Genomic DNA, 57,301 nt, shown 5'->3' on the forward strand with positions numbered 1-57,301 from the left:
GCAACTGCTCGATACCGCCATGGAGCCGGTTATGCACCAGCGGATCGAGCAGGCCGGCGCTTTGCGCCAGCATCGACTGGGTGATCACCAGCTCGCCCACCAGATTGAGCAGCAGATCGACCTTGTTGACATCGACCCGTATCGTGCCGCTCTCGGCCCGGCTGCGCGGTGCCGGTTCGGGACCGCTTGGCTCGGTGCCGTCGGCCACTTGATCGATGGCCGGAGCCGGTGGGGGTGACGGCGGGGCTGGCGCGTGTTGGGCCAGCGGTTCGAAAAAGCCGTAAGTGCTGCCTTCGCTCTCGGCTGGCGCGGGCGCTGCGGGGTGAAGGTGATCGAACAGGCCCCACTGCGGGGTTTCCTGATAGACCGGGGCAGAGGCGGGCAGCCGGTACAGATGGGTCCGCGAAGGCGGCAGCAGAAAAGCTAGTGCTTCGGTCAGCGGACGCAGGTTGTCCGGACCGAGCAGTTCAGTGCGCAGATGCCGTTCGCCGTGTGGATTGCCATCTTGATGGCAGCCTATCAACTGGCCATGCTGGTTGAGCAGATCGAGCAAGGGGCCGACTTCATCCTGGGGACGCAGATCGAAGCGGATTTCCCAGCGCACCTGGGCCTCATGCGGCTTGGCCGGGGTGTCGTGTTCCTGCTGGAGCCGCAATAGCGCCGTGAGGACCTCGGACAGCGCCAGTGGATCGGCGATCGCGCCGTCGCGGTGCTGCGCCACCATGGCCCCGAGCACATCGCGGGCGCGCAGAAACAGGTCGACCATCCCGGTGTTGAGCGTCAGGGTGTGCTTGCGTACCCGGTCGAGCAGGCTTTCCAGGATATGGGTCAGTTCGCTGATATCGAGAAAACCGAAGATGCCGGCAGCGCCCTTGATCGAGTGGGCGGCGCGGAAGATGGCGTTGAGCGACTCGGTATCGGGGTGGGCCAGGTCGAGTCCGATCAACAGCGCTTCGAGATTGGCCAAATGCTCTTCGGCCTCGTCAAAGAACAAGGGGTGGAACTGCGACAGGTCCTTTTCCATGGCCGGTCAGCCGAGCAGGCGGCGAGCAACATCGATCAGGGTCTGGGGCTGGAAGGGCTTGACGATCCAGCCTGTGGCGCCGGCGGCCCGGCCGAGTGACTTCATATTGTCGCTCGACTCGGTGGTCAGCATCAGGATGGGCTTGCTGCGGTACTCAGGCAGGGCACGCAGGGTCTTGATCAGGGTCAGGCCGTCCATGCCCGGCATATTCTGGTCAGTCAGGATCAGATCGCACGGCTTGGCCTTGGCCTGGGCCAGTCCGGCATCACCGTCGGCAGCTTCGAGCACCTCATAACCGACGCTTTTCAGGGTAAAGCTCACCATTTGACGGATCGATGCGGAGTCATCGACGGTGAGAATGGTTTTTTTCATTGCGGACTTGCCTCCTTGGTACGGACACGGCGGGCGAGAGGCCACCGATGCCGATCAAAACAATTCAAGCTCCCCATGCTGGACCGTGCGTTGGACGACCGGGTTATGCCGCACCTTGGCCGGCGCGGCATGCAAGGCAGCCTGTAGATCGGCCAGGGCCTCGGCGTCGGGCTGGGGCTGGGCCAATACCGGCCGGGCCGATTGCGACAGGATGCTCAACTGCTCCAACCGCTGCTGGGCGTGGCCGAGCAATTGGTTGAGCAGGTCCTGGAACTGCAAGGCCATGGTGGCATCAGCGATCCCCTCCTCGGTCTGGCGGGCCATTTCGCCAAGTACGTGCAGGGCATCCAGTTTGTCGCTGTGGACACGGCGCAGCTCTTCGGTGGTCTTGCTCATCTGCTGGCGGGCGTCGTCGGCCATATTGGCGTCGTGTTGCGACAGCCGGGCCACCACGCGACGCATGCTGTCGATGGCCATATGGACGGCTTCCATCCGCTGGCGGATCTGTTCGCTGAAGGCGCGGGTGTAGTCGGCGAGCTTGAGCACTTCTTCCGCCACCACCACAAACCCCCGACCCGCCTCGCCGGCGCGGGCGGCTTCGATATTGGCGTTGAGCGACAGGAAGTGGGTTTTCTGGGCGATGGTATTGAGCCCGGTCAGAATCTGGTCCATGCCGCCGACCTGCTGGGCGATCTCTCCCATGCTCTGGTCGATGCGCTGGGCCGCCTCGCTGGCGTTGTCGATCTGGCGGTCGAACAGGGCGACGGTGCGACTGATGTCTTCGAGCAGCGCATCGAGCTGGGATGGTCCTTCGCGCGAGCCACCCAGCGTGTCGAGCGCCACGGCGCGCTGTTGCCGGGCGCTGTTGGCCATCTGGGTAAAGCTGCTGGTGAGCCGATGGATCGCGTCTTCGAGTAATTCACGCGCCCGGGCCAGTTCTTCCTGACCGGTGATGGATTCCTCGGCCACCAGGCTTGCATAGCTGACCACCGCCTCCTGACTCGGTGGTGTGCTCTGGATGACGGGGTCGGGTGGCGCTAACGGTGCGGGGCGGCTCCAGAAGGGAAGCGCCAAGGCAAGCCAGGCGGGCAGTGCCACCCACCAGGCGTCCAATCCTGCCACGGCCAGGCCGATTCCGAGCAGGACAGCCGGCAAGGCGATGCTTGCCCATCCTCCTGCGGTGCTCAGGTAGTGCTTGATGCCCATATGCCCACCTTGCTGTGTTTTTGCGAGCGTTGCCAGACGGCGTGCTGAAAACTGTTGGCTTGAATATAGGAAACGTCGCTCGGGAGTTTCTAGCCGAGCAAAAAAATAATTGTTCCGGCACAGGCAGTGAAGGGCATTTACCGCAATAGCTGAGTGTCCGGTTTTGTTAAAAAATCAGGAAAAATGCCTGCAAGATATGGGGCTTTGATCATAAAAAAATAAAATATATTTTTATCGGCGCTTACTGGCTCGACTGGTATTTCGAGCCGGCAGATTTGACGGGAAAGCCACAATGTCCCGGCCAGCATCGCTGTCATGCCCGCTGATACCGCAGTCTGGAAGCGACCTATCTATACTCGCGATCCATGACTGGTCGATTGCTAAGGTGGGCCAATGAATGCCGTTGAGGTGGATTTCTCCCTATTACCCGACGTCGTCACCGAGGTGCAGGAACATTTGCCACAGCTCGAACGCGATCTGCACCAATTGGTGCATACCCCCGATTCGGCCGAGCTGCTGGGCAGTGCGTTCCGGCATATGCACACCATCAAGGGAGACTTCGGCTATTGCGGCGCCACGCCTTTGCTCGAATTCGTCCATCGGCTCGAGAGCGTGCTCCAGGCAATGCGCGATGGCCGCTTTCTCTGTTCGGCACTGGTGGCTGAAGCACTGTTGCAAAGCATGGACCTGGTTCAGTCGATCATGCTGAATCTGGCGCAGGACGAGACCTTCAGCGAAGTCCCGAGCGAGCCGCTACAGGGCCTGATCGACCGGCTGGCGAGTGCGAGGTCGCAGCAGGCGGCCGATCAGGTGGCGCGGCTGGTGTTGTTGGGTCTGCATGGCACCTGGCTGGAAGAGGAGAACGGCCAGCCGCCACCTCCGCCGCCTTCACCAGAAAACCTGGCGCGGGCCTGGGCCTTGGGTCAGCAACTGGAGCTGGCGCTGCTGGCCCGCCGGCCGGACTGGCGGGGCCGTGCCGCGACACAGCAGGCGCTGGTGCTGGCGCTGAACCGTTGCTATCCGAATCCGGTTGACGAGGAGACGCTGAAGCTGGCGGTGTGCTGGCACGAGGTGGGTCTGCTGGCCTTGCCCGATTCACTGCTTTACCAAGCCCCGCAGCCTTCTCCCAGGGCACCCGAGTGGGCGGCCTATGCAGCCTATCCGGGACGCAGCGCCGCCTGGTTGCTCGCTGTTGCCGCCGATTGCCTCGAAGCCGCCCAGATCGTGCGCCAGCACCGCACCTGGGCCAATGGCAAAGGCATCCCCGACCCCGAACACAGCGGCGCCCCTCATCGTGGCGCCTTGATGCTGGCCTGCGCCGACCTGTTTCATGATCGCGTTGCCGGTCTGCAAGGCGAGGAATACCGGCGTGGCGTCCTGCGCACCCTGTTCGATGTCAACGCGGGCCTCGATACCCGTTTCGATGCCTTGCTGGTCAATGCCTTTGCCGCCGTGGCGAAGGATTTTCTGGTGCCGCAGGGAGAATAGCGCCGAGGGATCTTGGCTGAGCATTCCTGCGTGCGGCTGATCACCCCGTCAATCAATTGCCCAAAGTGGCTTAGCAGGCTTGCGCGACCAGCCGGGGTTACTGGGCTGGTTCGCGCACGGTATTGGGGATCTGGCTTACAGCCCTGCCTTTTCGAGCATTTTCGCCAACGTACCGTCTTTTTCCATCAGGGCCATTCCTTGATTAAAGGCGGCGAGTTTTTTCTCATAATCAGGCGCTTTCTTGGAAAGTGCGATAGTCAGGTATTTCTTCTCTATGGGCGGATCGATCCAGCTGACTTTACTGGCTGTTTCCGGAGCCTTGGTCGAAATGAGATATCGGGCCACCCCTTTATCGATCAGTGCCAGATCGATACGGCCGGAAGCGAGTTTGCGCAGATTGGTCACATCGTCACCCACTACATCCACCTTCAACTTCGCCTCATCGAAAGCCTTGGGGTTGGCATAGTCTCTTACCGTCCCGACGGTATAAGGCTTAAGGTCGCTCAGCGATTTGTAGCTGATGGGTTTGTCGTTGCGCATATAAAGCCCGACCTGGGTCTGGGCAACGCGATTGGAAAAGACGAACCACTGTTCCCGCTCGGTGCTGGGCCATAGTCCGGCCACCCCATCGACCCGGCCTGCCTTGGATTCGTGCATCAACCGCGCCCAGGGAAAGAAGCTGATCTTGGTGCTGTAGCCCACCCGTTTGAATGCTTCGTGGGCAATGGCGACCACGATGCCCTGGTCGGGCATGGTGGCGCTCATATAGGGAGGGAATTCTGAGGTGGCGAGATGGACGCTTTCGGCGGCAAGCGCCGAGGAAATCATCGAGATGCCTGATAAAACCACGGTGCCGGTGAGCAGTAGACGACGAAAGCCTGTAGTGACCATCTTGCATACCCCTTATAAGTCAGAAATGGCAGAAAGCCGGGCAATCTCCTTGGCCCGGTTTATCCAGTCTTGATGATGGCCCGGCAAAATACCATCGCATTCGATGAGCCGACGACTGGCGGCCGTGCTGGCTCCCCGCTCTGAGGGTGATCTGCTTTAAAATTTTTATAAAGTTAAATATTTTGCTATTTAAGTGGGACTTGTTTGACGCTGATTTTTATTTTTCTGAGTGGCGCTTGAGTGGTCCGACGATGGCTCAGAAAGACAGCTCGTCAATTCCATACTTGCCCAGAATGGCCTTGAGCTGCCCCGATTTACGGATCGTTTCCAACCCTTGTTCGTAGGCCGCCAGATAAGTCTTGGTGTTTTTGCCGACTGGCGAAAAGCCGAGCCATAGGGCACTGGCTTTAAGGCAACCGGCCTGTCTGGGTTTCGCAAGGCGTTTTTCGTTGAGGAAATGGTTGACGACGGTGGCATCGTCGAGCACGACATCGACGCGCTTGGCTTCGAGTTTGCGGAAATGCTGGGTCAGATAATCCTCATCATGCAGAAAATCGACCTTGCCTGAGCGTTTGCCTTCGCCGTTGATGTATTCATCCACTTCCTTGGAAAAGGTGGTGTCTTTCAAAACGCTCAACCGGATGTTCTTGAGCGAAGGGATACCTTCGTATTGCCAGGTCGAATTGGCCAGTGTGTAGAAACAAGGCTGATAGCGTCCGGTCGAGCGGGCCGGGAAAACCAGATCGGGCACATCGGCCTTGCCGACCCCGCTCATGGCATCCACTTCTCCCTTGCGCACCATGGCGATCTGGCGGGTCCAGGGCACGTCGATATAGCGGACCTGCAGGCCTTTGGTGGCGAAAGCGGCGGTGATCGTCTCTATCAGTGCCCCGGGCTTGACCGGGTCGGTGCAGATATAGGGGCACCAGGGGCTGAGCGAGACTTTGACCACTTCAGCCGCCTGAACCGCCACGGTGGTTCCATAGATCAGACCGGCTGCTAACACACTCATGCGGAGCGGGGACATGGCCTTGTTCCTTCTGTTTGGGGAGGTCTATGGGGTTATAGAAGGTTTTGCTAGCGGGAAAGAAATCGTGACATTGCGCAGCCGGGCTGCTGCGACAGGCCGATTCTCCCGTCCTGTCGCGGCGTCAATGGCAAGGTCGAGGTGTCAGCGCATTTCCGTCTAAATCGACGTCACCAGCAATGCTGGCTGATCGGCCTGGACCTGATGCGCTGTGTACGGACCTTCCGTCTTGCTTTCTGCCAGCCTCGGTCTCCTCGGGAGGCCACCGACGCCAAGCTCGGCGATGTCGAGGACCGGGGTGGCGGAGCCTGGATGCCAGCCAAAGCGATCGCAACCGCCATAGCTGGCCGGGACGACCACGGTATCGCCAGCGAGCAGACGGGTGGTCGAGAGAGGAAGCACCTTATCGACGCCGCGCCAGATCATCGCTTCACGCAGCGTGCCTGGCGCCGGGCAGGGCAGGCTCTGTTCGCGCCGATGCAGTGTCAGATCGCTCAACGGACCGCCTGCCTGCTGCGCCAGCCAGTCGAGCACGGTCCGACACGGCAATGGAAGGGCTTCAGCGGCAGAAGGCGGCTGTTGTTGCAGCAGTGCCGGCCAGTCTTCCACCTCGACCTCGTCGAAGTCCCTCCGCCACAGCAGATTGACCTCGTCGCTCCGGTAGCTGATGCCATGCAGATAAGGGTCGATCGCCGACAGCGGCGTATCCGGCCCGGTCCGCTGCAATAGCTGAAGATGGGTAGGCGTCAGCAAGGGCGCGGGTTCGGCCGGCTCGTCCGGTGGCGGTTGCCGGGCCATCAGTGCCTCAAGCGCTTCGACACCGAAATCCACCTGCTGGTCGATCTGCACACGCGCTAGCCATGCCCAGCATTCGTGCAGGCTTGCTCCGTAGATCGGGTCGGGGCTGGAAGCATTGCGGTGGACGATCACGGCTTGGGCGTCCTCGAAATCGCCGCAGCGGTCGAGCTGGCCCAAGCGCTGCCGCAGCGCCGACAGCCGGGCCGACTCGCTGACCAGGGCATCGAAGTCGAGGTCGGCGCCGACTTCGATGGCCTGGGTGGTGACGACGTAGAGGCGCGGGCCGTCCTGGGTGCGGTTCCGGTTGGCCTGAAGGCGGGGGAGGTATTCCTCCAGCAGGGCGTCGCGCTCGAATGGCCGGCTGCGGCCCAGCAGGAGAATGGCTTCGTCGGCCTGGCCACGCTTTGCCAACTCGGCGCACAGCTGATCGAAGACCGCCCGGGCCGTTGCTACCTGGTTGAGGACGATGCCAACTGCCTTGCAGTGGCGTGGAAACCGGAGGGCTTGGTCGCAGACGGTCTGGTCGAAGTCGGCCTCCCGGCCTTCCTGCTCAGCGTGAACCGCCTCGCTGGGGGAGACGACCAGCCTGACGGGTTTACCGATGGCCAGTCTTTTGCCCAGAACCGGATGCGCATGATCGGCGGCGGTGAGTCCGAGTGGATGCCGACCTGACCGTGCCGGCCTTGTGCCGAGGAGGATAGGCTGAATCTCGGCGCCGTAGCGGCGCAGTCGGCAAAGGGTTTCGAGCAGAGGCTGGACCAGATGGGCTTCATCGATGAGCAGCCGCAGATCGTTGCCTGGGAAGTCTGCTGGCCGGCACAGCAGGCGCGAGCCGAGCTGGTCGATGGTGGCAAGCAGGACGGTCAATTGTCCGGGATGGAACGCTTCATCGTCGTTGTCCAGCATGCCATGGCAGCACCGGACCACCTTGAGCGGCGTCGCATGGCCATCGTGCCCGCGCAGCAAAGGGTGTTCGCCGAGTTGCTGCCTGATCCGCAGGGCACGCTCGAATAGCTGATCGAGCACCAGGCGCCGATCCACCACCACCGCAATCTGCCGTCGTCTGCCTTGCAGGGCCTGGAAGACGGCCGCATCGAGCAGGGCGCTTCTGCCGGTGCCGGGGGGTACCGTGACGCAATCGATCTCATCGAGCCGCTCCGCGGCCTCCACTTGCCAGGGAAAAGGCGGGTAGCCATGCACTGCGCTGAAGAATTCACTGAAATCCATGCTGCCTCTCCTTCTCCAGAGGTCGCAACAGGCCAATACTGAAATATCGCCAACGTCCAGCAATCCCCACGCCCGCCGCTCTCGGCAGACGGACCGGCACCGGCTCGGCCACACGGGAAAACTGGGCTGGACGTCACAGAAGGTGCGGCAGCGGCTTGAGCCACTGTCCCGCGACCCGCTGCCTCACCCCTTATGCATCCTCCGCCACCCGCAAGGCTCGCCTGCCGCTGAGCATCGAGGGCAGACGCTCGTCAGCATAGGTATGCAGCACCTCAGGCCGCCAACCAAGACCCGATTCGCGCGCCGCCTCGAGGCTGTCGCGCAGCAGCGCCAGCGTGGCCTCGCGCTCAAGCGGCAAGGTGGTCCGTGCTTCCGGGGTGGAGCCGACGATGTCGAGTCGAGGGACTTCCTGCGCAATCAGTTCGTAGCCCGAGGGCAGGTGGCAGCCCATATCGAGCATCACTACCAGGCTATAGAGCCCCAGCGCCGCGATCACCAGCTGCCCGGCCTGATCGCGTGCTTGCTGGTAGCGGCCCTCGGCATCTTCAAAGCGCAGCCGGCGCAAGGCGGTCAGCGACAAGACGCTGGTCAGCCGGGCTTCGCGGATCACCGCATCATCTGGCCTGGACGCCGGCAGGATAGGCTCAGGCCCCGGAACGGGAGCCGGCCGTTTGCTTCGTTCCTGGCGGCAAAGGTGGCTATCCCTCTGCTTGTCGTCTCCAGTCGGACACTCCGCCAGTCGACTGTCGAGACCGACGATTTCACTGCGGATCAGCCCTGGCAGCCGACGGTCGCCAAGCAATAAGGTCAGCGGTGCGTGTTCGAACAGCGCCGTAGCGCGTTCAGGGCAGGCCGCAGCGAGGGCACGGCCGATGGCCGTGTGGAGAAACGGCGTGCCGTCAAGCAGTGAGCCTTGCAGCGTCGTGTCATGCAGACGCTGCGGCAGATCGAGTACCGAATAGTGTTCCAGGCCATGAGCCGTTTCGAGATGGAGCACGATATCGGGGTAGTGGATTTCGCCGCGCTGCGCCGCTTCCCAGATCGCGATTTCCAGCCGTCTGGCCTGACGCTGTACCGGATCGAGCACCACTGTCCGGCAGGAGGCAGCCAAGTTGGGGTGATCGGTCGAGACTGGATGCGGTGGTGGGAAAGGCGCTGTGCTGTCTGGGGAAGCGGTCGGTCGAGGGACCCTGAGCATGGCCGGTTCGAGACGCAGCGTGATCCGTAACAGGCTGGCCTGATGCACGGCTGCGGTGATAAGCGCGCGTAGCGGGTCCGGCATGAGGCTTCTCCTCCTGGGAATAATGTTTATGGCCTAGCTAGAGTCATAAACATGCGCCGGTGACTTCTCAAGCAAAGCGCTGCTTTTCGTTTCTTTTTCTCATTTTCTGTGGGTATTCCAGTTTTTCCCCGGGCTTTCACGGTACGGTTGTCGTAGTTCGCTGCACAGGAAATCGGGTCGTGCGATGGTGCAGGCAAATCGACTTGACACGGCCGCCTTTCCACCTAGGACGATACCCAGGTCGAAAAATACCGACCCGCGTCCAGACTGGCGTTGCGGGGAGCGGCTGTGGATCTCGCTGGAAAACCCCCTGTAAAAACAAGCAAATAGCCTTACTATTGGCTCCTGCTATCGAACATCTGGTGAGAACGCGCCATGAAGTGGACGGGTACAGTCCGGCGGCAATACAACCGTTTTGCCCTTTATCTTTCCAAGCGGACCGGCATTGCCGAAGACCGTGCCCATCAACTGCTGCGCTTATTGCTGGCTACCCTGTTCGTGGTGGCGTTGGCCGCGGCCTCGCATGCATTGTTGAGCACCAAGGTTGCCAGTCCCGAAGTGGGCAAGGTAGGGGTGGACCGGCTGGTCAATCAGCTCGCTGCCATCGACCGTATCGACGTCTATGGCGTCAATGGCAATGCCGAGCAGGTCGAGCTGTATACCCGCTGGCGCGATGGCCGGACCACCGTTTCCAGCGTACCGCGCACAACCTACGCCAATCTGGAAAGCTCGGTGCTGGTGCCCAAAGGGGTGCCGGTGGCCTTCAAGGAAGATACCGAGCGTCCCGGCGCCTACCCGGCACTCGAGCGGGCGCGCTGGGTGATGTTGCAGATGGCACGCGATGGCAGTCTGCTGATTTCCCTGCTGCTGCTGGTGATGATCCTGCGCACCATGGGCTTTGCCGGCGGCTCGCGCTTCACGGTCATCATGCCCAAGACCATCGAGGGCAATGTGGACGATCTGGTCGGTATGGAAGACATCAAAGCCGAAGTGCTGATGCTGGCCGACCTGTACAACAAGCGCGACGTGTTTCGCTCACATGGCATCCAGCGGGCCTGGAACGTCCTGTTCTCGGGGCCTGCCGGGGTCGGCAAGACCAAGTTTGCTTCCTATCTCGCCAAATCGCTCGATGTGCCGATGCTGTTCATCGATGGCTCGCGGCTGGAGGACGGCTTTGTCGGCGGCGGTTCGCGCACCCTGCATAAGCTGCATAAGAAAGCCTCTTCCTACGGTCGCTGCATCGTATTCATCGATGAGGGCCAGTCGCTGCTGATGCGGCGCGGCACCGATAAGCGGGCCCGCTGGGAAGACGATACCCCCAATACCCTGCTGTCGCTGCTCGACGGTGTGCGTACCAGCGCCGATGCCGAAGTGATCTGGATCATTGCCAGCAACTTCGACCAGCACACTTCGGCGATGGATGAGGCGGTACTGCGCCGCTTCCAGCTCAAGGTGAATTTCCGTCTGCCCAATCTGGCCGAGCGCACGGCGATGCTGGAGCGCTTCATGACCCGCCGCCATAGCAGCGTACGCGTCGAAGACCTCGATTTCGGCATGATCGCCGAGGCGACCGCTGGCCTGTCGCCGGCCCATCTGGAGATCGTGGTTGACCAGGCCTCGCTGATCGCGATCCGCGAAGGCCGGCCCGTCGATGGCGAGTTGCTGATGCGCGCCCTGGAGCGCACGGTGCTGGGCCTGACCGACCGTGCCCAGACCCATCAGCGCGAAAAGGAACGCGAAGTGGTGGCTACCCACGAAACCGGCCACTTCCTCGCCGCCGTGCTGCGCTATGCCGACCAGGGGCTGACGCTCGAAGAGGCCAAGCTGCGCAGCGACATCATCAAGATTTCGACCGAATCGCTGTCGAGCCTCGGTGCGCTGGGCTTTGCGATGAATTCGCAGTCCGAAGTGAAGCTGTTCAGCGAAGACGATCTCGAATGGAAGCTGCGCGGCCTCTACGGTGGCCGGGCGGCCGAGGAAGTGGTGTACGGCAAGCGCCAGATCACCACCGGCGCCAAGAACGATATCGAGCGTGCTTCCGAGATGCTGGTGACGATGGTTAGCGAATGCGGCTTCCATCAGGCAAGCCCGGTCAATCTGACCCGCTATCGCGGCGGCGACGGCCAGCCGGTGATCAGCGCCCAGGAAGAAGCCGTGGTGCTGGATGTGTCGGCCCGGCTCTACCGCGATACCTGCGAGCGTCTACAGGCCAGCCTGCCTGCGCTGCTGCGCATTCGCGACCAATTGCTCGAACGCTATACGCTGGACCGGAACGAGCTGTTCGAACTGCTGGCCGAAGATTGGCCCGGCGGCCGCTCCGGTGTGACGGTGGAGCCGGCCAACGCCGAGTCGGCCTGGACCGCTGTCGATAAGGAATTGTCTGAAGCCGTCGCCAGGGCGGCCTAGCGAAGGAGTATGAGTGGGAGTGCAAGTTGTCCGGGGAGTTTGGGTCTCTCCGGACATTTTTTTGCTCGCATGCCGCCCTGCCGCACGGCGGCTTTTGCCCATATTACTGAGCCAAATCGCTGTGCCGGGACGTTAATTGCGATTACGGCGTCACCGACTGGGTCGGACAGTTGGCCCTTTCACCCGACAAATAAAGCATGCCGGGAATTTCCTGCGGATTGGGGCCGATGCCGTTCAGTGTCCCCTTATATTTATTGTGCAAAATGATAATGTGCGAGCCGCATTCATTGCGCAGTACCCGATTCATATTAAAAGGCACGGTAATGCTCTCTGTCACGGCCTCCGGCGTGCCCTCGGTCGTGGTGGTGGCCCAGGAAACAATCTGACCCCCCTGACAGCGCAGCAGCGCGGATTCGTAATAGTAACTGCCATCAGGCATCCGCTCGGATGTGGCGGCGATTTCGAAACCGATTTCGCTGGTGCCCTGGCGCGGATCGCAAGTTCCGGCCTGGGCCAGACCAAACAGCGCAACAGCCAGCAGCGATTGAATAAAGGCATGACGCCGGCCAAGTTTTTTCATAAATTTTCCTCCTGAAGAACAGCATGAATGCCTGCGTGCAGTTTAAGCACTGCATGGGCAGATTCATATTAGGCTGATTGCAGGTGGGTTTGGGAATAAGGGAAGGCCATGGTGTGAAAGATTCTCCCGCTTCGTCAAGGAAAGAGATTTTAAATATTGCTGGTTTTTAATTTTGTGAAATGATTTTGGATGGGCTTGTATTGAAGATAAAGTAACGATGTGTTTTGATCGATTGCCTCCTGCTTCGTCCCCGCAACGGTATGGCGCATAAGCATATAAATGCTGCTGGAGACAGCGTGGTCTGGATAGCTGAGTTGAGGTGTTTTGGAAAATATTTGGACAAGTGAATGCAAGATATATGGCCTTTTCTTGTAAAAAGTAAAAATATGTCATTCATTGGTTCGGCCTCTACCAATCCCTCCCACCCTCCGATTCCTCCCGCGACCACCATCCGACGGAAGTTGCCGGTGAAGCGCCTGATCCCTGCTATAGAACTAAGGTCGAGCTGGAACGATGCTTTCCGCCGGAAAGCGGTCCGGCTCGCTTTTTCGCCAGGAGCCGTCAATGAAAAAAATGCTGATCGCTTTGCTGGGAGTGACTGCCTGCCTGTCCGCTTCTTCCGTTCTGGCTGCCCAGACGGCCGACGATAAGAAATGGATCGCCCAGTGCATCAAAGACAATAAGGATGAAGGCGCCAAAGCCGAAGTCGTGCAGAAGTATTGCGAATGCATGAACGACAAAATGGACGACAACGAAACCCGCTCCATCAGCCAATGGGAAAAAGCCAACCCCGCCGCCATGAAGGAATGTGAGCAGAAATCCGGCTGGAAGTGAGCCGGCGGCTGGCCCCACCAATCCCCGTGCCGACTGGCCGGGGATTGTTTTTCTGGTGGAGATGGGTGGGGGAGGGAAGCGCGGAGGACAGGGGGAGAGGCTGGGCGTGCGTCAGACCTGGAGCCGGGCTGCAAGGAATTCGATCAGCAGCCGGGTCTTGGCCGGCAACACGCGCGAGGCGACCACGGCGTAGACCGGGATGCGCGGCAGATGCCAATCGGGCAAGACGCGCTGCAACAGACCCTGTTCCAGCGCCGGACGGGCCAGCGCCAGCGCGAGTGCGGCGATGCCATGGCCGTTTTGCGCCAGCGAACCCATCATGGTCACGTTATTGGTGGTGAAACGGCCCTTGACCCGCACCTCGACGACTTCGCTGCCGCTCTCAAGTCGCCAGGTCGCGCCCATCATTTCCGACGGCAGGCGGATGCAATCGTGTTCGGGCAACTGTTCCGGCCGCTCCGGCTCGCCATGGCGTGCCAGATAGAGCGGTGAAGCGAACAGCAGCCTTTCCATATCGCCCAGTTTGCGTGCCACCAGTTGCGGGTCGTTGACCGGCCCCAGCCGCAGCGCCAGATCGATATGTTCGCGGTCGAGTTCGACATGGCGCGGCGACAGATCGAGCACAAAGCTGATGGCCGGATAGCGGCGGGCGAACTCGTCGATCAAAGGCAGCATGTAGTTGAGGCCGAACTCGACCGGCATCGACAGCCTTAGCTGGCCGCTTGGCTGTTCGGCCATTTCGCTGAGCCCGGCATGGGCCATGTCGAGATCGCTCAGGATCGCGCGGCAGCGCTCGAAGTAGCGCTGCCCGGCCTCGGTCAGGCGGATTTCGCGCGTGGTCCGGCTCAGTAATCGCACCCCAAGATGTCTTTCCAGCGCCGTCATCCGGCGCGACAGGGTGCTGTTGGGGATGCCCAGCGTCTCGCCCGCCCGGGTAAAGCTGCGTTGCCGGGCGACTTCGACGAACAGGGCAATGTCGTCCAATCTGGCTTTCTGCATCATTGTTCCATTGTTGCAGAGCTGTTCTGTATTCAGGACGATTTATCGCCATTGATGCAGCAATTACAGTACATCCCTCCCATTCCCCTGCTGGAACCGACCGATGGACCCGCTGTTTACCCCGCTTGAACTGAGCCTGTTCACCCTGAAAAACCGTCTGGTGATGGCACCGATGACCCGTTCGCGCGCCGATGAAGACGGTGTGCCGACCGAATGGGTGGCGCCCTATTACACCCAGCGCGCCGGCGCCGGCCTGATCATCACGGAAGGCGTCTATCCGGCCCGGATCGGCAAAGGCTATGTGCGTACCCCCGGTATCGATAGCCCGGCGCAGCGCGAGGCGTGGCGCACTGTCAGCGATTCGGTGCATCAGGCGGGCGGGCTGGTGTTCATGCAGTTGATGCATTGCGGCCGGCTGGCCCACCCGGCGCTCAATGGCGGTGAGACACCGGTTGCGCCGTCGCCAATTGCTGCTCAGGCAACGGTCTGGACCGATCAGGGCCCCGTGCCCGCTGTCGTGCCGCGTGCGCTTGACCGGGCCGGTATCGCCGAAGTGATCGGGCAATATGCCGACGCTACCGCAGCGGCCCTGGCGGCCGGTTTCGACGGGGTCGAACTCCATGCGGCCTCGGGTTATCTGCCCGAACAGTTTCTGTCGTCGAATGCCAATCAGCGTGACGACGAATATGGCGGCAGCGCCAGCAACCGGGTCCGCTTCGTCCTGGCGCTGCTCGACGCCATGATCGCCGTGGCCGGCCCCGGCCGGGTCGGCATCAAGATCGCACCCGAGATGGGCTTTAACGATATGGTCGATCGCGATCCAACCGAGACTTACGGCCGACTGATAGATGGTCTCAATGAACGGCCGCTGGCCTATCTGCATGTGATGAATTCCCCCAACGCCAGCGCCGACTATCACGCGCTGCTGCGGCCGGTCTACCAGGGGGTCTATCTGGCAGGCGGCGGTCTGGGGCGGGAGACGGCCGCTGCGCTGCTTGCCCGCCATGGCGCCGATGCCGTGGTGTTCGGTTCGCTCTTCCTTGCCAACCCCGACCTGCCGCAACGCTTTGCCCGTGGCGCAACGCTCAATGTGCCTCGGCGCGAGAGCTTCTATTCGCCGGGGCCGGTTGGGTATCTCGACTATCCGGTGCTGGCCGGTTAGGCGAGCGGCAGGCGGTGGCTCGCTGGCGCATGTCTCTCTGGGTCGGAGCCACTGGCAACGCGGCTTGGCTGGCCTGAGCGTGATGCGCTGTATTCGGTTTCTCCGACGCCGAGTTTTGCAGGAGTGCCTTGATAAATAATTTCTGCCAAATATGTGCCAGATACAGGGGTTCTAAGAGCGAAAAATGAGATTTCAGTGCTGTCTGGCCGAGCGTCGTCGGAAGGGATGCAGTGCAGGGGAGACAAAGTGTCGGCTGTTGCCGCTGCTGGGGAAGACGATCTAGAGCACCAGAGGTGGGCGTTCGAGCGGGGTGACGTCGGGGCTGGACAGATTGTCGGCAATCTGGCCGTTGCTCTGGCAGTCGGGGCTGCTCAGGAACAGATCGAACAGCGAATGGATGCCCGGTTTGCTGCAAGCACAGCTCGATGCGCAGTCGGTCTTGCAGCAGTCGGTGGTGGATTTGTTAGCCGATTTGGCTGGAGGAGGGGTTTTGGCCGGGGCGGGTTTGACTGCCGGTTTCTTCTCGGCGGCCTGGCCGTAACCTGCCTGATCGGCCCGCGATTGCGGGGCCACCGGTGCGGCCAGGGCTGTCAGCGACAGGCCCAGCGCAAGCCAAGGCGCCAGCAAAACAGAAAGGGAACGGGCGGGAGCGATCATAACAATAAGTGTAACTGAGGACGTGAATATCGGACAGTCCGCCTATCAGCTCCCGCCATCTGGACGGCACCGCCTGGGGCGGTGCCGGACCCAGATCAGCCGCGATCGCAGCCGCGCGGCACGGACCAGCTGGTGTGCGGCTTGACGTGCTTGAGGCGGTAATCGATATCGATCTGGTCGCCGATCAATTCCTCGATCTCCGCCACGCTCATGATGTAGCTGTCGAGCGGGTTGAGGCGTTCCTTGTTGGGGATGAACCAGCCGATGACCTGTAGTTCGTCGGCGTCGTCACGGGTCACCAGCACCTTCCAGAAATATTCGGGCGTGGGAACACCGTGGCTGTGGCGGAAGAAATCGTTGCGCTCGTCGCCATAGACCAGGCCGCCATAGACCCGCACCGGGTTGAGATCACGATAGCACTCGGTGATTTCTTCGGTTTTCTCCCAGATGCCGCGATTGAACGAGGCCACCTGCGGCACGATATTGGTCATGTAGTTGGCGCGCTTGCCCAGCAGATTGCTGTGGTCCATATGGTTGGCAGGCACCAGATGGCCACGATCGTAGCCCGAATGGACGCTGGCATAGCTGGCGGTCGACCACTGCTGCTGGCAGCCGGCCGGCAGTTGCGGGTCGAGCGTGAACTTGCTCGGGCGGGGCAGATAACCGACGTCGAAGTCGGCCAGATACTCGAAACGCACGGCGGTGCGGTTTTCGCAGTCGAAAGTCAGGCTGAAGCCGTCGTAGTCGAGCGTAACCAGATGATCCGAGTTCTGGGCGCTGGCGGCGAAGGAGGCCAGGCTCAGGGCAAGACCGAGCAGTAGTCGGCGCATGGATTTCCCCTTGTTGGTATGTAAAGAAAGCGGCCCATGATGGAGCCGCTTTTTTGCAGGCGCATTGCACACCCCCTAGATGTGCTGCGCCCGTTCGACGGTCCGGCGTCGAACGGGCGCGTATGGTCGTCAGCTTCGTCTTTTAATACAAGCGCTTGCTATGTAGTTGAGATGGCAGTGTAGTTTTTCGACCAATGAAAACGCTGTGTTGGAACGTATGTCAGACCATGGGCATGCTAATTGCTACTACATTGGTATTGTACTGGTGTTTGCAGTACCGTCATGATGTGGGCATAATGCGTCTGGCATTTTTATGCCGAATCAATGCCCGCGCCGACCCCCCGGCGCTTCCAGCCATCAGGGAAACATCCATGACGTCCGGTATCTCCGCACTGCGCCCCCTTCGCACCGCTTTGTTTATCGCAGCCGCCCTGACCGCCTCCGCCGTTCTGCCGGCCCAGGCCGCGTCGGTCCAGCCGGCTGGTGGTTGCGGTACAGCCACCCTTCCCTGTAGCACCACCTATCGTTTCGAAGGTGCCGCCTTACTGGCCGGTCGGATCGGCCCGCTGCCCGAGCTGGAAATCAGCGAATCCGCCCCTGGCGCCTTCGATCTGACGGGCAACCGTACCCTGGCCATCCTGCCCTTGGCCCCGCTGACCCTCGACAAGACTTCGCCGCTTCAAGTGCAAGTGCGCAATGCGCGCGGGGAAGTGGTCAACGGCGCCGTCCGCGCCCAATTCCTGACCAGCAGCCTCGATAGCCGGGGCGAGCTGCGCCTCTATCTCGACGCTGGTTGGAACAGCCCGGGCGATGGTCCGTACCGGATCACCCTGAGCGGCTTGCGCGCTACCGTGGTCGACAGCAGCTATGAAGGCGAACTGGCGCTGCGCATCGGCGGCGCCCGCCGCAGCGACAGCCTGCCGCTCGAAGACGGCGAGATCGGTTCCGATTTCGGTGCCAAGGCCACGCTGGCCTGGCTGCCGGTCACGGTCAGCGCCACCCAGGGCACCGGCCTGCCCGCGCCGGTGCAGATCGCCGACCCGACCCAGGCCGTGATCGCCGGGCTCGAAGTCAAGGTCGGCCGCTACGAAGGCAAGCCGGTCGCCGTCTATGTGGCGGCCATGTTGGGCGGCCAAATTCTGCTGCTGACCGATGGAGGCTGGATGCCGTTCTCGATGCTGAGCGCTGCCGCTGCGGCCGGTGAGCGTCCGCGCCTGGCCTACAAATCCTTCCCGGCCACGCCGCGTCTGATCGATATCGATATCCTGAGCCAGCCCACCGACATCAGCGGTCTGCAAGGTCTGTCGCTGCTGATCGGCTACGGCCTGGGCGCTGACCCCGACAGCTTCTCGGGCAGCGAATCGGCCTTCGCCGAGATGTTGAATAGTCAGCGCTTCACCCAAATCTATAGTCGCTGAACGTCTGGCTGAACGCGCGGTCCATCCCACCGCCCGTCTTCGCGAGAAGACGGGCGGTGGTATTTTTTGGTGCCTTAAATATCCTCTGATTCCTTTGCAGGTTACTTTTAGGACTCCTTATCAAGGAGACCTCTGCAATGCGCCATCTGCTTTAAATTTCCTGGCCAAACCTTATCTCTCCCTTAGCCATCCAATAAATCATCCTTCGATTCAGCAGCAGGATATTTATCAGGAAATACAAAAGCTGGTTTCCACGGGAGCGCGCAATGAACCCACGCAAACAATGTTTTCCGCCGGTGGTCGATGCCCAGACGCGACTGCTGGTGCTGGGCAGCCTGCCCGGCGAGGTGTCGCTCGCCAAGTCCGAGTATTACGCCCATCGGCAGAATCAGTTCTGGCGCTTGATCGGCGAGGTGATCGGGGTGGCGGGGCTGCGCGATCTCGACTATCCGAGCCGGCTCGACACCTTGCGCCGCCACGGCGTGGGGCTGTGGGACGTGATCGCCGAGGCCGAGCGCGAGGGCAGTCTGGATGGCAATATCCGCAACGATGTGCATAACGATCTGGCCGAGCTGGTCGCCTCGCTGCCGGCCTTGCAGGCGGTGGCATTCAACGGCGGCACTTCGGCCCGGATCGGCCGGCGCAAGCTCGCCGGTCTGGCGCCGCCGCTGCGGCTGATCGATCTGCCGTCGTCGAGTCCGGCCTATACGCTGCCGTTTGCCGACAAACTGGCGGTCTGGATGGGATTAAGGGAATTCGTCTCGGGCGCTGCGGGAAACCGCCCCGTTTGATCTGGATCAATCAGCCGCAGGCGTTCGCTTGATCGCGGTCAACGTCAGCGGCGGCCTGATGGCGTGAAATGACGGCAATCCATCGCCAGATCCGACCACCGGAGAGCCATCATGAACGTCGCCCTGCAAGACCTGTTTACCACTGACATTGGCATTCTCAGTCTTGCCACCATCGGTTTTATTGTGGGGATGGCCGGCTACCTGGGCTGGTTCGTTCATCAGAAGGTGCGCGAGGCCGAGCAGGCGGAAAAGTCGCAGCCACGCCAGGAGTAGAGTGAAGCGGTGCAGGACGCGATGAGCCGGTTTGGACGTCGCGTCCTTTTTTATGGCTGACTGGACGGTCAGCCGAACTTCTCAGCCAGGAAGCGATGGATCTCGCTGCTGATCTTGGGCTTCAGGGCCGACAGCAGGAAACCCAGCTTTACCACCACCATCACCTCGGCCGGTGCCACCTTCAACTGGCCCGATACGCCTGAACGCTGGAATTCCAGCACATCCCCCTGCCAATGGTAATCGAGGCCGAACTCGGCCTTGAGCTTGGCCGCCACCTGCTCGGCCAGAGAGCGCGCCTCGTCGTGCGGCTTGTTATGAGGATGGTGGATGACGATGTCCGACATGGAAGATCCTTGCTGATTGAAATAGAGCGGCACGTCTGGCGCGCCGGCACGGTTCCGCCGCCATCTCACGATGGCGGCTGGGCGCCGTTACAGATGGATGCCCTTCATGATCTGCATAAAGGCGATCTGATCGGCAGTAAGCGGCTGCGGTTCCTTCTTCTCGCCCTTGTTCGAGGCCGCCTGGGAATCGGGGAACATCCGATAGGCGGTATTCATGATGATCTGGGCCACCCGTGGTGCCACCGCATGGACGATCTGACCAAAGATGCCCAGCCCCGACGCCACCCGGACCGGCTTGTAGATCACCGCCTGGGCCACCAGATCGGCGGCTTCGTCGGGGTTGATGATCATCGGCATGCTCTTGTAGATCTCGGTCGGTGCGATCATCGGCGTGCGCACCAGCGGCATATTGATGGTGGTGAAGTAGACGCCACGATCGGCAAATTCGCTGGCTGCACAACGGGTGAAGGCATCGAGCGCCGCCTTCGAGGCCACATAGGCCGAGAAGCGCGGCGAGTTGGTCAGCACCCCGATCGACGAGATATTGATCACATGCCCCGATTTGCGCGCGCTCATGCTGGGCAGCAGCGCCAGCGTAAGGCGCAGGCTGCCGAAGTAGTTGAGCTGCATGGTGCGCTCGAAATCATGGAAGCGGTCATAGCTGTTTTCAACGGCCCGGCGGATCGAGCGGCCGGCGTTATTGATCAGCACATCGACATGGCTATGCTCGGCCAGGATCTGCTGGGCCAGTCCATCGATGGCGTCGAGATCGGACAGATCGCATGAATAGATGGTGCAGCGGCCGCCGCTGGCTTCGATGTCCTTGCGGGTCGCTTCGAGCTTTTCCACATCGCGCGCCACGATGATCACATGGGCGCCGGCCGCCGCGAGCTTGATCGCGCTGGCCTGGCCGATGCCGCTTGAGCCGCCCGTGATCACGATATGCTTGCCCTTGGCCACCCCGCTGAGCGAACGGTCGATAAACAGATCGGGGTCGAGATGGCGCTCCCAGTAGTCCCACAGCCGCCAGGCATAGCTCTCCAGCGACGGCACGGCGATATCGGTGCCTTGCAGCAGCTTCTGGGTCTGGCGGCAATCGAAACGGGTCGGATAGGCCACGAACTGCATCACATCGGGCGGCAGTCCCAGATCTTTCAATACCGCATCGCGGATGCGCCGGATCGGCGTCAGACTCGCCAGCGCCTCGCGCACCATCGACGGAATAAAACCGAACATGGCCGGGTTGATCCGCACCGTCATCTTGGGCGCGTGGGCGGCCTCGGCAAAGATCGCCAGCACTTCGCCGACGCGGCGGGCATTGGGGTCGGTCAGATGGAAGCACTTGCCGTTCTGGCCGCTCAGATGGGCCAGATGGTCCATCGCCTCGACCACGAAATCGACCGGCACCAGATTGATCCGGCCGCCATCGAGGCCGATGGCCGGCATCCAGGGCGGCAGCAGCCGGCGCATTTTCTGGATCAGTTTGAAGAAGTAGTAGGGGCCGTCGATCTTGTCGATCTCGCCGGTCTTGCTGTGGCCGACCACGATGCCGGGCCGATAGACCCGCCAGGGCCGCTTGCATTCGCGCCGCACCAGCCCTTCGGAGTCGTGCTTGGTCTTGAAGTAGGGGTGGGACAGCTTGCCCGCTTCTTCGAACATGTCCTCGGAGAACACACCGTCGTAGAGGCCGGCCGCGGCAATCGAGCTGGTGTGGTGGAAGATGCCGGCGTCGATGGCCTCGGCCAGTTGCAGGGCGTGGCGGGTGCCGTCGATATTGGCGCTTTGTTGTTGTTCGGCGCTGGCCTTGAGGTCGTAGACCGCAGCCAGATGGAAGAAGTGTTTGATCTTGCCCTTGAGGTCGGCGAGGTCGTCATCGCTGACGCCCAGTCGGGGTTGAGTCAGGTCGCCCACTACCGCGACCACCCGGTCGGCATCGCGACCCCAGCGCGCTTTATGCTCAGCCAGCTTGTCGAGCGATCCTTCGCGGACCAGCACATAAATCCGTCCTTTGCGTCGCTGTAGCAGGGTGTTGACCAGATGATGACCGATAAACCCGGTTGCGCCGGTGACGAAATAGCTCATTCTGCGTACTCCTTCTGATTCCCCGTTGCGGTACTTGTGTTGGCCGGCAGCGCCGCGCCTGTTTTTGTTGCCATATGCTCGAAAGCCGCGCCGTTGCTTGGACGGCGGCGGCCCCCCGTGTTCTATAATCGGCGGGTCGCGGCGTCAAGCGGGGCCGGACGGCTCCTGCGCGATCCATACAACAGAACGCAAAAATAGGGGAGAAGCATGTTGTTGAATTTATTCGGCTCAGACCGCGAGGCCATGTCAGGTGTGGACACCGCCTGGCTGCGAATGGATCGCCCAACCAATCTGATGGTGATCAACGGCATCATGTTTTTCGACGGCCCGGTCGATTTCGAGCGGCTGAGCGCCGTGATCGACAGCCGTCTGCTGCGCCATCGCCGTTTCAAGCAGAAGGTGGTGCGCAGCGGCGCCAACGCCGCCTGGGAGGACGACCCGGACTTCGACCTCGCCAACCATCTGCATCTGGTCGCGTTGCCAGGCCAGGCCGGCAAAGCCGAACTGGAGCGGATGGTCAACGACCTGATCAGCACGCCGCTCGATTTTGCCAAGCCGCTATGGCAGTTCTATGTGGTCGAGAACTACCAGGGCGGCAGCGCGCTGATTGCCCGTATCCACCATTGCATCGGCGATGGTATCGCCCTGATCCAGGTGTTGCTGTCGATGACCGACAAGGAGGCCGATGCCGCCGTTGCCACCCGGCCGCGCAAGCCGCGCTTCCATGCCGGCGGTGACGATGACGATCTGTTCATGCGGCTGTATCGCCCGGTCGCCAAGATGTACACCGGGATGCTCAAGTCCTATTTCAAGCTGATCGGCACCGGTTACGGCCTGATGATGAATCCGTCCAAGCTGGCCGGTTATACCCAGACCGGCCTGGGGCTGGCGGAAGGTCTGGCCCGCCTGACCACCTTGCCGGCCGACCCGCGCACCCGCTTCAAGGGGCCGCTCTCTACCGTCAAGCGCATTGCCTGGTCCGAATCGCTGCCGCTTGCTGAAGTCAAGCATGTGGGGCGGGCGCTGGGCTGCTCCATCAACGACGTATTGTTATCGTGCGTGGCCGGCGCCCTGCGTGCCTATCTGATCGATGCGGGCGAAGAGGACATCGACGGTCTCGATATCCGTGCCTCGGTGCCGGTCAATCTGCGGCCCGAGAGCAAGCTCGACCAGCTCGGCAATTATTTCGGCCTGGTGTTCCTGTCGCTGCCGATTGGCGTGGCCAACCCGATCGAGCGGGTCTATGAAGTCCGGCGGCGGATGGAAGAGATCAAGGGCTCCTATGATGCCGTGATCGCGCTGGGTCTGCTGTCGCTGCTCGGTATGTTGCCCGACGCGGTCGAGCAGCCGGCCATCGAATATTTCAGTACCAAGTCCACCGCCGTGATGACCAATGTGCCCGGCCCGCGCGAGCAGATCTATATGGCGGGCAGTCCGGTGCGCGACCTCAATTTCTGGGTGCCGCAGTCGGGCGAAATCGGCATTGGGGTATCGATCCTGTCCTACAACGAGCATGTGAATTTCGGCGTGATGACCGACAAGAAGCTGGTGGCTGAGCCGGCCCGCATCGTCGAGCGCTTCGGGGCCGAATTCGAGAAGCTCGTGCTGGTGACCCTGATGCAGCACTGGGACCAGCCGCCCGACCCGGGTCTGGCCGAGATCAATCTGGCGCTGTGGAGTCTGATGCACGACGTCGAGGCCGAATCGTGAGCCGCGCGTGTTATCGTTCGCCGGGGCGGCGATACGGTTGTCCCGGTTTCGTTCCGCGCTGTCCCTGTTCGCCGTGGAACGGCTCGGGCAGCGTAGCGCGGTCTTTTGGCCGAGCTTATCTGGAGTTGTGAATTTATGTTTTCCGAACGTATTTCCCGTCTACAGGGATCGTTGGTGCGCGAGATTCTGGCGATCGCCCAGCAACCCGAGATGATTTCTTTCGCAGGCGGCCTGCCGGCCCCCGAAGCGATGCCCAAGGTCGATTTCACCGGCATGCCTGACAGCCTGTCGCAATATGGCCCGAGCGAAGGCGAAGCCTGGCTGCGGGAGGCGATTGCCGCCGAGATGTCGCGGATCGGCGTTCCGGCCAAACCCGACAATGTGCTGGTGCTGACCGGCTCGCAGCAGGGTCTGGACCTTGCGGCCAAGTTGTTTGTCGATCAGGGCACGCCGGTGATGGTGGAGGCCCCGACCTTTCTGGCGGCGGTGCAGTGTTTCAGCCTATTCGGTGCCAAATTCGTCGAAGTCGGTCTGACCCCCAACGGTCCGGACCTGGTGCAGATGGAACAACTGCTCGAACGTGAGCGGCCGCGTTTTGCCTATCTGATCCCAACCTTCCAGAACCCGGCCGGCTTCTGCTACGACGCCGCCACCCGTACCCGGATCGCCGAGCTGTTCGACCGCTACGATGTGGTGCTGCTCGAAGACGAACCCTACCGCGAACTGGCCTACGACGAGTGCGACCGCCAGCCGATCTGTAGCCAGCTCAAGTCGGCGCCATGGATCCACTTCGGCACCTTCTCCAAGACCGCCGTGCCGGGCATGCGGGTGGCCTATCTGGTGGCCGACCAGCGTCTGATGCCCTATCTGTACAAGCTCAAGCAGGCCGCCGACCTGCATACCAGCCGGCAGGGCCAGTGGGCCATGCACAAGCTGCTGACTTCGCCTGACTATCCGGCCCATCTGGAGCGGCTGCGTGGCTTCTACAAGGTCAAGCGCGATGCGATGGCCGAGTCGCTCGACCGGCATTTCCATGATCTGGCCGACTGGGTGGTGCCGCCGGGCGGCCTGTTCTTCTGGCTCAAGCTCAAGCGTGAAGCCGATACCTATGCCATGCTGCCCAAGGCGCTCGAGCGCAAGGTGGCCTTTATGCCGGGCCAGCCGTTCTACGCTACGCCGCGTATCTCCAACGAGCTGCGGCTCAACTTCAGCAACGCCAGCCTTGAGCGGATCGAGGAAGGGGTGAGGATTCTGGCGGAGGTGATCCGTAAGGAACTGGGCTAGCGCCTGGCCAGACCATTCGGCGTCAGCGTGTCCCAGCCGCGTAGCACTCAGCGAGGCTTGGCGGCGGCTCCGCTGCCGAGGCAAGTGCTCTGCGGAGTGTCCCTTACCAGCGGAGCCGACTGATAGGTAAGTCGGACGCCGGTTTAAACGGCAACACCCATCAGGCCACAAGAAATCCCGCACCTATTTGAAAGGTGCGGGATTTTTTATTTTTTGGGTTTTTCTGAGACTACGTCTTGCAGATATTTTGCTGATTATTTTAATTATTGCCCTGTCCAGTCCTTGCGTACCGTCAAGCTCAATCCTCCAGTTCCGACTTGGCAAATTCGATATCGAGGGTTTCCATGGCGTCGAGCGGCTGGCTGGCGGCGGCTTGTTGATATTGCTCGGTGGCTTCCTTGATCTTCTTGTTGCCGAACAGCATCAGCAGGCCGTTGGCGTATTCGATCCGGGCAATGGCCGAGTCGGGCAGCAGTTCGAGGGCGCGGCGGTAGTGTTCGAGCGCCTTGTCCTTCGACACCCCGTACGTGAGCGAGCCGACCATGCCGCCGATCTTGTCGATGATCTCGGCGTGGTAGGCGCCCATGGCGATATGGGCTTCGGCGTGGTTGGGGGCGAGTTCGAGGGTTTTTTCCAGGCTGTGTTTGACTTTGCCGGCCACGCCCTGGGCCAGCGCCTTGGCAATCGAGATTGCCTGGCTGTAGCGGCCAAGCGCGTAAGCGTGCTGGTAGTGGGCGTTGATATTGTCGGGATTGGCAGCGATCAGCGCTTCGGCCCGTTCGGCGACTTCTTCAAACAGGGGGACTTTGGCTTCGTCCTCGTCGACCAGATAGGTGGCATAGATCGACTGCGCCTTGTTGGCGGCATTGGCGCCCGAGGCGTTGCCGGCGCGCAGGCCCAGTTCGACGGCCTGGGCGAATTCGCCGGTGTGGTAGGCACGCCAGGCATCCTGGGCGGTGGGGTCGGTCGGCCAGGGTTCCTGGTCGCCGGCGTGGAGCCGACTCCACGCCGCTTGCAGCTTGTCACCGCTGTAGTCGTAGGTGTCGTGCGGGAAAGGGGTCCAATTGTGCATCTTCGCCTCTTTGTCGGGGGGTATCGGCTGGGATTATAGACAGACCGCCTCCACCGCCTTCGCCCCCCGATCGCATCCGTACCCGGGATGCCACACCGCTGTCGTGTCGGTGACTAGAGCAGGTGTTCCAACAGATCGGGACCGAACACTTCACGCTGGATCTGGTTCGGCTGCACACCAAGCTGGAGCAGTTGCTGCCGCTGTGCCTCCATAAAGCCACGCGGCCCGCATAGCAGGAATTCGCCCGACAGCAGATCGGGCGTGATGACCTGTTCCAGCGCCATCCGCCCGGCGCGGGCCTGGGCTGGCAGGTCGCCGGTTTCATACCAGAAGGCGGTACCCATCTGCGGCAGGCTGGCGCGGGCGGCGACCAGATCGGCACGCAGCACCTGCGCGCTGGCCGCACTGGCGGCATGGGCAAACAGCAGGGGGCGGCTGCTTTCCTCGAAGGCCAGGGTATTGAGGATCGATACCATCGGCGTGATGCCGACACCGGCCGAGATCAGCACCAGCGGCCGCTCGCCGCCCAGTTCGGGAGCGAAGTCGCCAAAGGCCGGGCTGACGGCGATGGGGCTGCCGATGCGGAGCGTCTGGCGCAGATGGTTCGAGACCATGCCGGCCGGGTCGCCGGTTTCGGCCTTGATGGTGATCCGCCACCACGGCTGCTGCGGCGCGTCGGACAGGCTGTACTGGCGCAACTGGCGCAGACCATTGTCGAGCTGGACGGCAACGCTGACATACTGGCCCGGGCGGAACCGACCGGGTGAGCGACCCTGGGCATCCTGTAGATAGTAGGAAGTCACCAGATCGGTTTCGCGGCGCCGTTCGATCACCCGCAGATCGAGCAATTCCCCGGCAGCATGGCCGCTTTGCCGGTAGAGCCGGGCTTCGGCGGCGATCAGTTGCCCGGCCAGCAGGCCATAGGCTTCTTCCCAGGCCGTCAGCAGTTCGGGCGTGGCGGCGTCGCCCAGTACAGCGGCGATGGCGCCCAGCAGATGGTGGCCGACGATGGGGTAGTGCTGCGGCCCGACCCCGAGCGAGGCGTGCTTGTGCACGATGCGCTCGATCACCGGTGCCAGGGCAGCGGCATCGTCGATATGGGCGGCATAGGCAAACACGGCATTGGCCAGCGATTGCTGCTGCACGCCAATCGCCTGATTGCCCTGATTGAACAGGTTCTTCAGCGCCGGATGGGCTGCGAACATCTCGCGGTAGAAATGCTGGGTGATGGCAAGACCGTGTTGTCGCAGTACCGGCACACTGGCGGCGATCAAGGGACGGGCAGTGGAGGACAGCATGGGGAGGCTCCTTGTGGGATTTAATTGGTATTTAAAATGCAACTTTTAGTCCGAGCCGATGGGCAGAAGGTCATCGTTCAGGACGGCAACAGACGCACTAAATACTGCTGCTGCAATTCGCCAAGTGCACTGGCGGTGGAGCCGGTGGTCACGTCGGCCAGGGTGTAGTCGTCGAGACTGGCGTAGAAGGCATCGAGCGCGCGGTCAAGGATGCCTTTGAGTCCGCAGCGGCCTTGCAGGAGACAGGGCGGCTGCGCACAGTCGATCAGGGGGGCGTCGGTTTCCAGTGCCCGCAAGGTGCTGCCCAGGCGAATCATCGTGGCCTCGCGGCCTAGCCGCAGACCACCGTTACGGCCCCGGGTGGCGATCACCAGACCCAGTTTGGCCAACCGGTTGACCACCTTGACCAGATGGTTGTGCGGAATGCCGAACTGGGTAGCAATCTCGGCGCTCGTGACAGGCGGCACCCGAGCTTCCTGCTGTCGGCTCAGATACATCAACACGCGTAGGCCTAAGTCGGCAAAACGAGTCAGTTGCATGGAAAACGACGTACACGGGAAGAACGCGGAGGATGGTAATTAACTTGCATTTGCAATGCAAGTTAATGGCGACATGAGCGCCACCCGTCACGGATGGCCAGATGGCGCAGAGAGGTCGTCGGACAGGGCGGTGCGAGGCTGATACTATAAAGATAAAAAATTAGCCCACCCTGATGTAAATCAGCGGCGGGCTATCGGCAGTTCATTTCAAATCCGGCCAAACAACCCTTCTGTAGGCTGCACTAGCCGCCATGCGGCATAGTGCATCCTTGGGTCGGACACGCTGTGTCCATGAATCAATCCATCAGGACGGTTCCGCAATCGACTGGCGCGGTTCGATGCGCTCGCCCGTTTGCAGGCGCCATAGCGCGGCATAACCGCCGTCAAGCGCCAGCAGTTGCTCATGGGTGCCCGCTTCGGCGATGCGGCCGTCTTCCATCAGATAGATGCGATCGGCATGGCGGATGGTGGAGAGCCGGTGCGCGATCACCACCGTGGTACGGCCACGGCTGACCACATCGAGCGAGCGCTGGATGGCGGCTTCGGTTTCGTTGTCCACGGCCGAGGTCGCCTCATCGAGAATCAGCACAGGCGGGTTTTTCAGGATCGCCCGCGCCAGTGCCAGCCGCTGCCGCTGTCCGCCCGACAGTTTCTGGCCGCGTTCGCCGATCCGGGTGGCAAAGCCCAGCGGCAGTTTCTCGATAAACTCGGTGGCCTCGGCGGCGCGGGCCGCTGCGGCGATCTCGGCGTCGCTCGCGCCGCTGACGCCATAGGCGATATTGTCAGCGACCGTGCCGTCGGTCAGAAAGGTGTCCTGGGCCACATAGCCGATACAACGGCGCAGGTCCTGCAAATTGAGTTCATCGACGGGCTGGCCGTCGAGCCGCACCCGGCCCGACTGCGGCTGGTAAAAGCGCAGCAGCAGCTTGATCAGCGTGCTTTTCCCCGAACCGGTGGCGCCGACAAAGGCCACGGTATGGCCGGCCGGGATGGTCAGATCGACTCCATGGAGCACCGGCCGCTCGCCATAGGCGAAATTGACCTGCTCGAAGCGGATATCGCCGCGCACCGAATCGGCCGGGAAATGCCGGCCTTCATAGCTGATCTGGATAGGCGTGCCGAGCAGACCCATGGCACGGTCGATGGCGGCCATCGAGCGCTGGTACATATCGGCGACCTCGGCGAGCGAGGTCATCGGCCACAACAGACGCTGGGTCAGAAACACCAGCACCGAATAGGCCCCGACCGCCAGTTGGCCATGCAGGGTGAGCCAGCCGCCATAGACCAGGGTGGTGGTAAAGCCGGCCAGGATGGCCATCCGGATCACTGGAGTAATCGCCGAACTGACCAGGATCGCCCGGGCATTGGCCTGGCGGTAGGTATCGCTGGCTTCGCGGATATGCTCGGCCTCGAACTGCTCGGTCGCAAACGCCTTGATGGTGGCCAGACCCAGCAGATTGTTGTTGAGCCGTGCCGACACGTCACCGGCCGCTTCGCGGACTTCCAGATAGCGCGGTGCCAGCCGTTTCTGGAACCAGAAGGCGCCGATCAGGATCAAGGGCACCGGCAGCAGCGCCACCAGGGCAATCGACGGCTGGAGTGCGAAGAACACCGCGCTCACCATGATGGACGAGCAGACCACCTGGATAATCTGGTTGGCCCCCCCATTGAGAAAGCGCTCCATCTGGTTGATATCCTCGTTGAGGATGGACAACAGATTGCCGGTCCGCTGATTCTCGAAATAGGCCATATCGAGCTTCTGCACATGCCGGTAGGCGTCGAGCCGCAGGTCGTGTTGCAGGTTCTGCGCCAGATTGCGCCATTTGAGCGAGTAGAGATATTCGAACAGCGACTCGCCGCCCCAGATCAGGGCATTGAGCAGACCCAGCAACAGCAGCTGGTGCCAGGTGTCGGTGATGCCGAAGCCGCCCAGCACCTGCTTGGCGAGAAACGACTTTTCACCGTTGACCACGATGTCCACCGCCACCCCGATCAATACCTCGGGCAGCACATCGAAGAATTTATTGAGAACCGAATACAGACTCGCCAGATAGATATCGCGGCGATAAGGGCCGGCATAGCCGAACAGTTTTTTTAACGGGTGCATGAGGTCATTCCGTCGGAAAGGTAAAGAGCGTGGCGGGACAGGGGGCCTGGACAGAGTGTCCCGGATGGGGTGTCCCTGACCGGGCGTCCCTAACCGGGCGTCCCTAACCGGGCGTCCCTAACCGGGCGTTCTGAGTCTCGGTACGGGAGGCCCCGGCCTTGCCTGGGAGCATGGGGCAGGCGTACTGCACATTACAATAATTTTTTGTTTTTGAGTTTTATATATCTTGCAATGTTTTTGCAGAAAACTTTCCAGAAGCCAATACCTGGCCTTTGGGCGGCAAATTGGTGCCGACCCAAACGACAACAGCCGCCCGGGGGCGGCTGTGTCATCTTGCGGGGCTTAGCGCAGCTCGGTGAGCAACGCGTCGAGCATGGTATTGCTGCTCGACTCGGCCAGGGCGCTGCCATCCTTGGCGGCGAACCGGACCGTGGTCTCGTTGCCTTTGCCCGAGACCACCACCAGGTATTCCGGCGCGCTGTTGCTGGCATCGGACTTGGTATCTTCCTTCTTCCAGAACGCCAGCTTGGACAGGAAGCCCGAGTCGTCCTTCTTGGCCTGCACCACGCCCGGACGGATGTAGTAGAGGCCGAGCGAGCGGTCGCGGTCGTAGACGTTGTAGCCGTTGCGCTCAAGCGCCAGGCCCACCCGGCGCCAGGCGCGGTCGAAGCCTTCGCTCAGTTGCAGCACGCTGCGGCCTTCCTGATTGCTCAGACGGGCGCGCTCGCTGCCCGGTGCCGTCGGCGCCAGGGCGGCGGCCGGATGCTGCGGCTTGGCTTCGGCCACTGCCTGGGCGGCGGCGTCGGCCGTGACGCCGAGCTTGACCAGCAGCTTTTTCAGCATCTCGGCTTCACGCTCGGGCTCGGGCTTGCGGACGGTCCAGCGCGTGTCGCTCTTGTCCTTCTCGGTAAACACCTCTTCCATGCCGCGGTGGCTGATATAGATCTCGGTGCTGCCGTCGGCGTTGCGTTCGAGTCGCATCCGGTACTGGTCGATCAGACCGGTGGAATAGAGTGTGCCGAGCGCGCGCGAAATGGCCGAGCGCAGCGTGCCGTTGGGCACATCGGGGCGCTGTTCGAGCCAATCGGTTTCAAGCAGGCCGGCGGCCGGGCTGTCGGTGGTGAGCTTGAAACCCTGATCGAGCCAGAAGTCACGGGCCTGCGGCCAGACCTTTTCGGCCGGGGCATTGACCACCAGCCAGCGTTGACCGCCGGCGCTTTCGAGCCGGACCTTGTCAAAGCGCGGCAGCACGGCGCCGCTTTCGAGTGCCTTGCGGCCTTCGGGGCTCAGGGTGGCTTTGTTGAGACCCGGAATATCGTAGGCAGCGCTGCTTTCCGGCGCGGTCAGATCGGGCGGGACTTCGAGCGAGCGCTGGCTGATGGCGCCACGCGAACGCTTGTATTCCGGACTGTCCTGCTTCTCTTCGAGAAACGGGACGCGCAGATTGCTGCAACCACTGACGGCAAGCGCCACGGCCAGCACCGCCAGCGGGCGGCTATGGGAAAGAATGGACTTCATGCGCGGATATCAGACTCGGTTCAGGCCTCGATACCGGCTTCACGCATTGCAGTGCGGACCGGATCGACACAGGAGGGCGACAGGGGAACGAGCGGCAGACGGATGCCATTGTGCAGCAGACCCATCTGATGCAGTGCCCACTTGGCCGGAATGGGGTTGGCTTCGATAAACAACTGCTTGTGCAGACCTTGCAGCTTGTCGTTGGCAGCGCGGGCTGCCTTGAGTTCGCCGCGCAGCGCAGCGCCGATCATCTGGGCCATCAGTTTGGGGGCGACGTTGGCCGTGACCGAGATCACGCCATGGCCGCCCAGCAAGGTGAAGGCCAGCGCGGTCGCATCATCGCCCGAATAGAGGATGAAGTCGGCCGGGGCGCGCTTGATCAGGTCGGCGGCGCGGGCGATGTCGCCGGTGGCGTCCTTGATGCCGACGATATTGGGAATCTGGGCCAGGCGCAGCACGGTGTCGTTGTGCATGTCGGCGCTGGTGCGGCCCGGCACGTTATACAGCAGCATCGGCAGATCGACTGCTTCGGCAACCGCCTTGAAGTGGCGGTACATGCCTTCCTGGGTGGGCTTGTTGTAGTAGGGAACCACCGACAGCGTCATCGTGGCGCCGACTTCCTTGGCCTGCTGGCTCAGCGTGATCGCTTCGCGGGTGGAGTTGCCACCGGCGCCCGCGATCACCGGGATGCGCCCGGCTGCGTACTCGACCGTGGCACGCACCACATCGATATGTTCCTGCATATCGACCGTGGCCGACTCGCCAGTGGTGCCGACCGAGACAATGGCGGTCGTGCCGGCCTCGATATGGAAGTCTACGAGTTTCTTGAGGCTGGCGAAGTCGAGGCTGCCGTCCTCGAACATCGGCGTGACCAGAGCGACCAGACTGCCTTGCAACATGGTGGATTTCCTAGTGCCCCGAGAGGGCGCGGGTTGTCAGGGAGAGCGGCATTCTAACCCGAATGCGCGCGGACAGCGTAACGACTGCCGCACCGCGCGTCGGTTCCCTCCCGCAGGGGTTTTTCAGGCTTCGTGGCTGCCCAGACCGACATATTCGGGGTAGTCGGTGATCAGCGTATGCAGGCCGTATTCGCGCATCAGGCCGTGCTCGAAAGCGGTCCGTGCGCCGTAGACTGCGTTGCGGAAACCCAGGGCGTTGGCCTGGTCCATCAGCTCGGGATCGACGATCTCGTAGTCCCACACCAGTGTGCGCAGCCGCGAGAAGTTGAGCGCGGCATGGAGGAGGGAATTGAGCGCCGCCGGTCGGTGGGCATTGAGTAGACCGCAATCGACCCGCAGCTGCTCGGCCGCTGCCAGCACCACATCATGGCGGAACGAGGTCACCAGCAGGCGATGGCTGCTTTCGAACTGTTGCAGGATGGGCAGCGCCACGCTGGCCGCGGCCGGGGTCTTGATTTCGATATTCCAGTAGGTGGCGGGAAAAGCGTGCAGCGCCTCGGACAGGGTCGGAATGGCATGGCCGCACAATTCGCCCAGCTCGCGCCGGGTCAGGGCGGCGACCGGGGTGCCGTTGGGGGCGACCCGGTCGTGGTAGAGGATGGCTTCCTGATCGGCCGAGACGCGTACATCGGTCTCGATACCGTCAAAGCCCAGTTGCAGGGCGGCGGCAAAGGCATCCAGGGTGTTTTCGGCAGTATGGCGGTGGTAGCCGCGATGGGCGAGCAGTTGCATGAGGTCCTCCGCAAGTTGGCTGGCGAGCGGCCGCGCTGGCATCGTCGCCGAGTCCGGCGGCACGTCAATCCGCTATCCGGCTGCTGGCCGTCGGCGCTTCGTTTGAGCTAACGGCACCCATCGGGCCTGGCCGGATCGGGCTTGGACAGCTTGCAACAGCCCGATGTTCGGCTTGTCCACTTGAGTGCGCGCCATGACTTCGTTCGGGCAGCTTAGCAAATATCGGGGCGCTAGAGCTTGAACTGTGCCACCTGTTCGCGCAGCTCGGCGGCCTGCCGGCGCAGCCGTTCGGCCGCCTGGAGCGCGCTTTTGACCGCGCCGTCGTTTTCCTGCGCCATATTGCTGATCGCCTCGACATTGCGGGCAATGTCGTGGCTGCTGCTCGATTGTTCCCGGGTGGCGGCGTCGATCTCGTTGATCCGGGCCGACAGGCTGCGGGTATGGTCGAGAATCCGCCGCAGCGCCTCGGCCGCCCGGCTCGACTGTTCCACCCCGGCAGCGATCTGGTTGCTGGCGGCCTCGACCTGCCGCACCGTGGCGCTGCTTTCCTGCTGGATGCCCTGGATCATCCGCGCAATCTCGACGGTCGCCTGTCCGGTGCGCTCGGCCAGTTGCCGCACCTCGTCCGCCACCACGGCAAAGCCGCGTCCCTGCTCGCCAGCCCGCGCCGCTTCGATGGCGGCGTTGAGCGCCAGCAGATTGGTCTGATCGGCCACGCCCTTGATCACCGTCGCAATCGCATCGATCTCGCGCGCCCGGCTGTCGAGCCGCTGCACCATCTGTTTGACGCTGCTCATGGTCTGGTCGACCGTCCCGATATCCCCGGCCGTCGCTTCGACCCGCTCGACCGCCTCATGGCTCAGTGCGGTGCTCTGCTGCGCCGCTTCGCTCGCTTCATGGGTGCTGTCGGCCACATGGTTGATGCTGACTGCCATTTCCTCGACCACCGCAGCGGTCGAGCCGGAGAAATCGCTCTGCCGGCTTGAGCGGCCGGCGACCGAGCGGGCCAGTTCGTCGAGTGCCTGGCTGTCGCGTTCGATATGGTCGCTCTGGCGATGGATTTCGCTGACCAGGCCACGCAGCCGCTCCAGCATCGCATTGACCGCCATGGCGATCCGGCCGATTTCATCGTGGCGCCCGACGACGACCCGGGCCGTGAGGTCGAGCCGGCCGCTGCTGAGTCGGTCGATCTGCTCGCTCAGGGCCAGCAGCGGCCGGGTGCTGCGGCCGATCAGCCAGGTCAGCAGCAGCGCCATCGCCAGCAGGCTGGCCAGCCCAGTGCCGGCCGACACCCACAGTACCGCATTGGCAGGCGCCAGCGCGGCTTCGAGCGGGAAGTCGATCCGCACCGCCCAAGGGGTATCGACGCCCTCGAGCCGGATCGGTTCAAGCTGCGAGCCGGTATCGCCCTGTTCGTAGTAGTACGGCTTGCCCGCCTTGAGTGCGGCCCGTGCCGCCTCCGGCAGATCGGCCGCCGGCTTGCCCAGCTGGGTGTTGTCGGGGTGGGCGGCGTAGGCGCCGCCATGCGAGATCAGCATGGCGCGGCCCGTGTCATACGGTTTGATGCTGGCCAGCATCTCTTGCAGGCGCGACAGCAGCAGATCGGCCCCGACGATGCCGACAAAGCTGCCTTTGACCTTGATCGGACTGACCAGCGAAGTGATCAGATGGTCGGTGCCCTGGATCTTGTACAGATAAGGCTCGATCAGCGCATCGCGGCCGTTTTGCTTGGGGAGCTGGTAGTAATCGCCCGGCCCTGGCTTGTCGTAGTCGAGCAGCGGCTCGACGGCAATCTGACCGCTGCCCCGGTTCCAGTAGGGCACGTAACGGCCGCTGGCGTCGTGGCCCGGCTTGCCGCTGTAGTCGGCATCGCGCTGATCGAGCGCATTGGGTTCCCAGCCCATATAGAGGCCGACCAGGGTCGGCATATTGCTCAGCATCCCCTGCTGCATCAGGTCGAACTGCTCGCGGCTCGGTGCCTGCCCGGCGCCATGGCTGGCGGCGACGGCGTAACTGAGGCTGCGCACCGCGGCCATCACCTTGTCGAACTCGATCTGGAGCACCGTCGCTTCGCGCTGGGCCAGCAGGGTCATACGGTCGAGCGCCGCCGTCTTGGCACTGGCGCGAGCTTGCAGGCCGACCAGACCGGTACAGACGCTCATCCCCAGCAGCGTCAGCCACAACACCCCGACGATCAGACGGGTGCGAAACGACAGGTTCTTCATATGACTCTCCCGGCAACGACCTTGTCGTTCTAGCTCAGCCTCAGCCGCGGCGCCAGAGCCGGTGCTGGCTGGTGGAGGTGAAGGTTTGTCGGTCATGAAAAATGTAAAATATATTCATTTTTCTTTAATATCGGCAATCTGTCTTGCGGTGGATTTTCCTAAAAATTTAATTAAAGCGAAAATGCTGAATGGTGAGTAAAAGAACGGCTGGCGGTTTTATTCAGGGCCAGGCAGGAGGGCCGAGCCGGTTGTGCTGAAATGAAATTGCAATTTTTCGTCGCAATAAGGTCGTTTTTTTCCTAGCTAACAATATTGATTGGCAGACTGTGCTGTAAATGGGGGTTTAATTGGTGCGAAAGTCCGAGAAAATCCCGAATACCGAATTGTGGCCGTTCTGGGCAGCAGCTATATCGTGCCGGTGCGCGGGATAACATCAATTCATGCCGCTGCTTAGCTGTCATCCATAACAGTTGTGTCGCCGGTTTTCGCTGGGGCAGTATGCCGAGACGCCTTGCTAACAAAGCCTGGCGTAATAAGACGCCCGAGGGGGATGCCTATTTTAATGGCATTGATCGGTATTTAAATTGATCGGGCGTCCATTCTAATTAGACAGATATACAAAGCAGTAGAGAGGAGATTGACCCATGATGTTGTCCCGTCCTGTCGCGCTGACCGCCCTGATCGCCGCCGCCTTTGCTGCGCCGGCCATGGCGGGCGGCACCGAGGCTGCCACCCAGCCCAAACCGGGTCTGACCAGCCAACTGATCGTCAAGTACAAGGAGGGTATGCAGCGCGGCGCCAGCGCCACGCGTCCGCATGCCGCCAATTCGCTGCGCGCCATGGGCTTCTCGGCCCAGAACGTGCGCGTCACCAACGACGGCGCCCAGATCGTCCAGCTTGACCAGGCCGTGTCGGCCGAGGAAGCCGCCCGTCTGGCCCAGGCCCTCGAAGCCAGCGATGCCTCGATCGAATACGCCGAGCCCGATCTGGTGATGAAGCCGATGTTCTGGCCCAACGACAAGTTCTTCAATCAGCAATGGCATTACTTTGAAGAAGTCGCCGGCATGAACCTCAACGAAGCCTGGGACAAGTCGACCGGCTCGGGCGTCACCGTGGCCGTGCTCGACACCGGCTACCGTCCGCACGCCGACCTGGCTGCCAATATCGTGGGCGGCTACGACTTCGTCAGCGACAAATTCATGGGCAACGACGGCGACGGCCGCGATGCCGACGCCAAGGACCCCGGTGACGGCGCCAAGGCTGGCGAGTGCAGCTTCTTCCAGTTCGAGGACGAGCCCAGCAGCTGGCACGGCACCCACGTAGCCGGCACGATCGCCGCCGTGGCCAACAACAAGATCGGTGTCGCGGGTGTGGCCTTCAACGCCAAGATCCTGCCGGTGCGCGTGCTCGGTAAGTGCGGTGGCATGACCTCCGATATCGCCGACGCCATCGTCTGGGCCGCTGGCGGCACGGTGGCCAATGTGCCGAAGAACCCCAATCCAGCCAAGGTGATCAACCTGTCGCTGGGTAGCGGTCTGCCGAGCGCTTGCGGCCGTACCACCCAGGACGCCATCAACAAGGCCTACGCACTGGGCGCCGTGGTGGTGGTCGCAGCCGGCAACAGCCGTGCCCTGGCCGATCGCTACAGCCTCGCCAACTGCCAGAACGTGGTGGTGGTCGGTGCCGTCGATCGCACCGGTAGCCGTTCCTTCTACTCCAACTACGGTACCGTGGTGGACGTGTCGGCCCCTGGCGGCGATATGCGCAGCAACAGCAGCAACGGCGTGCTGAGCACCCTGAACAACGGGATGTTCGATCCCGACCAGGACAGCTACGACTACTACCAGGGCACCTCGATGGCCGCCCCGCATGTAGCCGGCGTGGTCGCGCTGATCCGTTCCAAGTTCCCCAACCTCAACCCCGAACAGGTCGAAGACCGTCTGAAGGCGACCACCCGGCCGTTCCCGCTGCCGTGTGACGGCTGCGGCACCGGTCTGGTCGATGCGGCCCGCGCCGTGTCGTCCAACATCTTCGTCTGGCCGGGTACGCCCGAAGTCGAGCCGAACAACGATATTGCCTCGGCCCAGAACATCGTGCAGCGCAAGACCAAGGTCAGCGCCACGCTGCTGAGCGATACCGATGTGGACTTCTACCAGATCAAGCTGCCCGGTCTGGCCACGCTGTCGGCCAAGCTGACCCCGAACGACCGTTCGGACTACGATCTGGTGCTGTTCGACGCCGCGGGCAAGCGCATCGGCGAGAGCAATATCGGCGCCGATGGCAAGAACGAGCTGGTGCAGGTGCGTAACAGCAGCACGGTGACCACCAACTACTATGTCCAGGTCGTCTATCGCAGCGGTGGCACCGGTATCAACGGTGGCCGCTACCAGATGGACTTCGCCTGGTAAGAAGTGGCTCGTACCGGCCGTTCGCGACACGGCGGCCGGTAGGAACCCAAGGTCCGGCGCGATCCGCGCTGAATCGGCCGGACCACCCCCCCTGTATCGAACGCAAGCAGTGCCAACCGCCCGGATCGGCCACGCCATGATGCCGACCTGGGCGGCGACGGGAGTAGTGCCATGCGGATCGCCTGTGCGGTCCGCTTTTTTTTGGTCTGACCATCAGGGATGGCCCTTGTGGTCAGTCGGCGGGACCGTGCTATAGTGCCCGCCCTTCTCCATCTGGACGGGCGCAACATGGCCGCACAGCCTTTTGCCATCCTTCTGGTTTGTCTGGGTAATATCTGCCGCTCGCCGACCGCCGAGGGGGTGCTGCGCACCCTGGCCGAGCGGCGTGGCATCACGCTGACCATCGATTCCTGTGGCACCGATGGCTACCACACGGGCGAGCCGCCCGACCGGCGTTCACAACGGCATGCGCTGCGGCGCGGTTACGATCTGGCAGCGCTGCGGGCGCGTCAGGTCACGCCGGCCGACTTCTCCCGCTTCGATCTGCTGCTGGCGATGGACCGCAGCAACTTGGCCCGGCTCCACTCGTGCTGCCCGGCCGCCGAGCGGCATAAACTCAAGCTGTTTCTCGACTATTCTCGTATCGTTCCGGGCGGCGACGTACCCGACCCGTACTATGGCGGCGACGACGGTTTTGAGCGTGTGCTCGACCTGATCGAGGATGCCGCCGCCCATCTGCTCGACACGCTGCGGCAGTCCGATTCCCAACGCCTCGTCCCGATACCATGCTCGAACGATTCTTCCAGCTCCGCGCCCACGGCACCGATGTCAGAACGGAAGTCCTGGCCGGTCTGACCACTTTCCTGACGATGGCCTACATCGTCTTCGTCAACCCGGACATCCTGTCCCTGACCGGCATGGACCGTAACGCGGTCTTCGTCGCGACCTGTCTTGCTGCCGCCCTCGGCTCGGCCATCATGGGCCTGGTGGCCAACTACCCGATTGCCCTGGCACCCGGCATGGGGCTCAACGCCTATTTCACCTTTACGGTGGTCAAGGGAATGGGGGTGCCGTGGGAAACGGCACTGGGCGCCGTGTTCCTGTCCGGGGTGGTGTTTATCGCCGTCAGCCTGTTCAAGGTACGCGAGCTGATCGTCAATGCCATTCCCCATGGTCTCAAGCTGGCGATTTCAGCCGGGGTCGGGATGTTTCTGGCCATCATCGCCCTGAAGAACGCCGGGGTGGTGGTCGCCCATCCGGCCACCTATGTGACGCTGGGCAATGTGCACGATCCGCGGGTGCTGCTGGCCATGCTGGGTTTTGTGATGATCCTGGCGCTTGAATACCGCCGGGTGACCGGCGGGGTGATCATCGGCATCCTGACCGTCACCGCGCTGGCGATCGCCATGGGTCTGCAACAGTGGAACGGCCTGGTGGCACCGCCGCCTTCGCTCGAACCGACCTGGATGAAGATGGACGTGGCCGGTGCCCTGAACGCCGGTCTGCTGGCGGTGGTCTTCGTATTCTTCTTCGTCGATCTGTTCGACACCTCGGGCACCCTGGTCGGGGTGTCGCACCGCGCCGGCCTGCTCGATCAGCAAGGCCGTCTGCCCCGACTGAAGAAGGCCCTGCTGGCCGACTCCACCGCCATCGTCGCCGGCGCAGCCTTCGGGACCTCCTCCACGACCGCTTATATCGAGTCGGCCGCCGGCACTGCCGTGGGGGGCCGCACCGGTCTCACCGCCGTGGTGGTGGCAGTGCTGTTCCTGGCCGCGTTGTGGTTGAGCCCGCTGGCCGGCAGCGTCCCGGCCTATGCCACGGCACCGGCGCTGATGTATGTGGCGGTGCTGATGGCGCGCGGTCTGGCCGAGATCCAGTGGGACGACCTGACCGAGGCCGCCCCGGCCGTGATGACGGCGTTTGCAATGCCGTTCACCTTTTCCATTGCCGACGGCATTGCCTTCGGTTTTATCACTTACGCCGCCCTGAAGCTCTTGGCCGGCCGTTTCCGCGATCTGAGCTGGCCCGTGCTGGTGATTGCCGCGCTATGGCTGCTCAAGTTTGCCATCGGGTAAGGATACGTCCATGAGCAGTCTGATCGATCCCCGTTATATCCGTGACCGTATCCGCACCGTGCCCGACTGGCCGCAGTCTGGCGTGCAGTTCCGTGACATTACCCCGTTGCTGCAAGACCCCAAGACCTTCCGCGTGCTGGTGGACTGCTTTGTCCATCGCTATATGGACCACGATATCGACGTGGTGGCCGGGGTCGATGCGCGCGGTTTCATCCTGGGCGCGGTGATCGCCTATGAGCTCAACCGGGGCTTTGTGCCGGTACGCAAGAAGGGCAAGCTGCCGTTCGATACGGTGGCCGAGGAGTACGAGCTGGAATACGGCTCGGCCACGGTGGAACTCCATGCCGATGCGGTGAAGCCGGGCGACCGGGTGCTGCTGATCGACGATCTGGTCGCCACCGGCGGCACGATGATCGCCGCCGCCCGCCTGATCCAGCGCCTGGGTGCCGTGGTGTCCGAAGCCGCCGCCATCGTCGATCTGCCTGAACTGGGCGGCTCGACTTTGGTGCGTGAGCAGGGGATTCCGCTGTTCACCCTGTGCCATTTTGCCGGGCATTAAAGCCTGTCTGGCTTAATGGAAAATAATCTGCAAAAAGTCTGATAGACTCATTCCGGCGTATATATAGATCTTCTTGAAAAAGGACTGATGGGCAGATGATCTGCCCATCACGCTCCCACTGTCCTGTCCTTGGCAGCCGTCAGATCGGCCGGAAAGTCGGCCGGCAGTTGCGCCGTGACGGTCTCGATGACCTGATTGGTCGCCATCAGCAGGTCCCTGATCTAATTTCCTGCTCTTCGCTGGTGTGACGTCCTTGCGGATCGTTGAGCCAGTCTTCGTCGTAGACGAACTGTTCACTGCCTTTGCTTTTGGACCAGTGGCTGACCTGAATGCCATTCATCGAGATATTCAAACCTTGCCGGGAAGAGTGACCAGGCATGGTTACCGATCCCCTCGTCTTCTTGTCACCTCACAAGCCGGTGCTGCCGAGTCGGCTACGCTGCTGGTGTCAGGGAGCTGTGTACTGCCCGTTACGGCATTTTCCGGCTCCGGTGAGGAGGTGGTAAGTATCAGCTCGACATTGAGTAGCCGCAGCACCTTATAGAGCCGCTCGAAGCTGGCGGCTTCGGGTCTGGCTTCCAGCTCGGCATAGCTTTGTTGGGTAATACCCAGTTGCTGGGCCAGTCCAGCCTGGGTCAGGCCGGCTTGCTTGCGGAAGCCTCGCAGGATCGGGCGCAACTGACTGGGGATGCGGATGGGGTAATCCATGGGACCCTCGCTGTGGATGGTGGAATGGGTTGATTTTACAGGTTATAACTTGTTAAAAGATAATACAGGATATAGCCTGTTTTTCGACATGAGGGGAGAATAAACAGCATATAAGCTGTATTTTCTGATTACAAGCTATAACCTGTCTTGGGTTGTCAGAGCATGGCAATTCAAAGCGGAGCTGCCATCAATGCTGGGGAGTCGGCCTGAACCGGACGCTTGGTAGTTTCGATGATCTGAGCCGAGTTTTCGGAAAGATGCGAGCTCCCCCTCAAGCAAAAAGCCAAGCAGGGGATCCCGCTTGGCTTTTCTCGTTTCTGCCGCTGGAAATCGGCCTGAAGGCAACCCTTAAGGCTTCTTGACCTTGATCACCATATTCTTCCACCAGACGATGCGATCAGCCTCTTCCACCGTGCCCAGTGTGCTGGTGCGTTTCGGGGTGCTGCCGGGGTTGTAGAGGCCGAAGCTCACCCAATGTTTGCCGGCGATATCGGGCAGCATGGTCGGGCCGCGGAAGTCTTCCACCAGCGTGGTCCACTGATCGCCGTCGCCTTCGTACTGCATCCGCACATCGAGACAGCCTTCGCCCTTGGGGTTGTCGTCGGCAAACAGATTGATCCGCACCCGGATCGGTACGCCCGCCTTCAGTCCCACTCGCTTGACCGGCATCGAGGTGTCCATGGCGCCTGCCTTGGACGGGTCCCAGCAGATCATGTCCTTGCTCACATCCTTGTCCCCCACATTGGGGTATTTGCGCTGCACGATCACACTGCGTATCGCCTGCTGACCCTGCGTATTCTTTTCGTACTCATCCATGATCAGCGCCAACACCGGATTGCCGCCCTGTAGACACAGCGAGCCATCGGGCAGTACCCGTTTTGCGGTCTGTGGGTCTTTGGGGTTGGTGTGGGTCTTGGCGATCAATTGCCAGAACAGGGGAGCGCCGCTGCGTGGGAGCAGCGGCAGCTCCCAGGCGTGGCCTGGGCCGTTGTCCAGCATGAACTCCAGCTCCATCAGATAGTGCAGTCCCTTATCGACGGGGAAGGTGTTGAGCTGGGTGCGAAAACCCTTTTCATAGCCAAGCCCGTAGCTGTTGGCCTTCAGATTGACCTTGATCCACGGCTTCTGGGTATTGCCCGGATAGGCAAAGGGCGGCACCTCCCTGGAGACATAGGGTGGATAGCCTTCAGGCCGGATCAGTTCGGAGAAGACCGGCTTGGAGTTCGACAGCCCGTTGGTGTGGCCGTCTTCGGGCCGATGGAACTGGAAGCTGGCGTAGTTGCTCTCGCCCAAGGGGCTGACGAAAGACGGCGCGTCGGCGCTGAATTGGTAAGCCCGCGTGATGGTCTTGCCCGAGCTGTAGTTCTTCATCGGCTGTTGCAGCACCTGCCACTGGGTGGCTTGGTAGGGCATGGCCGTGGCGCAGCGGGAAGGCGCGGCGTGGGCGCCGGTCTGGATCAGGCCGCCCAGCAGCAGCGCCAGAACGGCCGGGTGGAGTCCGGGTGTGAATCGCATATCGAACCTGTTGGGAGTGTTGTGGGATCACGAGCATTGTTGATCTGGATAAACCTGCCTCCTGCTGGCCCGCTCAGCGATCGGGAGAGTAGGGGATTGTCGGACAATTACCAAGCCTAATTATTTCGATGGCATTAGTGCTGGAGGCCGTCCGGAGAGCCTCATGTTCTGCCGAGGTTGGGTTGATTAAAAAATCAGGAAAAAGACTTGCAAGACCTGTTGAATATTTTATTTAAAATATAAATTTTTCCGATAAGGATACTTTCAAAGATGATTCGCCTTCGATCAACAAGTCTCCAGAAAATAAACCCATCCCGCCTGCCAAAAAAATCACCCGGTATGGGGTGGATACCGGGTGGTGGAAATAGAAGGGGGCGATGGAATAGTGAACGTTAATGCCGGAATATCGTCAGCCTTTATCCGGCAATCGCCCGCATGCGGCATGACCGGAGATCAGGTTACTTTGCAGATTTCGCTGGAAATGATGAAGCGGCCCCGGCTGATAACGGCGTGGACTTCCCAGTCGCCTGAGCCATCGACACCGGAAGTGGCCGTTTGAATGGTATAGGGCGGGGTCATATCGCTCACCGCTTCAACCAGCCGGCCCTTGTGGTACAGGCCCACCCACAGGTTCAGGCCCGGGTCTCGCAGGGACGAGCTGCCGCCCCACTGGAGCGTGTTGCTCATCCAGGGACGGAAGCAATGCACCCGTACGGAGGCGGCACGCAGGGCGGTTGCTTCGGAGGGGTTCAAGGTGTCGATGGCTGCAGAAAGATTTTCTTCGATCGCTTCGGCCTGAGCGAACGGCGACAGCGCTAGCGTCAGTGAGGCGACAATGCCGCATAGTTTGGCTGGGGATAACATCATTTCTCCTTATGTAGAAACTTTATCGATAAGCGGCCTTTATAGCGGGCCGCATCCAGGCGGCAGTTCCGCCTGGGAATCCGGCTCAAGGCGAGCCGTGCCGCCGCATTGGTGCTGGCGGATGCTTGGCATGGAGTTGACTTGGCGGACGATAAGTCACCCCTGGCGCGCCCGGACGGACACGGCCAATGATTTACCCGGATGGGGGGCGGGAATTAAATCACTTGGAGGAAGAAAGCCGCCCAGAGAAAGGCGGAAAGACAAAGCGGGAGAATAAAGGGACGAAATAGCAAAATCATTCTCCTCTATATAAATCGAATGAATCTCCGCCTTGTCCGGCGGCTGGTCTTCTGGCATGGGTGGATAATAGGTTTTCTATTTCACGGCTCGCAAGATGCCTTTGCGGTATTGATTTTCCCCCGGAAATGTTGTTGGCGTGAAATGATCGATTTGAACATCGGCTGGATAAAAAGCCGCAATGAAAACTTTCCCCAATCGATTTATCCCATCCACCCGGGTTTCCACTGAAGGCCATGAAAAAGCGCATGGTGCGCCTCCTCCGGTCAGGAAGTGCAGCCATGCGCCGGGACAGCCCATGATGGCGGGCGGGGTCAGAATTGGGGTTGATAGACCGGATATATTTCCTTTTTCAACATATATGGCTACCTGCCTTAAACTGATTTGGCCGATTCTTTTTCAGAAGGCTTGCTGCTTGGGATGACTGCGAAGTCCTCCGCCTTGCGCAGCGCCCGGGTGGCATCGATCAGGCCCTGGGGTGGGGGGGCGAGCTTGCGGCGGTTCAGGTCGATCCAGCCGCCTTTGATTTCGTGCCGGGCGCAGACCTCGCCGTCGCGATAGAAAGCCTGGCGCAGGTGATAGCGGCTGGCGTCTTCCGACAGGCCGACCAGTTCCAGATCGACCGTCACCCGGTCGCCCAGGCGGATTTCCTTGAGATAGAACGTGCGGTCCTCGAAATTGACCGGTGCGACCGACAGCTCGGCCATCCGCTGGATGCTAAAGCCATGATCGGCCAGCCATTCGACCCGGACATGGGTGGCGTAGTCGCCGTAGACGCTATGGCGCAGATGCTGGTTGGGGTCGAGATCGGCCCATTTGACTTCGATGGTCTTGCTGTACTCGCTCATCTTTCCTTCTCCTTGAGGGGGACGGCTGGTGGCCATCCTGGTTATGTGGCGGGCGCGAGTGCGGCGCTGAGATGGTGGCTCAGCCGCGCCAGCAGCGCCTCGCGGCGTTCGACCATGAACATATGGCCGCCGCCGATCGCCTCGACTCGACAGCCTGCGCTACTTATCGTGGTCCAACCGGCCAGATCGGCCTGACTGGCGATTGGGTCGTCCTCGCCATAGAAACCGACCACAGGGCAAGCGAGCGTCGGTCGGGGTCGCCATTGGTAGCCGCGCAGCAGTGCCGCATCGGCCCGGGCCACGCGGCGCAGGTTGTCGAGGTAGTCGATGTTAGTGTCGAGCTGCTCCGGCAGCACCAGCCGGTCGAGATCGAGCCGCTCGTAGGTGCCGGCCGCACGGCGGGCGTCGTGTTCACCAGGGGCCCACAGGCCACCGACAAACAGGCCGTGCGGTTCCTGGCCGTGGCGCTCACGCAGGGTGCAGGCCACTTCATAGGCCAGCAGGGTCCCCATGCTATGGCCATAGCAGGCCCAGGGCCGATCGAGCAGTGGCGCCAGTGCTGCACAGGCGCCTTCGACGGCGGCGGCAAAATCGGTCAGGGCCGGCTCTGCAAACCGCTCTTCGCGGCCGGGCAATTGCACCGCCACCACTTCGACCGCGGCCGGCAGCGCTTCCTGCCAGCGCTGGAACAGTCCTGCGCCGCTGCCAAGTGGTGCAAAGCAGAATAGTCGCAAGGCGGGCGCTTCGCTGCGCGGACGGCGCAGCAGCCAGGAAGAGGCGGGCGTGGATTTGGCCGCCGGGTCCGTTTCCGGCATCGGGGCAGCCAAGCCCAGCAGCTCCAGCACCGCACTGCCCAGCACCGTGATGCTCGGCCCCTGCAACAGCAGCGCAATCGGCACGGCACGGCCAAGCAGCCGTTCAAGCTTGCTGCGCAGTTCGACCCCCATCAGCGAATCGACGCCCAGCTCGCGCAACGGCGCTTCCGGATCGAGCGTGGCCGGGTCGGCCCGCAGCACCGAACCAAGCAGGCGGCGCAGTGCCTGGGTCAAGCGGGCGGGGCGCTCAGACGGCGTGGCGGTGCCGAGCTGGCGGCTGAAGTCTTCGTCCTCGTCCACTTGGGCTGCTGAAACATGGCGCGCTGCGACTTCGCGATAGAAGGGGGTGGCGCCGAAACGCTGCAATAAGCGGGGCCAGTCGGCGGGGAAGACGGCGGCCTGAGGCGGGTCGGTCCGCAACAGGCACTCAAGCGCATGCAGCCCTTCCAACTGTTCGATCGCCGTCACGCCACCACCGTCGAGCCGGCCGCGCTGGGCCGTATCGAGCCGGGCGGCCATGCCGGCGCCGGCCCATGGTCCCCAGTCGATACTGAGCGCCGGCAGCCCCTGGCTGCGTCGATGGTGGGCCAGCCCGTCGAGAAAGGCGCTGGCGGCGGCGTAATTGGCCTGGCCGGGACCGCCGAACAGGCCGGCGATCGAGGAGAAGCAGACAAACCAGCGTGGCGAGAAACGGCGGCTGGCCTGATGCAGATGCCAGGCACCCAGCGCCTTGCCATGGAGTGTGCGCTCGAAATGGGGCCAGTCCTGCTGCGGCAGGGTGGCGTCGTCGAGCGTGCCGGCCGCGTGGAAGATGCCGTCGAGCGCCTCGCCGTCCAGCTCGTCGAACAGCGTCTCGACCTGAGCGGCGTCGCCGACATCGAACTGACGGCAATCGATGCTGGCACCAGTGTCGCGCAGCGTGGCCAAGGTCTCTGCCGCGGCCGCATCGGGCGCCGAGCGGCCAAGCAGCACCAGTCGCCGGGCACCGCGCCGCACCAGCCAGCGCGCCAGCATCAGCCCCAGCGCCCCCAGGCCGCCGCTGACCAGATAGAGCCGGGTCGGATCGCAATGCAGTGCATCCGAAGGCACTGCATGTTCGATCACGATCTTGCCGATATGGCGCGCCTGCGCCATGCAGCGGAAGGCTTCGGCGCAGCGCTCGGCCGGAAAGCGGGTCTGCGGCAGCGGCCGCAGGTGGCCCTGTTCGATCTGACGCAGCACGGTGTGCAGCATCTCGGCGATCAGCTCGGGCTGCTCGCGGGCCAGGTCCATCAGGTCGAAGGCGATATAGCGGCTGCCCGGCTGACGCTCAAGCGCTTCGGCCTCGCTGAGAATGCCGAGCTTGCCGATTTCGATAAAGCGACCAGCGGGCTTCAACAGATCATGACTGGCGCGGATAAAGTCGCCGCCCAGGCTGTTGAGGATCACATCGAAGCCGCCCCCACGCTCAGGTGCCCAGTGGCGGGCAAAGTCGAGATCGCGCGAGTTCATGACCTCGACCACCCCCAGCTCACGCAACAGCGCCTGCTTGGGCGGACTGGCGGTAGCGTAGACCTCGGCACCGTGGCGCTGGGCCAGTTGAATGGCGGCCATCCCGACGGCCCCGGCACCTGCGTGGATCAACACCCGCTCGCCCGCCCGCAGCCCGGCGCACACGACCAGGGCGTAATAGGCCGTCAGAAAGGCAGTCGGCAAGGTCGCGGCGGCGCATTCGTCGATCCCCTCGGGCAGCGCCGCCACAAAACGACGTTCGACATTGACGTGGCTGCCAAGACAACCAAACGCCATACAGGCCAGCACTCGGTCGCCGGGCCTCAGATCGGTCACGGCCCGGCCGACCCGCAATACCTCGCCGGCACAGTCGCCGCCAAACAGCATCTCCTCGACATTGGCCGCGCCCGATTGCTGACCTTCCACCGCCAACATCCCCAGCGCATGGAGCACATCCTTGAAATTGAGGCCGGTGGCGCGCACGGCGATTTCCACCTCGTGCTCGTCAGGCGCCCGCCGCTCAAGCGGCCGGTAGTGCAGCTGATCAAACGAGCCATAGGCCGAAATCGCCAGCCGATACGCGCCTTGCCCCGGCCCGACCGCACCGCTGGCTGCCGAGGCCAGCCGGGCAACCAGCCGACGCTGGCCGCGCCAGGCAACCTGCTCCTCGCCATCGTTGCTGGCCAGTTCGCGCATGAGGCGAGCGGCCGCGCTGTCGTGGTGGTCGAGATCGACGCAGACCGTGCGCAGTCCACTTTGCTCGCGCGCCATGGTGCGACCGAGTCCCCAGCGCGCGCTGGCGACCGGATCGACCCGGTCGTCCGCCTCGACCGCCATCGCCTGATGGCCGACGAGGTAATAGCGCTTGGGCGGCTGCCCCGGCAGTGCCAGCAATGCTTGGGCGGCAGCCAGTGTCGGTGCGAGGGCGGGACGCAGCAGGGCGGGGTCGGACGCTTCACCGTGATACCAGTCGATCACCCCGGCGAAGGCCTCGCCATGCTGGGCTTGCAGACTGGCGATGGTGGCAGTCAGGGTGGCCTCGCTCTCCCCAACCCTCACCTCGGCCCGCTGTCCGTCACGCTCCAGTTCTGCGGCGAGCGCACTGGCGTCGCTGGGGTTGGCGAGGATCAGCCAGACAGGCTGAAGGGGGCTGGCCGGACGCTCGGTTGGGGCGGCCGGCTCCCAGCGCACCGTGTAGAGCGCCTGGCGGATGGCCGGGTAGTCGGCTTCCGAGAAGGTGTCGGCGTCGCCCAATAGCAGCGAGAAACCGTCGATTCCGCCAATCGCCTGCCAGGCCTCGTCAAAGAAGCGGACATCGGCCACGGTCGCCGTATCGCCGGCCTCGACCGCCCGGCGCAGTCGCACATGGCTCCAGGCGACCCGGCTGCCCGGCCGGTCGAAGCGGAAACGTTCCATCCCGACCGGCAGAAAGGTGCGGCGGTAGGGATCGTCGTACAGGGTGGCGCCGAAGATCTGGAGGCAGGCATCGAGAAACACCGGGTGGAGCAGATAGGCGTCCTGGTCCTGCGGCAGGGCCGCGTCGAGTTCAATCCGGCCGATCGCTTCATGCCGGCCTTTCCACAGTTCGGTGACGGCACGAAATGACGGGCCGAAATCGATATCGAGCTGGCGCACCTGTCGGTAGAAAGCCGAAATTGGCAACGGCCGGGTGCAGCGCGCCCGGGCAGCCAGATAGGCTGGGTCAGGGCCGGCACGGTGAAGGCCGTGGCTGCCGATGGCGGCGACATAGTCTTCGGCATGGCGGCGGGCGCTGGCGGGATCGGTGTCCGCTGCCAGATCGAGCACCGCGATCCGCTCGCTGTTGCCGTCGTGCCAGCGCACCAGATAGTCGAGCCGGCCATCGGGATAGCGACGCTGGCCCAGGGCCGGGCAGTCTCGATCCCAACTGTCCAAAAGAGGGGTGAGGGGGATCAGGGCATTCAAGACGGCATCTCCTCGGTAAGGTCGGGTCGCACCAGGCCGCTTGCGTAGGTGCGGCGTTCGCTGCGGCCCGAGTCGGCCGGGTCGGCAAAGGCAAAGCGCCAGGCGCCGGCGTCGGCACGCAAGGTCAGCTCCAGCCGGCGCGGGGCGGCGGACAGGAAGAAGGGACGGCGGAATTCAAGCTGCTCAAGCTGCCAGCGCCGCAGCGGCTGCAAGGCGGCCACGCCGGCCTGGGCGATCTCGATATAGGCCGTGGCCGGCAGCACATCGGCGCCGAATACCCGGTGATCGGCCAGATAGGGCGTGCGGGTATTGCTGAGTTCAAGCCGGAAGCGATGGCAGTCCGGACCGTCGCTTTCGCGCTCGGCACCGGCCAGCAGCGGATGGAGCGGTTCGGCCGCCCGCCGACTGAGCGGCGCGGGCAGTGCCCAGAAGTGCTGGCGCTCGAACGGATAGTGGGGAAGACCGGCCCGCCGCCGCATGGCAACGCCGGCATCCAGTCCGGTCCAGTCGGGCGTGAGACCCAGCACATAGAGCCGGCCGAGTGCGCTCAGCGATGCGCGCCAGTCTTTGCCATCGCCGCGCAGCAGCGGCAGTACCGGTGGACCATCGGGGACGATCTGCCGCGCCAGCCCGCTCAATACCGCACGCGGGCCGATTTCGATCAGCGCGTCGTAGCGCTCTGGCTCAAGCCGCCGCAGCGCTGCCGCAAAACGCACCGGCTGGCTGACCTGACGGCACCAGTAGTCGGGCCAGTCGAGCTGGCCGTCCAGCGGTGCGGCATCGACCGTGGAGATAAAGGAGATGCCTGGGGCAGCAAAGTGCAGACGGTCCAGTTCGGCCCGGAACGGTTCGAGCATCGGTGCCATCAGCGGTGAATGGAAGGCATGGGAGACGTCGAGCGGCCGATGGACGATGCCGTCGCGGCTGAGCTGTTCGGCGAGCCGGCTCAGTGCAGCCGAGCGGCCGGCGACGACGGTATTGGTCTCGCTGTTGAAGGCCGCAAGCCTGATCTCGGCCGGATCGAAGTCCGCCAGATAGCCATCCAGTCGTTCGGCTGCCGCCGTCACCGCCAGCATGCCGCCCGCTTCGGGCAAAGCCTGCATCAGCCGGCCGCGCGCGGTGGTCAGGGCCAGACCGTCTTCGAGCGACAGCACGCCGGCTGCGTAGGCCGCGGCGAATTCCCCGACACTGTGGCCAAGCACGACGGTCGGACGGACGCCCCAGCTTTTGAGCAATTCCAGCAGTGCCACCTGAAGGGAAAACAGCGCCGGCTGGGCATGTTCGGTGGCCGCAAGCCGGCTGGCCGTGGCCTGTTCCCCATAGATCAGATCGAGCAGGGCATTGCCGAGCAGCGGCCGCAGCAGCGCGTCGCAACGGTCCAGCGTGGCACGAAATACCGGCTGATCGCGGTACAGCTCGCGCGCCATCCCAAGCTGCTGGGCGCCCTGGCCGGTAAACAGGAAGGCCAGGCGCGGCGCCCGCCGCTGCCGTGCCCGTCCCTGACTCAGCCCGGTTTGCTCCTCGCCATCGAGATGGCGCCGCAGACAATCGCGGCAGGATGCCGCGTCCGGTGCCACCAGCGCCAGGCGATGCTCGAAATGATTACGGCCCCGGCCAAGACTCTGACAGGTCGCCGCAAACGCCGCCGCGTCCATGTCTTCCAAAGCATCGAGATAGCGCACTGCCAATTGCCGCAAGGCCGTCTCCGAACGGGCACTGAGACAGAACAACTGCTGCGGTCGTGGTGCTGGCGCCGCTTCCGGTTCCGGCGCCTGTCCCAACACGATATGCGCATTGGTGCCACCGAAGCCGAACGCGCTGACCCCGGCTAGACGCGGGCCGTCGGTCGGCCAGTGCTGCCGCGTGGCCGCCACGCGCAGCGGCAGTCGGGCGAAGTCGATCAGCGGGTTGGGCGTCCCAAAGTGCAGGCTCGGGGGAATCTCGCCCGCTTGGATGGTCAGCGTTGCCTTGATCAGTCCGGCCACCCCGGCCGCTGCTTCGAGATGGCCGATATTGGTCTTTACCGAGCCGACCAGACAGGGTGTTTCCGCTGCCCGGCCCGTTCCCAGCACCGTGCCCAGCGAATTGAGTTCCATCGGGTCGCCCAGCCGGGTGCCCGTGCCGTGGGCTTCGATATAGCCGACCGTGGCCGGATCGATGCCAGCCTGTTCATAGGCTTGGCGCAGCACGGCGACCTGGGCGGCCGGGTTGGGAGCGGTGAGGCCGTTGCTGCGGCCATCCTGGTTGACGGCCCCGCCGAGCAGCACGGCGCGGATCGGGTCGCCGTCGCGCAGCGCGTCGGCATAGCGCTTGAGCACCACCACGCCGCAGCCTTCGCCGCGCACATAGCCGTCGGCGCGGGCATCGAAGGTCTTGCAGCGGCCGTCGGGTGCCATGAATTCGCCGCGCGAGGCCGCAATCGTCACCCAGGGCGACAGCATGGCATGGGTGCCGCCGGCCAGCGCCAGCTCGGTTTCGCCATTGAGCAGGCTCTGACAGGCCAGATGGACCGCCACCAGCGAGGACGAACAGGCCGTGTCGATAGCCATGCTCGGTCCGCGCAGGTCAAGCAGATAAGACAGCCGGTTGGCCGCGATGCTGTAGGCGTTGCCGGTCAGCGCATAACCGTCGATCCGCTCGGGCGTTTGCAGCAGCAGCCGTTCGTAATAGTCAAAGCTTGCGACGCCAAGAAATACCCCGACCGCCGTGCCGGCGAGCCCGACCGGCGCCACGCAGGCGTCTTCGAGTGCTTCCCAGGCGACTTCGAGGGTCAGGCGCTGCTGCGGCGACATCTGCTCGGCCTCGCGTGGCGCAATGCCGAAAAAGCCGGCATCGAAGCGCTCGATCTCCGAGACAAAGCCGCCATATCGGGTACGCATCCGGCCCGGTTGATCGGGTTCGGCCGCGTAGAAATCCGCCAGCGACCAGCGCCCGGGTGGGACTTCGCTGATGGCATCGTGACCGTCGAGCAGGTTCTGCCAGAACTGCCCGGCCGAGGCGGCAGCGGGGAAGCGGCAGGCCAGGCCAATCAGGGCAATCGCACAAGCGGGAGGAGAGGACATAGCACGGTCTCGTCGGCAACTCAGGCAGCGAGCGTGGCGCCAGTCGCCAGTTCGTCGCTGAGCCGGGCCAGCACGGCCTCGGTCTGGTGAAGGAAGAAGTGAGCGCCGTCGAACTGCACGCTGCGAAAGCCCGCCCGGCTCTGGGCAGCCCAGGCCAGCAGCTCGGCTTCGCTGCACACCGGATCGTCCGCCCCGCGCCAGCCGCTGATCGGACAGTCGAGCGGCGGCTCGTCCTGATAGCGGTACTCGGTATTGGCTTCGAGATCGGCCCGGATCAGCGGCAGAAAGAAACGCAAGGCTTCGCGGTTGGCCAGGATCGAATCCTGGGTGCCGCCGTAGCGGCGCAACACTTCGATAAATTCGGCCTCGGGCAGGTGGTAGGTCTTGCGATAGCCAAACGGCAACTGAGGCGCCGGCCGGGCGGCCACGATCAGGTGCAGCGGTGCGCCGGCACCATGACGACGCAGCCAGCGCGCCAGCTCGAAGGCCAGCAGGGCGCCGTAGCTGTGGCCCAATAGCGCGCTCGGCTGCGCGAACAGCGGGGCCAGTGCGGGGCCCATGGCCTCGACCAGACTGGCGACTTCGCGCGCCGGTGGCTCGGCAAACCGGCTCTCGCGCCCCGGCAACTGGACACCCAGCGCATTGATGCGGCCGCCCAGACGCTGGTTCCACTGCCGAAACAGCGTGCTGCCTGTGCCGGCCGAATTGAAACAGATCAGCCGCAGCGGCGCTTGGTCGATCAGTTCATGCGGGTCAATCCACGGCGACAACGCCATTGCCACCTCCTGAAGTCGGGTTGAAAATAAATATTTATGCAAAATACTTTCTAGATTGGTTCTATTTAATTAAAGAAAATTATCTAAACAGGACATATACTGATTGAGGCTGGACACAGCGTCCGGCGACAAACCCTGGCAGCGCCTGGCTCGGACCCTAGCGTGGCGTGAAGCGCACCGGCAGCGTGGTCATGCAGCGCAGCACGGTGTGGTCGCGAAAGCGCTGTTGGTGCGGCAGGATTTGCAGATCCGGCAGCAGCTCGAACAGCACCCGGAACGCCTCTTCGGCCTCGATCCGGGCGAGCGGCGCGCCGACGCAGTAATGCGGTCCGTCGGCAAACGACATATGGTGGTTGCGTTCACGCTCGATATCGAGCCGGTCGGGGTCGGGGTACTGGTCCGGGTCGCGGTTGGCCGAGCCCAGCGCCACATAGACCTGATCGCCGGCCCGGATCAGCTTGCCGCCCAGCTCCACGTCCTCAAGCGCCGTGCGTGAAGTCATCTGCAAGGGTGCGTCGTAGCGCAGCAGCTCATCGACGGCCGACGGCAGCAATTCGGGCCGGGCGCGCAGCAGCGCCTGCTGCTCGGGATGAAGGATCAGCGCCTTGGAGCCATTGCCAAGCAGGCTGACCACCGTCTCCTCCCCGGCACCGAAGATCAGGATGATGATCGAGATCAGTTCGGCCTCGCTGAGCCGGTCCTGCTCGTCGCGCGCCTCGATCAGGGCGCTGATCAGATCGTCCTGCGGCTCGCGGCGCCGCTCGGCAACCAGGCCACGCAGGTAGTCCATGAATTCGATCGAGTCGCGGTTGAGCCGGGCGTATTCCTCAAGCGAAACCAGCGGGTCGAAGATCCGCCCGATCACTTCGGCCCAGGCCACGCACTGCGGGAAATGGCTGGCCGGAATGCCCAGCAGATAGGCGATCACGTTCTGCGGCAGGATCGAGGCGAAATCCTTCATCAAATCCATCTCGCCCCGCTGGCGCACCCGGTCGAGCAGATCGCGGGCGCAGCGGCGGATATGTTCACGCATCCGCTCGACGGACCGTTTCTGGAAGGCATGCGACACCAGCTTGCGCAGCCGGGTATGGTCGGGCGCTTCGAGAAAGGCAAACCAGTTTTCCGAATTGGCGATCAGGGCATCGAGGTTGTCGGGCTGATTGGCCACGATGCGCTGGCGTTGCAGCAGTTCATTGCGCCGGCGCAATTGGCCCGGTACATCCTGCACCCGGAAGCGGCGGTCCTTGAGCACGGTCCGCACATGCTCGTAGCGGCCGACAAACCAGACCCCCCACGGACTGCGATGGACCGGGTCCTGTTCGCGCAGCCGGCGATAGTGCGGATAGGGGTCGAGATTGAAGTTCGGGTCGCGCGGGTTGAAGAACAGGCCGGCCTGCTGCGGGGCGGCGGCGGGGGTGTCGAGGACGGTGGCGGTCATGGTGGACTCCGCTTCAGTGGGTGACGGCAAACGCCAGACTGCGGATGGTCGGGTGTTCCCAGAACAGGGTGATCGGCAACTCCTGCCCCAGCCAGCGCGAAAACTCGCCGCTGATGGTGACGGCGACCGCCGAATCGAGCCGGTAGTCGGCAAACGGCCGGTCGAGGTCGATCTCGGCCGGGGCGACCTGAGCCAGCGAGGCAAAGCGTTGCACCAGCCAGTCTTCGGCAGCTTCGGTGCTTGGGCGCTCCAGGGCAGGGGTGATGGTGCTCATGGCGAATCTCCGCAAAGGGGAAGGATGGGGGTCGTTCCAGGCCAGCGTTCCTGGCCTGGGATGCGGTAATGGCGGCTGCGCTCGAATGGGTAGGTGGGCAATAGCAGCCGGTGACCGGGCCAGGGGCGGTAGAACGCCGCCCAATCGAGCGAGGCGCCGCCGACATAGGCGGCAGCGAGCAGATTGGCCAGTTGGCGCACCAGGGTGGCGGCGTCGCGGGCGGCCACGGGCAGATCGCTCCACCAGTGGCCCGCGGTGGCGGCGGGCGGGCCGAACAGTAGCGCGGGACCATCGGTCTCCCGCTGCGTCAGATCGAGATGGAGCGCCACCACTGGCCGGCGCCGCTCGGGCGCCAGCGCTGCCAGTCGCTGGCCCAGGCGGTCGGCAAACGCCGCCTGGGCCGAGCCGCCGCCTGCGACGGCAAGTACCGGCAGTCCCCAGCTTTCACACAGGGCGCCCAGGGCGACCCAGGCCGTGTCGGCGGGCTCGATACCGCCGCGGGCGGCGTCGAGCCAGTGCTGGAGTGGTTGACGCCAGAACGGAGGGAGGGCGGTTGCCAGTGCCGGCAGATGTTCGCGCGCCGGGAGCGGTAGGCAGGCCGGGGTGCTGGCGTCGTGGTAGAGCCGTGGATCGGTCTGGCCGTCGAGGTAGCGTTCGAGCGCCACGGCGGCCTGATCGGCATGGCTGACGCACAGTGCCAGTCGATGGCGCAGTGCGGCGCGGCCGGTGGCGGCGCTGAAGCACAGGTCGGCAAACCAGTCGGGGTCGCGTCGGTTGTCCTCGGCGAGCAGCATGAGCCACTGGGCGGCCAGTCGGCGCAAAGCCGTCGGGCTGGCGGCAGCGAGCGGCAGCAGCAGCGGTTGAGGCGGCTGCCCACGCTCGCCCGCAGTCGGCTCGGGTGCCTGCTCCAGCACCAGATGGGCATTGGCGCCGCCAAAACCGAAGGCACTGACGCCAGCACGGCGCGGGCCGGACAGCGCGGGCCAGGGTTGGGTGTGCCGCGCCACGGTAAGCGGCCCCTGCTCGAGTTTCAGATGGCGGTTGGGCGGCTCGCTATGGAGTGAGGCAGGCACCTCGGCATGGGCAAGCGCCAGCACGGTCTTGACCAGGCCAGCGATGCCGGCGGCAGCTTCAAGATGGCCGATATTCGATTTGACCGAGCCGATCAGACAGGGCACGCCGTCGGCGCGGCTGGCGCCGAATACCGACTTGAGTGCCCCGACCTCGATGGCATCGCCCAGGGCCGTGCCGCTTGCATGGGCTTCGATATAGCCGATGCTGGCCGGCTCGACCTCGGCCTGTCGCAGCGCCTGGCGGATCAGCGCCTGCTGGGCCCGGCCAAGCGGGGCAGAGAGGCCGTTGCTCTGACCGTTGTGATTGAGGGCCGAGCCCCGGATCACGGCCCAGACCGGGTCGCCCGCAGCCTGCGCCTGCTCCAGTGTCTTCAGCACCAGCACGCCACCGCCCTCGCCGCAGACATAGCCGTCGGCCCGCTCGGAGAAGCTCTTGCAGCGGCCATCGCGTGCCAGCAGCTTGGCTTGCGAAAAGGCCAGGATATTAGCCGGCGACAGGATCAATTGGACGCCCCCGGCCAGCGCCACGCTGCATTCGCCAAGCCGCAGCGACTGGCAGGCCAGATGGACCGCTGCCAGCGAAGCGGCACAGGCGTTGTCGATGGCAAGGCTGGGGCCGGTCAGGCCGAGGCAGTAGGACAGCCGGTTGGCAATCACCGCGCCGCTTGCGCCGGTGCTGGTGCGGTAGTCGAGCTGTTCCCACTGATTGGCGGCGCGGCGGTCGTAGTCGCGGGTGCCGATGCCGAGAAACACTCCGCAGTCGCTGCCGGCGAGCCGGGCCGGATCGATCGCTGCCTGCTCCAGCGCCTGCCAAGCGAGTTCGAGTGCCATCCCTTGCTGCGGGTCCATCCGCTCGATTTCCTGGTCGGACAGACCAAACAGCCCGCGGTCGTAGCAGTCGCCTGCCGCGACCAGACCGGCCCAGCGGCACTCGGTGCTGCCGGCCGCCAGAAAGGCGCTCATCGGCCAGCGCCCGTCGTCGATCGTGCTGATCGCATCGACCCCGTCGCGCAGCAGCCGCCAGAACGCGGCCGCATCGTCGGCGCCGGGAAAGCGGCAGCCGACGCCGATGATCGCAATGGGCGTGCTCAAGCGAGTACTCCGGGCGGATCGAGCCGACGCAGCGCCAGCCGGCACAGATTCATGGTGCCCGTATGAAAGGCCACCACCATCAGACCGAGATAGCGCTCGTAGTCGATATAAGCGCGCTCGCCCACCAGGGCGATGGCCTCGTCTTTGTGGGCCCGCAGCGCCGACAGCCAGTGGCGCAGGGTACGGGCATAGTGGGCGCGGTCGTTGCGCAGCTCGACGATCTCGAACAGGCCATGGGCCGCCTGGGCGATTTCGTGCAGATGCGGCAGGTCCGATTCGGGGAAGATCCGCTCGGCGAAGAAACGGCTGAACTGCTCGCGGTCGGCCGTCTCGTAGGTGATGGTCTGCAAGGACAGCGGCCCGCGTGGCTTCGACACCCGGTGACAGAACACGAAAAACGCCCGGTAACCTTCGAGTTTCTCGCGCGGACTCTGATCGAGCCGGGCGAAATGCTCGAACGCGCCGATCGACACGATGCCATCGTAGGGGGCATCGGCCTCATGGTCGGCCCAGCTCTCCAGCCGGGTCTCGATACGCGGCCAGTGGTGCTCGGCAATGGCGGCCAGCTGGGCGGCACTCAGCGACAGGCCCACGCCGTGGCAGCGCGGATTTCGTTCGGTGGCCCGGTGCAGCAGACTGCCCCAGCCGCAACCGACATCGAGCAGCCGCTCGGCCGTGTCGATCTGGACCCGGTCCAGATGCCAGTCGAGCTTGTTGCGCTGAGCGCTGCTCAGGCTCTCGTCGCCGTACCACAGCGCCGACGAGTAGGTCATGCTCGGATCGAGCCAGAGCGCATAGAAATCATTGCTGAGGTCGTAGTGGTGCTGGATGGCCTCGACCGAGGCTCCGGTGGCGACAGTGGTGCTCATGCTTGCGCTCCTGCCGGCAGCGCCACCGCACGCCGGCCGTTGAGTGCACCGCTCGCTG

At 63.1% G+C, this 57,301-nt stretch carries 47 protein-coding genes (2 of these 47 cut by a window edge); 13 read left to right on the top strand and 34 right to left on the bottom strand.

The features are described 5' to 3' along the window. The 3 genes in view from ACFOW7_RS18825 to ACFOW7_RS18835 are tightly spaced (at most 54 nt apart) and all read right to left on the bottom strand, a layout consistent with a single transcriptional unit that may run on beyond the window. Positions 1–1,024 carry the 5' end (the start) of a chemotaxis protein CheW gene (locus tag ACFOW7_RS18825; RefSeq protein ID WP_378167285.1) on the bottom strand. Its footprint begins 1,046 nt before the window's first position, so the window shows 1,024 of its 2,070 coding nt (coding positions 1–1,024); it begins with the start codon at positions 1,022–1,024; its stop codon lies off the left edge, out of view. Between the two features lie 6 nt (positions 1,025–1,030). Next, complete coding sequence (locus ACFOW7_RS18830; protein ID WP_378167287.1) at positions 1,031–1,396, bottom strand: response regulator; 366 nt, start codon at positions 1,394–1,396, stop codon at positions 1,031–1,033. Between the two features lie 54 nt (positions 1,397–1,450). Further along, positions 1,451–2,602 (bottom strand): methyl-accepting chemotaxis protein, encoded by a 1,152-nt coding sequence (locus ACFOW7_RS18835; protein WP_378167289.1) that lies wholly within the window; start codon positions 2,600–2,602, stop codon positions 1,451–1,453. A 393-nt stretch (positions 2,603–2,995) separates the two neighbouring features. Here ACFOW7_RS18835 and ACFOW7_RS18840 point away from each other — a divergent pair, with 393 nt between their 5' ends. Continuing rightward, positions 2,996–4,090: an Hpt domain-containing protein gene (locus ACFOW7_RS18840; RefSeq protein ID WP_378167292.1), complete on the top strand. Its 1,095-nt coding sequence runs from the start codon at positions 2,996–2,998 to the stop codon at positions 4,088–4,090. 135 nt (positions 4,091–4,225) lie between these two features. On the opposite strand, the gene ACFOW7_RS18845 is transcribed toward ACFOW7_RS18840, so the two are convergent. The 4 genes from ACFOW7_RS18845 to ACFOW7_RS18860 all read right to left on the bottom strand — a co-directional run bounded on the left by ACFOW7_RS18845 (position 4,226) and on the right by ACFOW7_RS18860 (position 9,315). After that, positions 4,226–4,981: a substrate-binding periplasmic protein gene (locus ACFOW7_RS18845; protein ID WP_378167294.1), complete on the bottom strand. Its 756-nt coding sequence runs from the start codon at positions 4,979–4,981 to the stop codon at positions 4,226–4,228. A 256-nt stretch (positions 4,982–5,237) separates the two neighbouring features. Then, on the bottom strand, positions 5,238–6,008 hold the full coding sequence (locus ACFOW7_RS18850) for a substrate-binding periplasmic protein (protein WP_378167296.1): 771 nt from the start codon (positions 6,006–6,008) through the stop codon (positions 5,238–5,240). A gap of 159 nt (positions 6,009–6,167) precedes the next feature. Then, positions 6,168–8,033, bottom strand: coding sequence for a hypothetical protein (locus ACFOW7_RS18855; protein WP_378167298.1), 1,866 nt, complete (start codon positions 8,031–8,033; stop codon positions 6,168–6,170). A 190-nt stretch (positions 8,034–8,223) separates the two neighbouring features. Continuing rightward, positions 8,224–9,315 (bottom strand): type I-G CRISPR-associated protein Cas7, encoded by a 1,092-nt coding sequence (locus ACFOW7_RS18860; RefSeq protein ID WP_378167300.1) that lies wholly within the window; start codon positions 9,313–9,315, stop codon positions 8,224–8,226. Between the two features lie 375 nt (positions 9,316–9,690). Here ACFOW7_RS18860 and ACFOW7_RS18865 point away from each other — a divergent pair, with 375 nt between their 5' ends. After that, positions 9,691–11,721: an AAA family ATPase gene (locus tag ACFOW7_RS18865; RefSeq protein WP_378167302.1), complete on the top strand. Its 2,031-nt coding sequence runs from the start codon at positions 9,691–9,693 to the stop codon at positions 11,719–11,721. 142 nt (positions 11,722–11,863) lie between these two features. On the opposite strand, the gene ACFOW7_RS18870 is transcribed toward ACFOW7_RS18865, so the two are convergent. Continuing rightward, positions 11,864–12,301: a hypothetical protein gene (locus ACFOW7_RS18870; protein WP_378167305.1), complete on the bottom strand. Its 438-nt coding sequence runs from the start codon at positions 12,299–12,301 to the stop codon at positions 11,864–11,866. 564 nt (positions 12,302–12,865) lie between these two features. Here ACFOW7_RS18870 and ACFOW7_RS18875 point away from each other — a divergent pair. Continuing rightward, positions 12,866–13,135: a hypothetical protein gene (locus tag ACFOW7_RS18875; protein WP_378167307.1), complete on the top strand. Its 270-nt coding sequence runs from the start codon at positions 12,866–12,868 to the stop codon at positions 13,133–13,135. 111 nt (positions 13,136–13,246) lie between these two features. On the opposite strand, the gene ACFOW7_RS18880 is transcribed toward ACFOW7_RS18875, so the two are convergent. Then, a complete protein-coding gene (locus ACFOW7_RS18880) occupies positions 13,247–14,119 on the bottom strand; it encodes a LysR family transcriptional regulator (protein WP_378167309.1) in 873 nt (290 codons plus the stop codon). Positions 14,120–14,237: 118 nt separating this feature from the next. Here ACFOW7_RS18880 and ACFOW7_RS18885 point away from each other — a divergent pair, with 118 nt between their 5' ends. Next, complete coding sequence (locus ACFOW7_RS18885) at positions 14,238–15,296, top strand: alkene reductase (RefSeq protein ID WP_378167311.1); 1,059 nt, start codon at positions 14,238–14,240, stop codon at positions 15,294–15,296. 279 nt (positions 15,297–15,575) lie between these two features. Here ACFOW7_RS18885 and ACFOW7_RS18890 read toward each other — a convergent pair whose 3' ends face one another. Next, positions 15,576–15,953: a hypothetical protein gene (locus tag ACFOW7_RS18890; RefSeq protein WP_378167313.1), complete on the bottom strand. Its 378-nt coding sequence runs from the start codon at positions 15,951–15,953 to the stop codon at positions 15,576–15,578. A 95-nt stretch (positions 15,954–16,048) separates the two neighbouring features. Then, positions 16,049–16,783, bottom strand: coding sequence for a DNA/RNA non-specific endonuclease (locus ACFOW7_RS18895; RefSeq protein ID WP_378167315.1), 735 nt, complete (start codon positions 16,781–16,783; stop codon positions 16,049–16,051). 371 nt (positions 16,784–17,154) lie between these two features. Here ACFOW7_RS18895 and ACFOW7_RS18900 point away from each other — a divergent pair, with 371 nt between their 5' ends. From ACFOW7_RS18900 to ACFOW7_RS18910, 3 genes are all read left to right on the top strand, one after another. Next, positions 17,155–18,201 (top strand): hypothetical protein, encoded by a 1,047-nt coding sequence (locus ACFOW7_RS18900; RefSeq protein WP_378167317.1) that lies wholly within the window; start codon positions 17,155–17,157, stop codon positions 18,199–18,201. A 266-nt stretch (positions 18,202–18,467) separates the two neighbouring features. Beyond that, positions 18,468–18,992 carry a DNA-deoxyinosine glycosylase gene (locus tag ACFOW7_RS18905; protein ID WP_378167319.1) on the top strand — a complete coding sequence of 175 codons (525 nt, stop codon included), beginning with the start codon at positions 18,468–18,470 and terminating at the stop codon, positions 18,990–18,992. Between the two features lie 111 nt (positions 18,993–19,103). Then, complete coding sequence (locus tag ACFOW7_RS18910) at positions 19,104–19,265, top strand: DUF3149 domain-containing protein (protein WP_378167321.1); 162 nt, start codon at positions 19,104–19,106, stop codon at positions 19,263–19,265. A 68-nt stretch (positions 19,266–19,333) separates the two neighbouring features. On the opposite strand, the gene ACFOW7_RS18915 is transcribed toward ACFOW7_RS18910, so the two are convergent. Further along, a complete protein-coding gene (locus tag ACFOW7_RS18915; protein ID WP_378167323.1) occupies positions 19,334–19,609 on the bottom strand; it encodes a polyhydroxyalkanoic acid system family protein in 276 nt (91 codons plus the stop codon). 87 nt (positions 19,610–19,696) lie between these two features. Next, positions 19,697–21,691, bottom strand: coding sequence for an SDR family oxidoreductase (locus ACFOW7_RS18920; protein WP_378167325.1), 1,995 nt, complete (start codon positions 21,689–21,691; stop codon positions 19,697–19,699). Between the two features lie 207 nt (positions 21,692–21,898). Here ACFOW7_RS18920 and ACFOW7_RS18925 point away from each other — a divergent pair, with 207 nt between their 5' ends. Next, entirely contained in the window at positions 21,899–23,401 is a 1,503-nt protein-coding gene (locus ACFOW7_RS18925; protein WP_378167327.1) for a WS/DGAT/MGAT family O-acyltransferase, read from the top strand. A gap of 135 nt (positions 23,402–23,536) precedes the next feature. Continuing rightward, positions 23,537–24,685: an aminotransferase-like domain-containing protein gene (locus ACFOW7_RS18930; RefSeq protein ID WP_378167329.1), complete on the top strand. Its 1,149-nt coding sequence runs from the start codon at positions 23,537–23,539 to the stop codon at positions 24,683–24,685. Positions 24,686–24,983: 298 nt separating this feature from the next. Here the strand turns inward: ACFOW7_RS18930 and ACFOW7_RS18935 are convergent, their stop codons facing one another. From ACFOW7_RS18935 to ACFOW7_RS18970, 8 genes are all read right to left on the bottom strand, one after another. Next, positions 24,984–25,757, bottom strand: coding sequence for a hypothetical protein (locus ACFOW7_RS18935; RefSeq protein WP_378167331.1), 774 nt, complete (start codon positions 25,755–25,757; stop codon positions 24,984–24,986). Between the two features lie 113 nt (positions 25,758–25,870). Further along, positions 25,871–27,055 carry a globin domain-containing protein gene (locus ACFOW7_RS18940; protein WP_378167334.1) on the bottom strand — a complete coding sequence of 395 codons (1,185 nt, stop codon included), beginning with the start codon at positions 27,053–27,055 and terminating at the stop codon, positions 25,871–25,873. 77 nt (positions 27,056–27,132) lie between these two features. After that, positions 27,133–27,594, bottom strand: a complete 462-nt coding sequence (locus ACFOW7_RS18945) for an RrF2 family transcriptional regulator (RefSeq protein WP_378167336.1) — start codon at positions 27,592–27,594, stop codon at positions 27,133–27,135. A gap of 304 nt (positions 27,595–27,898) precedes the next feature. Then, a complete protein-coding gene (locus ACFOW7_RS18950) occupies positions 27,899–29,701 on the bottom strand; it encodes an ABC transporter ATP-binding protein (protein ID WP_378167338.1) in 1,803 nt (600 codons plus the stop codon). 342 nt (positions 29,702–30,043) lie between these two features. After that, positions 30,044–31,219, bottom strand: coding sequence for an outer membrane protein assembly factor BamC (bamC, locus tag ACFOW7_RS18955; RefSeq protein WP_378167341.1), 1,176 nt, complete (start codon positions 31,217–31,219; stop codon positions 30,044–30,046). A gap of 20 nt (positions 31,220–31,239) precedes the next feature. After that, positions 31,240–32,118, bottom strand: a complete 879-nt coding sequence (dapA, locus tag ACFOW7_RS18960; protein ID WP_378167343.1) for a 4-hydroxy-tetrahydrodipicolinate synthase — start codon at positions 32,116–32,118, stop codon at positions 31,240–31,242. Between the two features lie 123 nt (positions 32,119–32,241). Further along, positions 32,242–32,910, bottom strand: coding sequence for a glycerophosphodiester phosphodiesterase (locus ACFOW7_RS18965; RefSeq protein ID WP_378167345.1), 669 nt, complete (start codon positions 32,908–32,910; stop codon positions 32,242–32,244). A gap of 230 nt (positions 32,911–33,140) precedes the next feature. After that, positions 33,141–35,135, bottom strand: coding sequence for a methyl-accepting chemotaxis protein (locus ACFOW7_RS18970; RefSeq protein ID WP_378167347.1), 1,995 nt, complete (start codon positions 35,133–35,135; stop codon positions 33,141–33,143). Positions 35,136–35,779: 644 nt separating this feature from the next. Here ACFOW7_RS18970 and ACFOW7_RS18975 point away from each other — a divergent pair. From ACFOW7_RS18975 to ACFOW7_RS18990, 4 genes are all read left to right on the top strand, one after another. Continuing rightward, positions 35,780–37,543: a S8 family peptidase gene (locus ACFOW7_RS18975; RefSeq protein WP_378167349.1), complete on the top strand. Its 1,764-nt coding sequence runs from the start codon at positions 35,780–35,782 to the stop codon at positions 37,541–37,543. Positions 37,544–37,831: 288 nt separating this feature from the next. Next, positions 37,832–38,398, top strand: coding sequence for a low molecular weight protein-tyrosine-phosphatase (locus ACFOW7_RS18980; RefSeq protein ID WP_378167351.1), 567 nt, complete (start codon positions 37,832–37,834; stop codon positions 38,396–38,398). Then, a complete protein-coding gene (locus tag ACFOW7_RS18985; protein ID WP_378167353.1) occupies positions 38,329–39,618 on the top strand; it encodes an NCS2 family permease in 1,290 nt (429 codons plus the stop codon). Before ACFOW7_RS18980 ends, ACFOW7_RS18985 begins: the two co-directional genes overlap by 70 nt. 10 nt (positions 39,619–39,628) lie before the next feature. Continuing rightward, on the top strand, positions 39,629–40,177 hold the full coding sequence (locus ACFOW7_RS18990) for an adenine phosphoribosyltransferase (RefSeq protein WP_378167356.1): 549 nt from the start codon (positions 39,629–39,631) through the stop codon (positions 40,175–40,177). Between the two features lie 205 nt (positions 40,178–40,382). Here ACFOW7_RS18990 and ACFOW7_RS18995 read toward each other — a convergent pair whose 3' ends face one another. The 13 genes from ACFOW7_RS18995 to ACFOW7_RS19055 form a co-directional block, all read right to left on the bottom strand. Next, positions 40,383–40,517, bottom strand: coding sequence for a hypothetical protein (locus ACFOW7_RS18995; protein ID WP_378167359.1), 135 nt, complete (start codon positions 40,515–40,517; stop codon positions 40,383–40,385). Between the two features lie 41 nt (positions 40,518–40,558). Then, positions 40,559–40,885 carry a helix-turn-helix transcriptional regulator gene (locus ACFOW7_RS19000; protein WP_378167361.1) on the bottom strand — a complete coding sequence of 109 codons (327 nt, stop codon included), beginning with the start codon at positions 40,883–40,885 and terminating at the stop codon, positions 40,559–40,561. 348 nt (positions 40,886–41,233) lie between these two features. Beyond that, a complete protein-coding gene (locus tag ACFOW7_RS19005; protein WP_378167363.1) occupies positions 41,234–42,400 on the bottom strand; it encodes a hypothetical protein in 1,167 nt (388 codons plus the stop codon). Positions 42,401–42,853: 453 nt separating this feature from the next. Beyond that, positions 42,854–43,267 carry a hypothetical protein gene (locus tag ACFOW7_RS19010; protein WP_378167365.1) on the bottom strand — a complete coding sequence of 138 codons (414 nt, stop codon included), beginning with the start codon at positions 43,265–43,267 and terminating at the stop codon, positions 42,854–42,856. A 668-nt stretch (positions 43,268–43,935) separates the two neighbouring features. Next, positions 43,936–44,409, bottom strand: a complete 474-nt coding sequence (locus ACFOW7_RS19015) for an acyl-CoA thioesterase (protein ID WP_378167367.1) — start codon at positions 44,407–44,409, stop codon at positions 43,936–43,938. 41 nt (positions 44,410–44,450) lie between these two features. Then, positions 44,451–48,659 carry an SDR family NAD(P)-dependent oxidoreductase gene (locus ACFOW7_RS19020; RefSeq protein ID WP_378167369.1) on the bottom strand — a complete coding sequence of 1,403 codons (4,209 nt, stop codon included), beginning with the start codon at positions 48,657–48,659 and terminating at the stop codon, positions 44,451–44,453. Then, positions 48,656–51,721, bottom strand: a complete 3,066-nt coding sequence (locus tag ACFOW7_RS19025; RefSeq protein ID WP_378167371.1) for a type I polyketide synthase — start codon at positions 51,719–51,721, stop codon at positions 48,656–48,658. Before ACFOW7_RS19025 ends, ACFOW7_RS19020 begins: the two co-directional genes overlap by 4 nt. 20 nt (positions 51,722–51,741) lie before the next feature. After that, the gene (locus ACFOW7_RS19030) at positions 51,742–52,497 is read right to left on the bottom strand and encodes a thioesterase II family protein (RefSeq protein WP_378167373.1); all 756 of its coding nucleotides are present in this window, start codon (positions 52,495–52,497) and stop codon (positions 51,742–51,744) included. Positions 52,498–52,654: 157 nt separating this feature from the next. Continuing rightward, entirely contained in the window at positions 52,655–53,935 is a 1,281-nt protein-coding gene (locus ACFOW7_RS19035) for a cytochrome P450 (RefSeq protein ID WP_378167375.1), read from the bottom strand. A 13-nt stretch (positions 53,936–53,948) separates the two neighbouring features. Next, on the bottom strand, positions 53,949–54,209 hold the full coding sequence (locus ACFOW7_RS19040; RefSeq protein WP_378167377.1) for an acyl carrier protein: 261 nt from the start codon (positions 54,207–54,209) through the stop codon (positions 53,949–53,951). Beyond that, on the bottom strand, positions 54,206–56,374 hold the full coding sequence (locus ACFOW7_RS19045) for a type I polyketide synthase (protein ID WP_378167379.1): 2,169 nt from the start codon (positions 56,372–56,374) through the stop codon (positions 54,206–54,208). The genes ACFOW7_RS19040 and ACFOW7_RS19045 overlap by 4 nt, the downstream gene beginning before the upstream one ends. Then, a complete protein-coding gene (locus ACFOW7_RS19050; protein ID WP_378167382.1) occupies positions 56,371–57,243 on the bottom strand; it encodes a class I SAM-dependent methyltransferase in 873 nt (290 codons plus the stop codon). Before ACFOW7_RS19050 ends, ACFOW7_RS19045 begins: the two co-directional genes overlap by 4 nt. Next, positions 57,240–57,301, bottom strand: the 3' portion of a protein-coding gene (locus ACFOW7_RS19055; protein WP_378167384.1) for an acyl carrier protein. It continues 250 nt past the right edge of the window; the window shows 62 of its 312 coding nt (coding positions 251–312); the start codon falls outside the window, past its right edge; its stop codon occupies positions 57,240–57,242. The genes ACFOW7_RS19050 and ACFOW7_RS19055 overlap by 4 nt, the downstream gene beginning before the upstream one ends.

Origin of the sequence: Chitinimonas lacunae, from assembly GCF_042650885.1 — a bacterium.
In the GTDB taxonomy this organism is placed as follows: domain Bacteria; phylum Pseudomonadota; class Gammaproteobacteria; order Burkholderiales; family Chitinimonadaceae; genus Chitinimonas_A; species Chitinimonas_A lacunae.

Excerpts from the sequence above, each read along its gene's own strand:
- ACFOW7_RS18940 (WP_378167334.1), bottom strand. The coding sequence starts at position 27,055 with ATGCTGTCCTCCACTGCCCGTCCCTTGATCGCCGCCAGTGTGCCGGTA.
- ACFOW7_RS18870 (WP_378167305.1), bottom strand. The coding sequence starts at position 12,301 with ATGAAAAAACTTGGCCGGCGTCATGCCTTTATTCAATCGCTGCTGGCT.
- ACFOW7_RS18970 (WP_378167347.1), bottom strand. The coding sequence starts at position 35,135 with ATGAAGAACCTGTCGTTTCGCACCCGTCTGATCGTCGGGGTGTTGTGG.
- ACFOW7_RS18905 (WP_378167319.1), top strand. The coding sequence starts at position 18,468 with ATGAACCCACGCAAACAATGTTTTCCGCCGGTGGTCGATGCCCAGACG.
- ACFOW7_RS18900 (WP_378167317.1), top strand. The coding sequence starts at position 17,155 with ATGACGTCCGGTATCTCCGCACTGCGCCCCCTTCGCACCGCTTTGTTT.
- ACFOW7_RS18990 (WP_378167356.1), top strand. The coding sequence starts at position 39,629 with ATGAGCAGTCTGATCGATCCCCGTTATATCCGTGACCGTATCCGCACC.
- ACFOW7_RS18875 (WP_378167307.1), top strand. The coding sequence starts at position 12,866 with ATGAAAAAAATGCTGATCGCTTTGCTGGGAGTGACTGCCTGCCTGTCC.
- ACFOW7_RS18915 (WP_378167323.1), bottom strand. The coding sequence starts at position 19,609 with ATGTCGGACATCGTCATCCACCATCCTCATAACAAGCCGCACGACGAG.
- ACFOW7_RS18835 (WP_378167289.1), bottom strand. The coding sequence starts at position 2,602 with ATGGGCATCAAGCACTACCTGAGCACCGCAGGAGGATGGGCAAGCATC.
- ACFOW7_RS19000 (WP_378167361.1), bottom strand. The coding sequence starts at position 40,885 with ATGGATTACCCCATCCGCATCCCCAGTCAGTTGCGCCCGATCCTGCGA.
- ACFOW7_RS18830 (WP_378167287.1), bottom strand. The coding sequence starts at position 1,396 with ATGAAAAAAACCATTCTCACCGTCGATGACTCCGCATCGATCCGTCAA.
- ACFOW7_RS19035 (WP_378167375.1), bottom strand. The coding sequence starts at position 53,935 with ATGACCGCCACCGTCCTCGACACCCCCGCCGCCGCCCCGCAGCAGGCC.
- ACFOW7_RS18950 (WP_378167338.1), bottom strand. The coding sequence starts at position 29,701 with ATGCACCCGTTAAAAAAACTGTTCGGCTATGCCGGCCCTTATCGCCGC.
- ACFOW7_RS18885 (WP_378167311.1), top strand. The coding sequence starts at position 14,238 with ATGGACCCGCTGTTTACCCCGCTTGAACTGAGCCTGTTCACCCTGAAA.
- ACFOW7_RS18855 (WP_378167298.1), bottom strand. The coding sequence starts at position 8,033 with ATGGATTTCAGTGAATTCTTCAGCGCAGTGCATGGCTACCCGCCTTTT.
- ACFOW7_RS18860 (WP_378167300.1), bottom strand. The coding sequence starts at position 9,315 with ATGCCGGACCCGCTACGCGCGCTTATCACCGCAGCCGTGCATCAGGCC.
- ACFOW7_RS18895 (WP_378167315.1), bottom strand. The coding sequence starts at position 16,783 with ATGCGCCGACTACTGCTCGGTCTTGCCCTGAGCCTGGCCTCCTTCGCC.
- ACFOW7_RS18965 (WP_378167345.1), bottom strand. The coding sequence starts at position 32,910 with ATGCAACTGCTCGCCCATCGCGGCTACCACCGCCATACTGCCGAAAAC.
- ACFOW7_RS18945 (WP_378167336.1), bottom strand. The coding sequence starts at position 27,594 with ATGCAACTGACTCGTTTTGCCGACTTAGGCCTACGCGTGTTGATGTAT.
- ACFOW7_RS18910 (WP_378167321.1), top strand. The coding sequence starts at position 19,104 with ATGAACGTCGCCCTGCAAGACCTGTTTACCACTGACATTGGCATTCTC.
- dapA (WP_378167343.1), bottom strand. The coding sequence starts at position 32,118 with ATGTTGCAAGGCAGTCTGGTCGCTCTGGTCACGCCGATGTTCGAGGAC.
- ACFOW7_RS19050 (WP_378167382.1), bottom strand. The coding sequence starts at position 57,243 with ATGAGCACCACTGTCGCCACCGGAGCCTCGGTCGAGGCCATCCAGCAC.
- ACFOW7_RS18980 (WP_378167351.1), top strand. The coding sequence starts at position 37,832 with ATGGCCGCACAGCCTTTTGCCATCCTTCTGGTTTGTCTGGGTAATATC.
- ACFOW7_RS19015 (WP_378167367.1), bottom strand. The coding sequence starts at position 44,409 with ATGAGCGAGTACAGCAAGACCATCGAAGTCAAATGGGCCGATCTCGAC.
- ACFOW7_RS18840 (WP_378167292.1), top strand. The coding sequence starts at position 2,996 with ATGAATGCCGTTGAGGTGGATTTCTCCCTATTACCCGACGTCGTCACC.
- ACFOW7_RS18920 (WP_378167325.1), bottom strand. The coding sequence starts at position 21,691 with ATGAGCTATTTCGTCACCGGCGCAACCGGGTTTATCGGTCATCATCTG.
- ACFOW7_RS19025 (WP_378167371.1), bottom strand. The coding sequence starts at position 51,721 with ATGTCCTCTCCTCCCGCTTGTGCGATTGCCCTGATTGGCCTGGCCTGC.
- ACFOW7_RS19030 (WP_378167373.1), bottom strand. The coding sequence starts at position 52,497 with ATGGCGTTGTCGCCGTGGATTGACCCGCATGAACTGATCGACCAAGCG.
- ACFOW7_RS19040 (WP_378167377.1), bottom strand. The coding sequence starts at position 54,209 with ATGAGCACCATCACCCCTGCCCTGGAGCGCCCAAGCACCGAAGCTGCC.
- ACFOW7_RS18995 (WP_378167359.1), bottom strand. The coding sequence starts at position 40,517 with ATGAATGGCATTCAGGTCAGCCACTGGTCCAAAAGCAAAGGCAGTGAA.
- ACFOW7_RS18985 (WP_378167353.1), top strand. The coding sequence starts at position 38,329 with ATGCTCGAACGATTCTTCCAGCTCCGCGCCCACGGCACCGATGTCAGA.
- bamC (WP_378167341.1), bottom strand. The coding sequence starts at position 31,219 with ATGAAGTCCATTCTTTCCCATAGCCGCCCGCTGGCGGTGCTGGCCGTG.
- ACFOW7_RS18925 (WP_378167327.1), top strand. The coding sequence starts at position 21,899 with ATGTTGTTGAATTTATTCGGCTCAGACCGCGAGGCCATGTCAGGTGTG.
- ACFOW7_RS18930 (WP_378167329.1), top strand. The coding sequence starts at position 23,537 with ATGTTTTCCGAACGTATTTCCCGTCTACAGGGATCGTTGGTGCGCGAG.
- ACFOW7_RS18975 (WP_378167349.1), top strand. The coding sequence starts at position 35,780 with ATGATGTTGTCCCGTCCTGTCGCGCTGACCGCCCTGATCGCCGCCGCC.
- ACFOW7_RS19010 (WP_378167365.1), bottom strand. The coding sequence starts at position 43,267 with ATGATGTTATCCCCAGCCAAACTATGCGGCATTGTCGCCTCACTGACG.
- ACFOW7_RS18890 (WP_378167313.1), bottom strand. The coding sequence starts at position 15,953 with ATGATCGCTCCCGCCCGTTCCCTTTCTGTTTTGCTGGCGCCTTGGCTT.
- ACFOW7_RS18935 (WP_378167331.1), bottom strand. The coding sequence starts at position 25,757 with ATGCACAATTGGACCCCTTTCCCGCACGACACCTACGACTACAGCGGT.
- ACFOW7_RS18850 (WP_378167296.1), bottom strand. The coding sequence starts at position 6,008 with ATGTCCCCGCTCCGCATGAGTGTGTTAGCAGCCGGTCTGATCTATGGA.
- ACFOW7_RS18865 (WP_378167302.1), top strand. The coding sequence starts at position 9,691 with ATGAAGTGGACGGGTACAGTCCGGCGGCAATACAACCGTTTTGCCCTT.
- ACFOW7_RS19005 (WP_378167363.1), bottom strand. The coding sequence starts at position 42,400 with ATGCGATTCACACCCGGACTCCACCCGGCCGTTCTGGCGCTGCTGCTG.
- ACFOW7_RS18845 (WP_378167294.1), bottom strand. The coding sequence starts at position 4,981 with ATGGTCACTACAGGCTTTCGTCGTCTACTGCTCACCGGCACCGTGGTT.